Origin of the sequence: Ruegeria sp. ANG10 (assembly GCF_040705255.1) — a bacterium.
In the GTDB taxonomy this organism is placed as follows: Bacteria; Pseudomonadota; Alphaproteobacteria; order Rhodobacterales; family Rhodobacteraceae; genus Ruegeria.
In genome coordinates this window covers 1-55318 of record NZ_JBFCVU010000010.1, presented here as the reverse complement: position 1 = coordinate 55318, position 55318 = coordinate 1, and the positions used below count along the sequence as shown (strand labels likewise).

The window sequence follows — 55318 nt, the reverse complement described above, 5'->3', positions numbered from 1 at the left end:
ACCCAAACGCAAACCCCGAGCCCGAGATTTCGCCCACCTCATTGTCATCGCCAAGATCAGGCAGCTGTGAGTTGATGAAGATCAGCGCATACTCCGCGCCGACGAAACCCAGCCCAAAGGCCGACAGCATCAGCCACATGTTCGAGCCATCGGGCAGCGTGTACCAAAGCGCAGCGGACCCCACCGCATACATGATTGAAAAGGCAAAAATCCACGGGATGCGCCTTCCCGACACATCCGCCATCGCACCCAATAGCGGCGCGCCAAAGGCGATGATCAACCCGGTGATGGTCAGGCAATTGGCCCAAACCGTCTGTGCCCGCGCGGCCGCGGCCTCGGCGTCCAACCCGGTGCCTGAAAAATATCCCGCAGCAACCCCGGCGAAGTAAGGACCAAAGACAAAGGTGACCAAAAGGGTGTGATATGGCTGCGTCGCCCAGTCGAAAAACCACCAGCCCCAGATGCGCCTGCGCTTGGAAATCTCTGCCATAACTGCCCCTGTTTATTGTTGCTTTAATAAGACGGGGCTTTAACCCAATTCGCAAGCGTTGTGTTGGCGCGGGCTTGCTCTTTGTCGCGGGTGCGCTTACCTCTCATCTCACGTATTTACCGGAGGCCCCATGCTGTCGTTGATCCAAATTCTGCTGCTGATCCTGGACATTGTCTGGTTCATCATTCTGGCCCATGTGATCATGAGCTGGCTGATCAACTTTCAGGTCCTTAACTTGCACCAGCAACTGGTGGCGCAAATCTGGTACGGCCTGAACCGGATATTAGAGCCTATTTACGGCCCGATCCGTCGCGTTTTGCCCAATATGGGCGGGCTGGATCTGACACCTTTGGTGGTGCTGATCGGTGTTTACGCGCTGCGGATCATCCTGATCAACAATGTGGGCTATTTCGTCTGACCTCTTGTTCACCGAATCTTAGTATGTGATTGTCCTGTCTTAAGAGCAGATAAACCTTAAAACAGGGCAACCCCGCACATGTTCGACGCCGCGCCTTTGCTGCGAGATGTCTTTGGATTCGACGATTTCCGCCCCGGTCAGGAAGAGATCGTCGATGCCGTCACGCTGGGTGAAAACGTGCTGGCGATCATGCCTACTGGCGGCGGTAAATCGCTGTGTTTTCAGCTGCCTGCCTTGCTGCGCGACGGGGTGACGGTGGTTATCTCTCCTCTGATTGCCCTGATGCGCGATCAGGTGCGCGGGCTGCAAGAGGCCGGGGTCGAGGCCGGTGCGCTAACCTCGGGCAACACCCCCGAAGAAACCGACGCCGTGTGGGAAGCGTTGGAGGCCGGGCGCCTGAAACTGCTCTACATGGCCCCCGAGCGTCTGGCCGCCGGGTCAGCCTTGGGCATGTTGCGTCGGATCAATGTCAGCCTGATCGCAGTGGACGAGGCCCATTGCGTCAGCCAATGGGGCCATGATTTCCGCCCAGATTATCTGCGGATTGGAGAATTAAGACGCGCATTGGACGTGCCTTTGGCTGCTTTCACCGCCACAGCGGATGCCGAAACGCAAGATGAAATCGTCGAAAAACTGTTCGACGGCACCGCGCCGCGCAAATTCCTGCGCGGCTTTGATCGGCCCAATATCCATCTGGCCTTTGCTGCCAAGGACGGGCCGCGCAAACAGATCCTCGACTTCGCCGAAGCGCGCAAAGGTCAATCGGGTATCGTCTATTGCGGCACCCGCAACAAGACCGAAGTGCTGGCTCAGGCCCTGCGCGCCGAAGGTCACACCGCCTGTCATTATCACGGCGGAATGGAGGCTGAGGATCGCCGCATCGTCGAAACCCGCTTTGCCCGCGAGGATGGGCTGATCGTGGTTGCCACCGTGGCGTTCGGGATGGGCATCGACAAACCCGATATCCGCTGGGTCGCGCATGCGGACCTGCCCAAATCCATCGAAGCCTATTATCAAGAGATCGGCCGCGCCGGCCGTGACGGCGGACCTGCAGAGACACTGACTCTGTTCGGTCCGGACGACATTCGCCTGCGCCGGTCCCAGATCGACGAGGGGCTCGCACCACCGGAACGGCGCATGGCGGATCATGCACGGCTGAACGCTCTGCTCGGACTGGCCGAGGCGCTGGAATGTCGACGCAAGACCCTGCTGGGGTATTTCGGAGAACAGATCGAACCTTGCGGTAAATGCGATCTGTGCGACAGCCCTCCGGAAGTTTTCGATGGCACCACCCCCGTTCGCATGGCCTTGTCGGCGATCCTGCGCACCGAGGAATGGTTTGGCGCGGGCCATCTGATCGACATTCTGCTGGGTAATGAAACCGACAAGATTCGCGCCCGGCGGCACGACAACCTGTCCACATGGGGCATCGGCAAGGACTGGTCGCGCCCGCAATGGCAGGCGATCTTCCGACAGATGATGGGGCACGATCTTGTCCGCCCCGATCCCGAACGCCACGGCGCGTTGCGCATGACCGAAGCAGCCAAGCCGATCCTGAAAGGTGAGACACAGATCAACCTGCGCAAGGACACGATCCGCAAGGCCACCCGGAGGCCAGCCGTCAAGATGATGGTGTCCGAGGAAGACGCTCCGTTGCTGAGCGCGCTCAAGGCCAAACGTCGCGCGCTGGCGGAAAGCGCACGGGTTCCGGCCTATGTCATCTTTCCCGATCGCACCTTGATTGAAATGGCCGAAAAACGCCCCGCCACACTGGACGATATGGCCCGGATCAGCGGTGTTGGCGCGAAAAAACTGGAACGCTACGGCGACACTTTCCTTGAGGTGCTGATCGGCGCAGTTGAAGAGCTGCACCCCGCACGCCGCAAACTGGCGGGCCGCGAACAGGGGGATATCTATGACCGCCTGCTTGAGGTTCAGACGCAACTGTCGCGCGGTCCTGACGGGATTGACAAACCGCTGACCTGTTCGGCCTCACAACTGGCCAAGGTCGCACAACTGCGCCCCAATGACCCGCGCGGGATGGAGCAGGTGCTGGGCGACCGTCGTCACGAAAGGTTTGGTGCCGCGTTTCTGGACGTGCTGCGCCAGGCGGGCTGATACGCTTTGCGTTGGATTTGGGTCGAAAGACGCTGCCTCTTCCTACGGTCGAACGCGCCTGTCGACAAATATGCTTTTGACGACACGCAAAACGTCCTAGATACCCTGCATCAGGCAAGAAACGAGGGCGGATATGCTGATAGTGGTTTCCCCGGCCAAGCGGCTGGATTGGGCAGAGCGGGACGTTGAGGTCACGCAACCCGACTTTCAGGACGACGCGATCCGACTGTCGAAAACCGCCCGCAATCTGACGTTGGGCGATCTGAAAAAACTGATGGACCTCAGCGATGATCTGGCCCGCCTGAACCGTGACCGGTATCGCGCATTTTCGGACGCACCGGGCGCTGATCTGATCCGACCTGCCGCGCTGGCCTTTGCCGGGGACACCTATCAGGGACTAGAAGCGGCCTCGCTGGATTCGGAAGAAATGGCCTGGGCGCAGGATCACTTGCGTATCCTGTCCGGGCTTTACGGGGTGTTGCGCCCGCTGGACGCGATTCAACCCTACCGGCTTGAAATGGGCAGCAGGCTAAAAACCCGGCGCGGCAAGAACCTGTATGAATACTGGCGCGACCAACTGAGCAAGGCGCTGAACGCACAAGCCGAAGAGGTCGGATCAGACGTTCTGGTGAATTGTGCCAGTCAGGAATATTTCGGCGCGGTCGACCTGAAGGCGCTGAAACTGCGGGTGATCACACCGGTTTTTATGGAAGACAAGGCGGGCACCCCAAAGATCGTCAGCTTTTTCGCCAAGAAAGCGCGGGGTGCGATGGCCCGTTACATCGTTCAACACCGCCTGACCGCCCCCAAGGGGCTGCTGGATTTTGACACAGGTGGTTATGAATACCGCCCGGATCTGTCGGAAGAGGACAGACCCGTTTTTGTACGCCCCTATCAGGCCTGATCCAGCATTGATGGGTCGTAAGCAACCAGCTCAACCGTGTTGCCCTCGGGGTCCTCGGTAAAAATACCGCGCCATCCGATCCAGCCGAACTGTTCAACGCGGTAAGGCTGACCGATCTTGTCATACCAGCGCATCACCGCCTCTTGTTCGGCAAAGGGCAATGACAGCGCAATATGATGCAACGATGATCCGGCCCCGGTTGTGGGCTTGTTAGCGCCGCTCGGGTGCAAGCCGGGCCGCGGGGCTGCCGTGTGGTGGAACAAGGCCAAGACCTGCGTATGCCCACCGAACCCTACGGCGATGCGGAAAAAGGTAATGGCGCTGTTGTGATCACCGCTCAGGCGTTCCAGCCCGATTACATCTTCATAAAACGCCACCATCGCGCCCATATCGGCGCAACGAATGGCAATCTCACCCAAGGCACGAGGTTGAAATCCACGGTCTGTCATGGGCTTACCCTAGTCAGCCTGTGCATCTTCGGCAATGACAGGCAAAACATCCTCGGGCTGATGGTCCAATACCATCTGGTGGATTTTCCGCTTTTGCAGCGGTTTGGTCAAATAGTGATCCAGCCCGGCTGACAGAATGCCCTGATCGTCCCCTGCCATGGCATGCGCCGTCAAGGCGACGATCGGCACATGCCGATCCGTGTCAATCTCGCGACGCCGGATTTCCGCCGTGGCTTGCTTGCCATCCATCTTGGGCATCGAAATATCCATGAAAATCAGGTCCGGGTCGAATTTCTGATGCTGGTCCACGGCTTCCAGCCCATTCGCGGCGAATTGCAGGTCAATGTTCAGATCCTTGACCATCTTTTGCAGGATCAACTGATTGGTCCGATTATCCTCGGCTGCCAAAACACGCATCTGGCGTTCACCCTGCGGCTCTGACGGGGCCTCGGGGTCGCTTGAAGCAGTTTCAGGCGCGGCAGGCAGCCGCCCCAATGTCGTCAAACGCGAATACAATTCGGCGCGCGGAATAGGTTTTTGCAACACCCCGTCGATCAGGTGACGTGCCGGGTTGGCGTGGATGACACCGGGATTGGCCGACATCACCACCACCGGCAAATCCCCCCAGCCCCGGTCTTTCAGCGTGGTCGCCAGCTCCAACCCATCCATATCCGGCAGGTCATGATCACACAGCAACAGGTCCACGCTGTCATCGACAGCGGCCAGCGCCTCACCCCCCGAGGCGCAGACGGTAACCTTTGACCCCAGCCGCCCCAGCTGTTTCGACAGGATGGCACGGTTCACCGCCAGATCCTCAACCAACACCACGTGGCGCAACCGACCAGCCAGATCGGGCGGTGTGGGTTGCGGGCCTTCGACAGTTGGCAATGAAATGCGGAACCCAAAGCACGAGCCCTGCTCGGGCTCGCTTTCCACCCAGACCGACCCGTCCATCAGTGTTATCAGCCGTTTGGTGATGGCCAACCCCAGGCCCGTACCCTCGAACGCACGGTTTTTCTCATCCTCGACCTGATTGAATTCGCCAAAGATGTGCCCGATCTTGTCCTCTTCGATGCCGATGCCGGTATCTTCGATCGCGACATGAATATCGCAGGTATTCGGATCTGTATTCGGCACCCCGGTAACGCGGATCAGCACGTGGCCTTCGGTGGTGAACTTGACCGCATTGCCCACCAGATTGGTCAGCACCTGCCGCACACGGCCGGGATCGCCCACGAACAGCGTTGGCAGAAACAGGTCATAATCGACCAGCAAGGACAGCCCCTTGTCGCGCACGCTGGGTTGCAGCAGCATCGCAACCTCAAGAATGCAGCGTTCGAAATCGAACTGTTCGGGGTGCAGGATCAGCTTGTCCGCCTCGATCTTGGAATAGTCCAGAACGTCGTTGATGATCACCAACAACGCCTCGCCCGAGTTTCGGATGGTGTTGAGATAGAGACGCTGTTCCTCGTCCAGCGGGGTTTCCGACATCAGTTCGGTCATGCCGACAATGCCGTTCATCGGAGTCCTGATCTCATGGCTCATATTGGCCAGAAAGGCGGATTTGGCGCGGTTTGCGGCCTCGGCCCGCTCGCGAGCGGCCTGCAACTCAGTCTCATGCCGGACCGAGGCGGTGATGTTCAGGCCCAGGCTGACCACGTCACCGCCATTGCCGCGCTGGTCGATCATCTTGAAATATTCGCCGTTCCACAGCTTGATCACCACCGATTCCGGCTGCGGCTGCGCCCAGCGGGTCAGCATTCTGGCCTGCCAATCGGCCGGAGATTCGGCGCCAATGTCGATCAACCCTTCGTCGGTCAAAATCTCAAGAATCCGCGCATAGGAAATACCCGGCGACACCTCATCCAATCCATCAAATAGGCTGAGATAGGCGGCATTGGCGCCAATCATGCCGCTTTGATCATCGAAAAAGGCAAACCCGTCCTGAATAGTCTGCATCGAATGCCACAAGCGGCGCTCGGCCACTTCGATCTTGGCATTGGCTTCGGTCAGGTCGGATTTGACCTTTTCATTTTCATCCCGAACCGTTTCGACCTCAGCCTGAGTTTCACCGATACGTTTGGTCAGCGCCATCGCGTGCAAACCCAGCTTGCGATTGGCGGCAGACAATTCGGCCTGCTTCATCTCCAACAGCCGCTCGGCCGCCAGCCGCGCACGCCGTTCCTGTGCCAGTTTGGTTGCTAGACTCATCGTTGCTGATCCCGGGTAACTTGCGCCCAGCATCCGGACAGAGCGTGAAAAAGTGCTTAAGCCGTTGCCCGAACATGGACCCTCGTGTCAGAGTTTTCGAAAACCGGAGGCCTGCCCATGCCGCGTAAAACGTACTTGCCTATACTCTTTGCCATCACGCTGGGGTCTCATGCGATGGCGGATTGCGCCACGGATGCGCAGATCGACCAATTTGTGCAGGACTATCTGTCCAACACACCCACGGCAGCCTTGTCTGCGGATGGCAGCATGGAAGACGCGCTGTGTACACAAGCCAAGATAGCCAGTGCGTTAGAGCCACATTTGGGGCCGATCATCGGCTATAAGGCAGGCCTGACCAGCGCCCCCGCGCAAGAGCGGTTCGGCGCGGCTGAACCGGTTCAGGGCGTTCTGTACCGCGATATGATGCTGGACGACGGGGCCACGGTGCCCGCCACATGGGGTGCCCGTCCGGTTTTTGAGGCCGATCTGGTGCTGGTTGTCGGTGACGCTGGCATCAATCAGGCCACCACCCCGGCCGAGGTCCTTGCCCATATCTCAGCAATCCGCCCCTTTATCGAGCTGCCGGATCTAACTCTGGCCGAGGGGGAGCCGATCACGCCGGTTACCCTAACCGCCATCGGCGTTGCCCCGAAACTCGGCGTGTTAGGCTCTGAAATTTCCGTATCCGATCCTGCAGCGATGACGCAGGCGTTGCAGGATATGACGGTCACACTCCGCGCCGCGGACGGTGAGGTGCTGGCGCAGGCGCCCGGGGCTGCTGTCCTGGGGCACCCGGCGAATGCCGCCCTGTGGCTGATGTCGAAAGGTATCAAGTTTCAAGCCGGCGACATGATCTCGGTCGGGTCATTCGGCCCACTTGTGCCACCCGCAAAGGGCAAGGGCGGGGCATCCGTCACCTATGCGGGCCTGCCCGGCAATCCCACAGTCAGCGTTGTGTTTGAATAATCAGCGTCGCCCTTCGCGCAACCAGCCTGCCAGCAAGAAACCACCGGCCAACACCAGCACCAGCCAGGGTGGCAACAAACCGGCCTGCGTGACATCACGCGTCTCATAGGCATCACGCGGGGTCAGACCAATCCAACCGCGCCCGGCAGCCGGGCGCCCGGCGCGGACATTGCGGATAGACGGCAACCCATCTTCCAGGCGGATTGTACCCCCGCGCAGTTCGGCCAGTACGGGTTTCAGAACCTCATCAGTGGCAATGGTGCGCTCAAATTCTTTCGGCGCAGCGGGGCCCAGCCCGATCACCGCCATCTGGTCACCTTCCTGAAGACGGTAGAGGCCTATCTCGGGTCCAAAATAGTTTGCCTCGAACCGCCCCGGAGACACCTCATCAAGCGTTACTTCAAGTGTTTCGCCATCGGGGCGGGTGATGGTCACCGGTCCAACCTCATCCTCCAAAGTCTGGCGGATGATACGCATGACCTGCCCGTTGGCTTCGGCCCACAAGGCTTCTTCCTCAAGCTCGGGTTCTTTCATCATCCAATGGGCAAGACGGCGCAGCAGTTCCAATTGCGGCCCCCCGCCCTCAAAACCCCGGCTCCACAACCAGGCATGGTCTGACGCCAAAAGCGCCACGCGCCCCTCGCCCACGCGGTCCAGCACCAGCAGGGGTCGCTCATCCACGCCAGTCATCAACAGCTCACCCGTGCGGTGGTTGACGTCGATCTGGCGCAGCCACGCACCCCAATCCTCAGAATCCCCCAGATCTGTCGTCACCGGGTGGCGATGGCCCAGATCGGTCACCATGGGCACAAAACGTTCCTCAATCACTCGTGCAGTGGGCTGTGCAGGCAGAATCGGCGCCAGGGGGGAGCGGAAGATACTGTCAGCGCTGGCAAAATCCGGCCCCGCCGCAATCAGAACCGCGCCGCCTTCGTTGATATAGTTGGTGACATTGTCCAGATAGATCGCGGGCAGGATGCCGCGCCGCTTGTAGCGATCAAATATGATCAGGTCGAAATCGTTGATCTTTTCCAAAAACAGCTCACGCGTTGGGAACGCGATCAGCGACAACTCATCCACCGGCACGCCATCCTGTTTCTCGGGCGGGCGCAGGATGGTGAAATGCACCAAATCGACCGAGCTGTCGGATTTCAGCAGATTGCGCCAGGTTCGCCCACCCGGATGCGGCTCACCCGACACCAGCAGCACACGCAACCGGTCTCGCACCCCGTTCATCTGGATCAACGCGGTGTTGTTGCGGTCGGTCAATTCGCCCTCGGCCTGAGGCACAGTGAACTGGATGACATTGCGCCCACCATGCGGCAGAGCGATGGGCAATTCGACATCGACGCCGATGGGAATGGTGAATTGTTCCGGCTCAGCCCCATCTACTGATATCTCAAGCGGCGCAGTGGTCACCCCGGTAGGCGCAGCGCCGCTGTCTTCGACGCGCAAGGTCAGGGTCACAGGCTCGCCGATAATGGCAAAGGCGGGGGCATTGCGGACGATCAGGCGGCGATCCCAGTCGCTTGCACGCCCGGTTTGCAGCAAATGTATCGGCGCGGGCAGGTCGGGAGCCTGCTCGACATCATGCACCAGCCCGTCTGAAACCACGAGAATACCCGCAATCCGTGCGCGCGGCTCTTCGGCCAGTGCGGCGCTCAATGCGGTCATAACCTGCGTGCCTTCGTCCCCATCTCCGTCGGCGACCTTGATCCGGCGCAGCTCGGTATTGTCGCGGGATTCGATTTCAGCAGCCAGGCCTTCAGCCGCCTGCGCGGTTTGATCGGCGCGATCCGAAAGGGCCTGACTGGCGCTTTCATCTTCGATCATCAGCACGATATCGGTCAGCGGCGCACGGTCTTCGACCTGATAGACCGGACCCGCCAAGGCCGCGATCACCACCAGCGCCGCCAGCCCGCGCAAGGCCCAGCCAGACAAGCCGCGCCACAGGGCCAGCAGAACCCCTGTGACCGCAATCGCGGCGACAAAGGCCAGAACAGGCCACGGGATCAGCGGATCAAAGATGACGGTTCCGGTCATTGTCCCAACCTGTCCAAAAGCGCAGGCACGTGTACCTGATCCGATTTGTAATTCCCGGTCAGCACATGCATCACCAGATTGACCCCAAAGCGATTGGCCAGCTCGCGCTGGCGTTCCCCGGCATAACCACGCCCGACTGGCAACAGCGCCTGTCCGTTGCGGTCAATTGCCCAGGCCCCGGCCCAGTCATTGCCGCCAATCACTACAGGGGTGACGTTGTCGTTGAGATTGCGAAAGGGCATGCCCTCGATCTGTTCGGCATCCACTGGCGCGGCCTCAACCCAGATTTCAGTGCCTGCGTAGCGACCCGGAAAATCCTGCAGCAGGTAAAAGGCGCGGGTCAGGACATGGTCACCGGGGACAGGCTCTAACGCGGGAATATTAAGCGGGGCCGCCAGTTGTTGCAGCTTGCGCCCATTGGGGCTCGAAGCCCCAAAGCGCGCGATATCCGCATCACGGGTGTCGAACAGGATCATGCCACCCGACCGCAGATAAGCGTTCAGTTTGACATAGGCCTCAGCCGAAGGCTGCGGCTGATCCGGAGTGATCGGCCAATACAGCAGCGGGAAAAACGCCAGTTCATCGCGCTCAAGATCCACCCCAAAAGGCTCGGCAGGTTCGACCGATGTGCGATAGAACAGTGTTTGCGACAAGCCACGCAGGCCCGCACCTGCCACATCGTCAACCTGCGCATTTCCGGTCAACACATGGGCCAGCACCAGCTCATGCGTGGCATTCAGTGCGAATTCTGTATCCTCGGGCGTCTGCGCCTGCGCCTGCGGCACCAACAGCATGGCACCCAGCGCAACCGCCGTCGCTTTGGCCAGGCCAAGGCGGCCAGACAAGGCCAATGAGGCGATCACATCAATCGTCAGCAATAGCAGAGCAAGGCTGAGCAGGATGCCCCCGACAGGTGTCTCAGAGTTCACCTCCTGCCCTTTGATCGGTACATCCGAAGGCCAGATTGCCGGGCTAATCACAGCCTCTTCCGACAGAACATTCAAGGCCAGCTTCTGTTTGCCGCTTTCATATAGGCCGGGCTGCAAACCGGGGCCGATTGCGCCCGAGATCAGCTCGACCCCGTCCACGCCAGCCAGATTGCCCGCATCCGACAGGGCGCCAAAGCCGTCCATCACCTGCAACGGCTCCCACGTGGTGCCCTGCAGCTGCGAATCCTGCCGCGATTTCGCCGCTGAGGCCACGGCCAGACGGTCCAACATCTCAACAAACAGCCCCGAAAGCGGCAGGCTGGACCATTCTGCATCCGCCGTTACATGGAACAGCACCACCTGGCCTAAGCCCAGCGCCTTGCGTGTGACCAGGGGCGTGCCGTCGGACAGCGATGCAATCACCCGATCCGCCAAGTTAGGGTCTGGTTGCGCCATGACCTGCGTTGTGACTGTCACATCCCCCGGCACCTGCAAGCCGTAGAAAGGCGAGTTTTCCGGGAAGGGCGCCAGCCCCTTGGCCTCACCCCAGCTCATCGCGCCACCGACCGAGCGACCGCCGCTGCGCAGACGTACCGGCAGCAATACATCCTCGGATTCGCGGCCCAGGTCGCTGGCGGCCATGCGCGGGCCGGCAAAGCGCAGCAATAACCCGCCCTGTTCGACCCATTCCACCAATGCTGTCTGTTCCCCGGGCGACAGTTTGGCCACATCGGCCAGTACGATGGCATCAGGATTGGCAGGCAAAACTTCCAGCAATCCTCCATCCACAAAATCCGCGGTGGGGCTCAGGACCTGGGTCAGATAGTGCAGCGGCGAGAGCAACTCCAGCCCTTCACGGTTCAACGTTCCGGCGATCAGGGCGACCTCGCGTCGGCGAAGACTGTCATCCGTCAGCGTCACCGCACCGGCAGAACGCTGGCCCTGAATCTCGAACCTTGTGATCCGTCCCCGCAATTCGGATGGCAAGGCAAGCTCCACCTGCGTCGTTGTTTCATTTTCGTCGAAAATGGCATCAGCGCTGTGCAGAATGCGCATGACACCCGCCGGATCGCGGCCCTGAGCCAAAAGCGTGACAGCCGTCGCCGGCCCGGGTTCAGATCGTCTTGCGGTCAGTTGAATAACCCCATCCTGATACACTGCCGGAACCATCGCCAGCACCGGGGCGGCAGATTGATAAACCGTCACCTCACCACGAGATTGCAAGGTGTCCAGAATTCGGGCGCTGTTCAGGTAAGCCAGCTTGTCGCTGAACCAGAATGTGTCAAAGTCCTCTTCGATCTGATCCAGCACGTCGATCGCCTGCGTGATCTGGATTTCGCTTGGTTGCCACGGCACCGGAACCATCCCCGGCAATCGCCCGCGCCAGGCCTCTGCTGCCTGAAAAACAGGGGTTTCCGGCTCTGTGAGACGCAAAATGGATACCGGACGACCCGCGCGTCCGGCCTCAACCAACTGGGCGTCAATTTGCTCCAGCGTTGCTGGCCATCCCGTAGCCCCGGCCCAGCTTGCATCCAACACCAAAAGCAACGGGCCGGACCCGGCCTGAATACGTGACGGGTTCAATACCGGTCCGGCCAATCCGATGATGATCGCGGCAACTGCCAACATCCGCAGTAACAGCAGCCACCAAGGGGTGCGGTCCGAAACGCTTTCCTTGTCCTTTTGTCCCAAAAGCAACGTGACCGCGGGAAACAAGCGGCGGATCGGTGCGGGTGGGACCGCGCGCAGGATCAACCACAGGATCGGCAGGGCCAGCAGGCTCAGCAATACCCAAGGGGATGTGAAGCTGATCACTGACAGAAATGCCGTCATCGCAAGCTCCCGTCCAAAGCGCGGTACAGCCACAGCAGCGCTGCCTGTGCGCTGTCTTCCGTGTGATGCAGGCCATATTGCCAATTTGTCGCCCGGCACAATTGCTGTAGCGCTTCTTTGCGCTCCGCCAGCCGCTCAAGGTACCGGCCACGCAAAGCACCAGCTTTCAGGGTCTCGTGTTTCAGGGTTCGTCCGACACTCTCGAACACGGTGCGGCCGTGATAGGGAAAAGATTCCTCGCTCGGGTCCAGAACATGCATCAAAACGCCCCGCACGCCACGGTCGGCAGCCTTGGTCAGGGCCAGCTCCACCTCACTCATCGGAGCCAGAAAATCCGATATGAACACGGCACGCGCGCGCGGGATCATGGCGCGATGCTCGGGCGAGGCGTAATCGTCCTGCACATCGCCCGACCAAGCCTGCGCCAGTCGGATGATTTGCGCGTTTCCGCGCCGAGGCGGCAGCGTGGTTCCGGTCAGGCCCACGCGCTCTCCACCGCGTACCAGCAGGATCGAGATTGCCAAACCCAGCAAGCGGGCCCTGTCACCTTTCGTGGGAAGGTTCTTGTCGGACGCAAACCGCATCGACGCACCCTGATCCACCCACAGCATCACCGATTGCGCGATCTGCCATTCGCGTTCACGCACAAACTGCTGATCCCCGCGCGCCGAACGCCGGTGGTCGATCATCCGGCGGCTGTCCCCGATCTGCGCCGGGCGGTATTGCCAGAAATCATCGCCAAGGCCCGAGCGTCTGCGCCCGTGATCGCCCAGCAAAACGGTTCCGGCCAGATGCTCGGCGCGCGCCAACAGTGGCGGCAGCCGGGACGCCTCGGCTTCGGATCTTTCGCGAAGGGTCAGCGCGGCATTCACGCCGCGGCCTCGTTGCGGATCAAACCGGCAGCCGTGGAATCGATCAACGCAGCTAGGCTGTCGCCCCGGGCACGTGCCGCAAAGTTCAGCGCCATCCGGTGGCTGAGTACAGGGCGTGCCATGTCCAGGACATCTTCGGCATTTGGCGCCAACCGCCCCTGCAACATCGCGCGGGCGCGCACGGTCATCATAAGCGCCTGCGCCGCACGGGGGCCGGGGCCCCAGGCAACCGTTTCCGCGACGCGCTCGGACACACCGGGCTCTTCCGGGCGGAAGGCACGAACCAGATCAAGGATTAGCTCCACAACCGAATCCCCAACGGGCATCCGCCGCAGCAGAACCTGCGCGGCCAGTAATTCATCCTTGGTAAAAATCTCATGCGCGCTGGCTTCTTCGACCCCCGTGGTCGCCAGCAGGATGTCGCGCTCAGTCTCACGATCCGGGTATTCGACGTCGATCTGCACAAGGAAGCGATCCAACTGCGCCTCGGGCAGCGGATAGGTGCCTTCCTGTTCAATCGGGTTCTGCGTGGCCAGTACATGAAAAGGCTCGCCCAACGAGCGATCCTCGCCCGCAACAGTCACGGTGCGTTCCTGCATCGCCTGCAACAGCGCCGACTGGGTCCGCGGGCTGGCGCGGTTGATCTCATCTGCCATCAGCAACTGACAGAAGATCGGACCAGGGATGAACCGGAAGTGGCGGGTGCCGTCATCGGCGGTGTCCAGCACTTCGGATCCCAGAATATCGGCGGGCATCAGGTCGGGCGTGAACTGGATACGATTGCCATGCAGGCCCATCACCGTCGACAAGGTTTCAACCAATCGCGTCTTGCCCAGCCCCGGCAAGCCGATCAACAAAGCGTGACCGCCGCACAGCAGCGCAGTCAGGGTCAGGTCAACGACCCGTTCCTGTCCGATAAAGCGGCGGGTGATCGAGGCCTTGGCCTCTTGCAGCTTGTTTTCCAGCGCTTCGATCTCGGACACGAGGTCGGCAGGTTCGCTCATGACTTTCCCTTCCGTGGACTATTATGATTGAAGTGTATCGCGCTGAGAGGAAATGGCAAAAGCAATGAGCGGACAAAAACCTGTGACCCCTTCACCTGATGGTCTGGCAGCATCAGTCAAAGCAACCAAATCCAAGGGTTTGCCGCCTGTTCACCTGTGGAATCCTCCGTTTTCCGGCGATCTGGACATCAAGATCGCAAAAGATGGCACCTGGAGTTATTTAGGGTCGTCCATCAACCGGTTCGAGCTTGTGAAGCTTTTTTCCTCAATTCTTAAGAAAGAAGACGGGAAGTATTACCTAGTAACCCCGGTGGAAAAGGTTGGAATCACCGTCGAGGACGCGCCCTTTGTGGCCGTCGATTTCGATGTCGAGGGGGAAGGCGAAGGGCAAAGCGTGACTTTCAGCACGCATGTCGGTGACCGGGCTGTGGCGGGGCCGGATCACCCCATCCGCATTGTCATCGACAAGGAAACAGAAGAGCCGTCGCCCTATGTATTGGTGCGCACAAACCTTGAGGCGCGGATTGATCGCAAAAGCTTTTACCGCCTCGTGGACCTTGCCCAGCATCAGGATGGCTGGTTCGGCGTTCGGTCGGGCGGGCAGTTTTTTCCGCTGATCCCGTCAAAGGATCTGCCGGATTAAGCCCGTCGCGGGACCCGGCGATCCTGCGCCAGAACCACAGCAACAGCGACGATGCTCGCGCCCAGCGCGCGGGTCCAATTCCACTCTTCGCCCAATATCAGCATGATCAGCATCACATAGAAGGGCGCGATGTTGATATGAAACGAGGCCAACGCCACGCCCAGCTTGCCCACCGATGCAATGAACAGCACCTGGCTCAGCCCCAGCGAAACCAGCGCATAGATGACCAGCATCCCCATCTGCTGCACATCAATCGGTGCCGAGGGCAGGATATCCATGCCCGCCTGACCCGCCGCAAAGAACAGGAATGCAGCCACGATCAGCCCCCCAACCAAGGTAATCGTGCTGCGTCCGGTCTGGCTGAGGTCGGGGAAATCCCGCGCTGTCGCCATGCTGGCCCAACAAAACAGCCCGGTTGATAGGATGGCACAGCCCGCGCCCAACCCCAGCTGCGCCGGAGCCACCGCACTGGTGGCGATCAGCCCGCCGACGATAGACACGACCAGACCAAGCGCAAAATTCCACCGCAACCGCCGTGTACCGGTCGCCAGTTCCAACAGCGTCGCGAACAAAGGCGCGCAAGAGGCGATGATGGCCACCGTCACCGGGTCAGTCAGTTTTTGCGCCACAATGATCAGGAACATGCCAGCGCCCAGCGTCCCGCCAACAAACAACGCGTGACCCCAACGGGCGCGCAACACGCGTGACGGCCCGTCAATCAGCAACCAGATCGGAACCAGAAACGCCACCGCCAATACCAGTCGTGCGGCAAACAGGGCCACCGGAGGCCAGCTTTGCAACAGCACCTCGGCGGCCGGAAATCCCGCCGCCCAAGTCAGCATGGATGCAACCGCCAGACCATTGCCAGACACCGCGGATGTCCGTCCGCCAGACACAGTAAGGGCGTTCCCGCGCACGGGGTCAGGGCTCATTGCCATCGTGTTCAAACCTTCTGTTGGCACGGCGCGCAAAAATGATTCGCCGCGTTGCCCCAAAGGTCTCTGAATTGATCCGGGCGATCTGGCCGATTTTCGACAATCTGTCGTTTTTAGTCCCCTTCCCCAAAAATCGCCGTCCCGGTAAGGTCCGGCCAACAACTGCCCGAGATCGCCCATGCCCAAATTTGCCGCCAATATCTCACTGCTCTTTGCCGAGCTTCCGTATCTGGAGCGTTTCCAGGCGGCGGCCGACGCCGGATTCAAGGCGGTCGAAATTCTGTTTCCTTATGAACTGGCCGCAAAGGAAACGCGCCGCGCCCTGCTGGCGAACGGGTTGGATCTGATCCTGATCAACGCCCCTCCACCCAATTACACCGGGGGCGAGCCCGGCTATGCTGCGGTTCCGGGTGGCGAGGCGCGGTTTCAATCCGATATCCGCCGTGTCCTGCGCTATGCCGAGATCCTGCGACCAGGGCTAATCCACATCATGTCGGGTTATGCCAAAGGTCCGGACGCGCAGGACTGTTTCGTGCGCAACCTGCAATGGGCCGCCGATTTCGCCCCGCAACAGCAGTTCACGATCGAACCGCTGAACCCTGTTTCCCAGCCCGGGTACTTTCTGAACGATTACGATCTGGCAATGCAGGTGCTGGATCACGTGAACCGCCCGAATGTCGGCCTGCAATATGACAGCTTCCATGCTCATATGATCCATGACGACGCAATAACTGTCTGGGATCGCTTTCACCCGCGGATCGTTCACGCCCAGATCGGCGCTGCCCCCGACCGTCGCGAACCGGGGCGCGGACCAACAGATTTCCAACGTCTGTTCGCAGCGATAGACGCAAAGGGCTATTCTGGCTGGGTCAGCGCCGAATATACACCCTCGACACCGCGAACACCGGACAGCCTTGATTGGATGCGGGGCTAGCTCTGGCGTTTTGACGGAAAATACAGCACATCATGGGAAACAAGACCATCAGGATGCCCGCAATGATCCCCGCTCGCTATTCCCGCGCCTTGTTCAGCCTGATCATGTCGGGCCTCATGTCCTGCCTGGTTACCGGAATCGCGACGATAAAAGCCATCGGGTTTGGCCCCAACACCTTTAGCGATTGGATAGCGTCCTGGGCCTTTTGCTGGCCGATCGCCTTCATTGTCATCCTGCTGCTTGGCCCATCCGTGCAACGGTTGGTCAATCGCCTGGTCAGGCCGCAGGACTGACCCGCTGTGAAGAGGGCCCCCCGGGCCTGATGAACAGCGCCGCCCTTGTTTTAACAGCTAGTGCGCCTCAGCCCAATTGGCCCCTTGTCCCGCGTCCACGCTCAGCTTTACATCCAGCTTCACCGCCGGGTCCGATGCACCTTCCATCACATCGCGTGCCACGTCGATCACTTGATCCACCGCGTCCTCAGCCACTTCGAAAAGCAATTCGTCATGCACCTGCAACAGCATCTTGGCCGGCAACCCATTGATCGCACCCGGCATTCGCACCATTGCACGGCGGATCACATCTGCTGCTGTACCTTGGATCGGCGCATTGATTGCCGCCCGTCGCGAGAACCCAGCATGTGGGCCCTTGGCATTGATTTCGGGCGTATGGATTTTGCGCCCAAACAGTGTCTGTACGTAACCATGCTCTTTGGCAAACGCGACGGTTTCGTCCATGTAGCGGCGAATACCTGGGAAGCGCTCGAAATACCGGTCGATGAACCCCTGTGCCTCGGCCCGCGGGATGCGCAGATTGCGCGCCAGGCCAAAGCCCGAGATGCCATAGATCACACCAAAGTTGATCGCCTTGGCCTGACGGCGGATATCCGGTGTCATCTCGTCCAGCGGCACGTCGAACATCTCGGACGCGGTCATGGCGTGAATGTCCAACCCATCGGAAAACGCCTGTTTCAGAGCCGAAATATCGGCGATATGCGCCAGAATCCGCAACTCGATCTGGCTATAATCGAGACTGACCAAAACGTTACCGGGCTCGGCAATGAACGCCTCGCGAATGCGCCGACCTTCCTCGGTGCGCACTGGGATGTTTTGCAGGTTCGGATCGGTCGAGGCCAGACGGCCCGTGTTCGCCCCAGTGATCGAATAAGACGTATGCACCCTACCCGTATCGGGATTGATATGGGTCTGCAGCGCGTCCGTGTAGGTCGATTTCAGCTTGCTGAGCTGCCGCCAGTCCAACACACGACGTGGCAATTCATGCTCGGTTGCCAGATCTTCCAGGATATCAGCGCCGGTCGAATATTTCCCGGTCTTACCCTTTTTGCCGCCTTCCAGACCCATCTTGTCGAACAGGATCTCACCCAGCTGCGCAGGCGAGCCGACATTAAAGTTCTCACCCGCCAATTCGTGGATTTCAGCCTCTAACCCGGCCATTTTTTGCGCGAATGCGTTGGACATGCGACTCAACACATCGCGGTCGACCTTGATGCCATGCATCTCCATCTCGGCCAGAACCGGCACCAAGGGGCGTTCAAGTGTCTCGTACACTGTGGTCACCTGCACCTGATGCAGTTGCGGCTTGAACAGCTTCCACAGGCGCAGGGTGATGTCGGCATCTTCGGCGGCATAGGCGGTGGCCTCGTCAATTGGCACCTTGTCGAAAGTGATCGCCGACTTGCCCGAGCCCAGCAGCGGTTTGATCGGGATCGGCGTGTGGCTCAGATACCGCTCGGACAGAGTATCCATGCCATGCCCGTGCTCGCCCCCATGCATCGCATAGGACATCAGCATGGTGTCATCGATCGGGGCCACATCGACGCCGTACCGCTTAAATATCTTGGCATCGTATTTCATGTTCTGGCCGATTTTCAGGATCGATGGATCCTCAAGCATCGGTTTTAACAGTGTTAGAGCCTCGTCCAGCGGCATCTGTCCTTCGGCCAATGCATCCGACCCGAACAAATCATCTGTTGCGCTTTCGCGGTGAATCAGAGGGACATAGCAAGCCTCACCTGCCACAACGCACAATGAAATACCGACCAGTTCAGCGATCATTTCATTCAGCCCGGTGGTTTCGGTATCGACCGCGACCCAGCCACGCTCATACGCCTGATCAATCCACTTCTGCAGCGCCTTGGCATCGCGTACGCATTCGTATTTCGACGCATCAAAGGGGATAGCCTCAGCCTCGGCCTCTTCAACCACCGGCGCAGGCGCATCAGCGATCACCGGGGCCTCAGCCCCCAACTTGTCGGCGATGCGCTTGGTCAGGGTGCGGAACTCCATCTCGGCCAGAAAGCCCAGCAAAATGTCCGGCTCGGGGTCTTTCACTTCAAGATCGTCCAGAGTGAAATCCAGCGGCGTCTGTTCATCCAACTGCACCAGCTTTTTCGACAGCTCGATCTGATCACGCTTTTCAATTAGAGTCTGACGGCGCTTGGGCTGTTTGATCTCTTCGGCGCGATCCAGCAGGGTTTCCAGATCGCCATATTCATTGATCAATAGCGCCGCAGTCTTAATCCCGATCCCCGGCGCGCCCGGCACGTTATCGACGCTGTCGCCTGCCAGCGCCTGCACGTCGACCACCCGTTCCGGGCCAACACCGAACTTTTCGATCACGCCATCGCGGTCGATGCGCTTGTTCTTCATCGCGTCCAGCATTTCCACGCCGCCGCCGACCAACTGCATCAGGTCCTTGTCCGAGCTGACGATTGTCACCCGTCCGCCGGCATCGCGCGCCTGCACGGCGAGGGTCGCGATGATGTCGTCGGCCTCATAACCCTCCAACTCTTTGCAGGCGATGTTGAACGCCTGCGTCGCCTCGCGCGTTAGCGGCATCTGCGGGCGCAGGTCTTCGGGCATTGCCTCGCGGTTGGCCTTGTAGAGGTCATACATGTCATTGCGGAAGGTGTGCGAGCCCTTATCAAAGATTACCGCCACATGGGTCGGTGCGTCCGGCCCGGCGTTTCCTTCGACATATTTCTGCAACATGTTGCAGAAGCCGGACACGGCACCGATCGGCAAGCCGTCGGATTTCCGAGTCAGGGGGGGCAGCGCGTGATAGGCCCGAAAAATAAAGGCTGATCCGTCGATCAGATGCAGGTGACATCCTTTTCCGAAATTGCTCATGTACGCGCTCCGTTCTGGTTGGGAACGGTTCTGCCACAGGGCCGTGCAGGTGACCAGCGCAGAAGATAAACAAACTGCGTATCCGACCGCCTAGCCGAGGCTGAATACCCTGCGCGCCTTATCCCAAACCAGCCCGGTACGATCTGCGATTTGCTGCATCTGCTTGTTTAGGGACCGATCATTCAACCGACGGCTTAGTGACCGCAAAGGAACAAGATTACGCTCACCATACCCATCGATCAGAAGAAACATTCGGGTCTGACCGCGAAGCCCGTAGACGATGTTTTCCGCGTGGATGTCACGGCCTACAATCTGCAGTTCGAACAATTTTTCCACAAAACGGTTGAGGTCACCCAGCATCTGATCGCTCAGCCCCTGCTGTCGGCACACCGACAAAAGATGGTTCGCAAGCTGACCATCGCTGGATTGAATCCGTTCAACCACAACCCCCGGCCCGACATCTGTCTGCACAACACCAAACGATCGTGCCAATGGCAGTTGCGCGATTTCCTCACCGCTTTTCAGCGCGGCTTTCATCTCGCATTCGATCTCTTTCAAGGCGTTGCGAAAGGCGGTGTCCGGCAATATCCGCCGCACCAACCGCTTAGAGAACGAGCGGTTCCGGCGTGTACGGGGCCGTGTCACCTTGATCAAAAGCGCGGGCTGATCCGGGTACGCATACACATTTCTGTGGCCGCCTTTTGCCAGTGGCTCCTGATCCGATAGCTGCAAAAGCTGCACCGCATATGGCATTCGGCCTCCGTTTCGCGCGGCACCTGCCACCTTGTCAGCTTTGTGCTTGGCTGCCGGACAGCACATATTTGCAGTCGCAGTACGGACACTCAACCCAGCCGATTTCCTCGGGGATTTGCAGCCAGACGCGCGGATGGCCCAATGCGCCTTCGCCACCGTCACAGGCGACACGGGCGGTTTCGACGATCTTGGTTTCCGGCGCTTCGATTGTCACGGCTGGCGATCCTTCTTCGGTTGTCGGCCTCGCGGGCATGCATTAGGTGCGTTTATGAGCGATGAGCAAACCGGGGGCAAGGGTCACATGGCCGATGCGGCAATCAGGATCGAAGGGCTGCGCAAAACCTATCGGGGCAGCAAGGGTCAGCCCGAAAAAAGCGCGTTGAAAGGCATCGACCTGACCGTTCCGCGAGGCTCGGTCTTTGGCCTGCTGGGGCCGAACGGGGCGGGGAAATCGACCCTGATCAACATTTTGGCCGGGCTGGTGGTGAAAACCTCGGGCCATGTATCGATCTGGGGCTATGATCAGGACCAGAGCCCGCGCCAATCCCGTGCCGCCATCGGCGTGATGCCGCAGGAACTGAACCTCGACCCGTTCTTCACCCCGCGCGGTGCGCTTGAGGTGCAGGCCGGCCTGTACGGCGTGCCCAAAGCCCAGCGCCGCAGCGATGAGATTCTGGAACTGGTTGGCCTCAGCGATAAGGCCGAGGCCTATGCGCGAACCCTCTCGGGCGGGATGCGGCGGCGGCTGTTGCTGGCCAAGGCGCTGGTGCATCATCCCAAGATCCTTGTGCTGGACGAACCGACCGCGGGCGTGGATATCGAATTGCGTCAGATGCTGTGGGCCAATGTGCGCAAGCTGAACGAACAGGGCATGACCATCATCCTGACCACGCATTACCTGGAAGAAGCGCAGGAAATGTGTGACGAGATCGCGATCATCAATCATGGCGAAAAGATCGCGCAGGACAGCACCGCCAACCTGCTGGGCCGGGTAGACAGCCGCACCATGGTGATTGCGCCGGACAGCCCGATTGCGGATTTACCCGCAACCGAAGGCGTCGAAGCCGCTTTGCGCGACGATGGTACTTTGGTGCTGAGCTATCGCAGCGCCCAGACCAGCGCCGAACAGGTTCTGGAATCCGTGCGCTCTGCCGGCATCCGCATCCGCGATGTTCGTACCGAAGAAGCGGATCTCGAGGATGTCTTCCTCGCCCTCACCTCATCCCGCGCGAATGAGACGCCAGCAGACGATCAGGATCAGCCGCGCCGGGGCCTGCACCGGGTCAAGCTTTAGACCCGGTCGATTCGGGCCTGGTAGCAATTGTTTCGCGCGGATCGAACGTGGATATAGCTCACATCGGGGCGGGCAAAGATATCCCTGACCGCAGTGGCAATCTGGTCTGTGGGCGTGATCGCTCCGGTGCCATAGACGATCCGGTCATCGGTTCCGTAGCCCTTGATTAGATAGTCAGGTGACGTGGTCAGAATTTCAGGCAACCCTTTCCCCTCGTACCGCTCACACTTTGCAGCGCATAAGAATATTGGACCTGTCTCCGCATAAGGATGTGTCTCTTGAAAAGGCCGATGTGCCAATATCAGCATCTCTTCGCCCTCAGGAATGTTTTGCAGGCAATGGCGGCACGGATTGCCTGTGCCTGTGGATGTCGCGCGCTCTGGCGTGGCGCCATAAGCATCCGGCTGACCAGCCTGAAGGGCGCGCACTTCGTCGGTTAGCAATGCGGTGATCTTGAACATTTTGCGTCTCCTTTTGCCCAACCATGATCGTCCGGGACAATCCAAGCGACCCGGTTCCTGCGCAAAGGACTCGAAAAAGAACAAAACGTGAATATAATATGGAATCGCCATGTATGCCGAACTGTCGATCACATCCAACTTCACCTTTCTCACCGGGGCTTCACATCCCGAGGAATACATGGAGCGTGCCGTCACCCTCGGCCTGCCCGCCATCGCGATTGCCGATGACAATTCGGTGGCCGGGATCGTCCGTGCCCATACGCAGGCGCGCGAGATCGCCCGCAAGGTACGCGAACGGCTCGAATGGGAAGCGCAGAACACGTCCATCGGCCCACCTTGCCCCGATCACATCCCCAAACCGCCCTCTTACCCCATCCACGCGGTGCCGCGCCTGATTCCCGCGGCGCGGCTGATCTTTACCGACGCGCCCACCGTGACCGCCCTGCCCCTGAACCGGCAGGGCTGGTCCAACCTATGCCGTATCCTGTCCAAAGGCCGCCTGCGCGCAGAAAAGGGCGACTGCATTCTACAGCTGTCCGACCTGTTGGAATTCTCTGACAGTCTCCACCTGCTGCTCTGGCCACAGGCGACACCGTCTCCGGGCGGCGCGAGCATATGGCGGACACAGGCGCAACAGCTGACACGCCGCTTTGCCGATCGGATGCATCTATTGATGCACCCCCGTTATGATGGCGCAGATAGCACATATTTCTCCATATTAGAGACTGAATCAACGCAACTCGGCATTCCCACCCTCGCCAGTGGCACACCGCTGATGCACCACGGTACCCGCCGCAAGCTGGCCGATGTGGTGACCGCCATTCGCCTGCGCCGCAAAGTCGATGAGCTCGGTCGCGAGGCGTTGGCCAACGGGGAACAGCGCCTGCGGTCTGAGGCCGAGATGCTGCGCATCTTCAGGGGTCACGAAGGAGCGGTCACCCGCGCCCATCAACTCAGCGAACAGCTGACCTTTTCTCTGGACGAACTGCGCTATGAATACCCAAGCGAGGGCAGCGAACAGGAAACCCCGACCCAACGCCTGCACCGCCTGGCGCATGAGGGTTTAAAATGGCGCTATCCGGCGGGCGCGTCGGAAAAGGCGCAAAAGATGCTGGCGCATGAGCTCACCCTGATCGGCAAGCTGAAATACGAGCCCTACTTCCTCACCGTCCGCGACATCGTCCATTTCGCCCGCTCGCGCGGTATCCTCTGCCAGGGGCGGGGCTCGGCGGCCAATTCGGTGGTCTGCTTCTGCCTCGGCATCACCGAAGTCAGCCCCGAAATGGGCACGATGGTGTTCGAACGCTTCGTCTCCGAAGCCCGCGATGAACCGCCCGATATCGACGTCGATTTCGAACATGAACGGCGTGAAGAGGTGATCCAGCACATCTATGACCGCTATGGCCGCCACCGCGCGGGCCTCTGCGCCACCGTGATCCACTATCGCGGCAAGCGCGCCATCCGCGAGGTTGGCCGTGCCATGGGCTTGACCGAGGACACCATTTCAGCCTTGTCCTCACAACTCTGGGGCTTTTTCTCAGCCGCCGGGCTCGAGGCTGAACGCATGCGTGAAATCGGTCTGGACCCCGAAGATCGCCGCTTAAAACAGACTCTAATGCTGGTCTATGAGATCAACGGCTTCCCCCGTCACCTCTCGCAACATGTCGGCGGTTTCATCATCACCGAGGGGCGTTTGGATGAATTGGTCCCCATCGAAAACGCCACGATGGAGGACCGTACAGTCATCTGCTGGGACAAGGACGACATCGACTCGCTTGGTATCCTCAAGGTCGATGTCCTCAGTCTTGGCATGCTGACCTGTATCCGCAAGGCGTTCGACCTGATCGGTCAACATCACCAGACCAGCTATACGCTGGCCACCCTGCCGCCCGAGGACCCGGCGATTTATGATATGCTCTGCAAGGCAGACAGTATCGGCGTGTTTCAGGTGGAATCACGTGCGCAGATGAACTTTCTGCCCCGGATGCGCCCCCGCAACTTCTATGATCTGGTGATCGAGGTTGCCATCATCCGCCCCGGCCCCATCCAGGGCGACATGGTCCACCCCTATATCCGCCGCCGTAACGGAGAAGAGGAGGTCAGCTTCCCTTCGGACGCGTTGGGCGAGGTGCTGGGCAAAACGCTGGGCGTGCCGCTGTTTCAGGAACAGGCGATGCAGATCGCCATCGTTGGCGCGGGCTTTACCCCGGAACAGGCCGACCGCCTGCGCCGGTCTCTGGCCACGTTCAAGAAACATGGCAATGTCAGCGAATTCCGTGCGCTGTTCCTGCGCGGCATGAAGCGCAACGGCTATGACGACGAATTCGCCGAGCGCTGTTTTTCTCAGATCGAAGGATTCGGCTCTTACGGTTTCCCCGAAAGTCACGCGGCCAGCTTTGCGCTGCTAGTCTATGCCTCGGCCTGGATCAAGTGCCACCATCCCGGCATCTTCGCCTGCGCGCTGCTGAACTCGCAACCTATGGGGTTCTATGCGCCAGCCCAGATTGTACGCGATGCCCGCGAACACGGGGTTCAGGTGCGGCCGGTCTGCATCAATGCCAGTTTCTGGGACAATGTGATGGAACCCAACGGCCAGGGCGGGCTGGCCCTGCGGCTGGGCTTCCGCCAAATCAAGGGCCTCAGCGAGGAAGACGCCAGCTGGCTGACCGCCGCGCGCGGCAACGGCTACACCCAGGTCGATGATGTCTGGCGCCGTGCCGGTCTGGGGCCGTCGGTGATCGAACGACTGGCCGAGGCCGACGCCTTTGCCGCCTGCGACCTAACCCGGCGCGAGGCGCTGTGGCAGGCCAAGGCGATTGCGACGGCCAAACCGCTGCCGCTGTTTTCGCAGGATCTGGAGGGCGAGGCGCTGGACGAGCCCGAGGCCTATCTGCCTCAGATGACATTGGGCGAACAGGTGGTCGAGGATTATGTCGCCACCCGTCTCAGCCTCAAGGCGCATCCGGTGGCCCTGCTGCGGCATATTCTGACACCGGACCAGCGCGACAAAACCACCCCTGTAGCGTAACCCCTGAACCGGCTATTGACCGCGAACAGAATCGAAACCCCGAGATCACCCATGTCCAGACCACCCCTGCCTCCGCGATTTCCCGCGACGCCCGAGCAAATCAACGCGCAAGTCAGCGCCTTCTATGCACGTGTCCGGGAAGACAATGTGCTGGGGCCGATCTTCAACCGACATGTCGATGACTGGCCCGCGCATGAGAAAAAAATTGCCGCCTTCTGGCGCAACGCCATCCTGTTTGAACGCAGCTATGACGGCAATCCACAGCGGGTCCATATCGAACGGCCCGACGTAAAGCCCGAATTCTTCGCCCATTGGCTGGATCTGTTCGAAGAGGTCGCCACCCGGACGCTGCCCTCAGAAACCGCCACCCCGTGGGTCGCCTTGGCGCGTCGTATCGGTGTGGGGATGAAAGCGGGTGTTCAATCTGCCCGTCAGCCTAAGGACGCGCCGCCGATCCTGCGATGATCGGATGTCATACCGGCTTTGACATGTTAGCGGTAAAATAGGGGCTATCAGACTCTGCAAAATGGGTTTATGCAGCGCGAATAGACAGCCCGAGATCACTCCGTGCCGTCCTAAATACCGCATATCACCCGAGGCCAGACCCATGAGCACTCAAAATACCACCCTCCGGGGTCTTGGCTATGCGTTTGCGGGCTTTGCCGTCTTTGCCAGCCATGATGCGCTGATCAAAGTGCTGGGCGGGACCTATTCGGTGATGCAGATCATCTTTTTCGCCACGCTGTTTTCCTTTGTGCCGATGGCGGTGACGATCCTGACCGACCGTACAACCGGAAACTTCCTGCCGCACCACCCGTGGCTAGTGCTGCTGCGCTCGGCCCTGATGGTTTCCTCCATGGTTTGCGCGTTTTATTCGTTTTCGGTGCTGCCACTGGCCGAGGTCTATTCGCTACTGTTTTCCTTCCCCTTGATCGTCACCGTCCTGTCGATCCCGATATTGGGAGAGGTCGTGCGCGCCCAACGCTGGGCCGCCGTTGGTGTCGGTCTGATCGGTGTCCTGATCGTCTTGCGCCCCGGCGCCACGGATATCACTCTGGGCCATCTTGCAGCCCTGACGGCCGCGTTCTGCAGCGCCTTTGCGTCCGTTCTGGTGCGCAAGATCGGGAATGAGGAACGCTCGGCCGTTTTGATCCTATACCCGATGCTGCTGGCCATTGTGGCGATGAGCCTTGCCCAACCTGCCGTGTATCTGCCGCCCTCGCTGCTGCACCTGGCGATGATGGCGCTGGTCGGCGTGTTCTCGGTGATCGCGCAACACCTGATTATCCTGGCCTATCGCGCCGCGCCTGCCGGTGTTATCGCCCCCAGCCAATATAGCCAGATCATCTGGGCCACGCTGTTTGGCATGGTTTTCTTTGGTGAGCGTCCGGACATCTGGGTAGCGGTTGGCGCAAGCGTCATCATCGCGTCCGGTGTCTATGTGGTCTGGCGCGAGAGCAGGACCAACACCACCTCGGCCAACACCCCTGTTCTGCGGGTACGGTCACCGCGGTCAGATACCGGAGCGTCACGGCCGGGGAAGTAAACTGGCCTTCAGGACTCACGGCATCTGATCTTAAGATCGCCGTTTGTGCCACTCTTTTCAAAACGATCAATATCGCGCACCACTTCGCTCAGCCTTTTGTAGCCATATGTTCTGGTATCAAAGTCCGGATATATCTTTCTTAGCTGACTTCCGACAAATGCCATGTTGGCCCAACCATCGGCTTCATTCGTGTTCTGCACAACGTTGCGTATAAGCTGAAAAGCATGGTTTAAATCCTGTTTCGCTGTTGTGCTTCCGGAGTTCTTGGTTTGTGAAGTGCCAGCGTCAGGCTTTTTAATATTCTCAATATAAATAAATCGGTTACACGCTCGTACGAACGCCTCAGGGGCCTTGCGTTCTCCGATGCCAAAAACATCCAGCCCCTCTTCGCGAACACGGCTGGCAAGACGTGTAAAATCGCTGTCGGAAGATACCAGAACAAAACCGCCAAACTGCCCCCTATGCAGGATATCCATCGCATCGATAACCAGGGCAATATCGCTTGAGTTCTTTCCGGTTGTATTTGCAAATTGCTGATGGGGAACGATGGCGTATTCGGCCATAGATTTGGCGTCCCACCCCTGCGGCGACCCAGTGGAAAAATCCCCGTAGATCCGTCTTAACCCCGCCTCTCCTAGTGTTGCGATTTCTTCGAAAATGTCGGCTGCATGTTTTGCAGATACATTGTCTGCATCAATCAGAACCGCCAAGCGGTCTGTTTTTCCTGTTGTCACTTAAATCCCTCAACTCAAAATTTTATTCGTAAAGAGAAATGTAATAACAAAAAGGGCGAGCAAAAGCCCGCCCTCTGAATTTATTTTAAGTTTATCAGTAAACTACGACCGACCGGATGCTCTCACCCTTATGCATCAGGTCAAAGCCGTGGTTGATGTCATCCAGACCCATGGTGTGAGTGATCATCGGGTCGATCTCGATCTTCCCGTCCATGTACCAATCAACGATCTTGGGCACATCAGTCCGGCCTCGGGCCCCGCCAAAGGCTGTACCGCGCCATGACCGGCCGGTGACCAGCTGGAACGGACGGGTCGAGATCTCGGCCCCGGCAGGTGCCACGCCGATGATGATCGATTCTCCCCAGCCCTTATGCGCCGATTCCAGCGCCGCGCGCATGACGCCGACATTGCCGGTGGCGTCAAAGGTGTAATCCGCCCCGCCCTTGGTCAGGTTGACCAGATAAGGAACCAGATCGCCCTCAACCTCGGACGGGTTGACGAAATCGGTCATGCCGAATTTTGTGGCCATTTCCACTTTGGAGGGGTTCAGGTCAACACCGACGATCTGATCGGCCCCTGCCAGACGCAGGCCCTGGATCACATTCAGGCCGATACCGCCCAGTCCGAACACGATGGCGCGGCTGCCAATTTCGACCTTGGCTGTATTGATCACCGCACCGATGCCGGTGGTCACGCCACAGCCGATATAGCAGATCTTGTCGAACGGCGCGTCCTCACGCACTTTGGCCAGCGCAATCTCGGGCAGGACCGTGTGGTTCGCGAAGGTCGAGCAGCCCATGTAGTGCAGGATCGGATCGCCATCCAGCGTCGAAAAGCGCGAGGTGCCATCGGGCATGAGGCCCTTTCCTTGGGTCTCGCGGATCGCCTGACACAGGTTGGTCTTGGGGTGCAGACAGTATTCACACTCGCGACATTCGGGGGTGTAGAGCGGGATCACGTGGTCGCCCGGCTTCAGGCTGGTTACGCCCGGGCCGACCTCGACCACCACGCCCGCGCCTTCGTGGCCCAGAATGGCGGGGAACAGCCCCTCGGGGTCAGCACCCGACAGAGTGAATTCATCTGTGTGGCAGATGCCGGTGGCCTTGATTTCCACCAGAACCTCGCCCGCTTTGGGGCCTTCGAGGTTAACATCCATCACTTCCAAGGGTTTGCCGGCCTGAACGGCAACGGCGGCACGGGTACGCATATCGTTGTCTCCCTGTCTTCTTTGACCCGACCCTGCGTCAATCGCGGGGCGTTTTCAACTGCGCTTTAGTGACAGATTGGCTAATGTTTTGATATTGCAGAAACGACATTGCCGCAAAGAGGAACGCCAATGCGCCGTTTTATCCCGATCCTGATCCTGCTGAGCGCCTGCGCCGAGACATCTCCCGCGCCGGAAGACGCCCGCCTTGCGCCTGAGAACGCACCGGTCGATCTGGCCTTTTGTGAGGGGGAACCCTTTGCCGATTCCATTGGTCAGCCGGTCTCAACCATTCAAGCTGCGCTGCCCGAACGTTCGCGCGTGCTGGGGCCGGATGATTTGGCCACACAAGATTACCGGATCGACCGTTTAAACGTGTTCGTCAACGGAACCGGGATCATTCAGCGTCTGAGCTGCGGGTAAGCGTGGACTCAGGGCATGATTCTACGATAAGAACAAAATGGGAACATTTTTGATGTCTGCCGATGCCCAAACGCCGAATACTCTCACTCTGGTTTCCCCGCCTGGGGGCTGAACGGCTGGTCCGCGCTGCGCGGGGCCTGCAGGATGGGCCTTTGGCCGTGGTGGCCGAGCAAGCGAACATGCAGGTTGTCACCTCGCTGAACGCCGAGGCGCAAGCCGCCGGGCTGCGCGTGGGCCAGCCGGTACGCGATGCCCATGCCATGTGCGCGAACCTTGTGACGCGCCCCCGCAATGTCCCTGCCGAAGCGGCTTTTCTGACCGCTTTGCGCCGTTGGGCGGGCAAGTTCAGCCCTTGGGTGGCTGAGGAAACGCCGGACGGGCTGATTGTCGACCTATCGGGTTGCGCCCATTTGTTCGGTGGCGAAGAAGCACTGCTGAGCGTCCTTGAGATCGACTGTGCGGATATGGGTCTGAGCGTGCAGATGGGCATCGCCGACACGCTGGGCGCGGCCTGGGCTTTGGCGCGATACGCCGGGCAAGAGGCCACGTCCGACCGCAACGGCGACGCCATCAGCCAAGAGGCTCGCGCCACCCGTGCCCGCGCCACCAAGCGGCGGCACTGGACCAAAGGTGGCGCCGCGCCGCAGGTGATGGCCTTGGGCGGCGGCGCACGGATTGCAGCGCCGGGGCAGTCTTATGGCGCACTCAGCCCCCTGCCCATCGCAGCGCTGCGGCTGGAGGATCAGACCGTGGCGCAGTTGAACCGTCTGGGCCTGCGCCGGATCGGCGATCTGTTGGGCCAGCCGCGCGCCAGTTTGGCGCGGCGGTTCGGGCGGGGTCTGGTGCTGCGGCTGGATCAGGCCATGGGCAGCGCACCCGAGCCGGTCTCGCCCGCACGCCCGCCACATCGTTTTGCGGTGCGCATGACCCTGCCCAACCCAATCGGTCTGATCGAAGACGTCATGGCCGCGATCGACCGGGTGCTGCCTACGCTCTGCGCCAAGCTTGAGGAGAAAGGGCGCGGCGTTCGCACTCTGCGGCTTGAGGCACATCGCGCCGATCAGGCGGCTGAGATTATCGAGGTTGGTCTCGCCCGTCCGACCTTTGACAAATATCGTATTCGTCCCTTGTTAGAGATGAAAATCGACAAGATTGATGCGGGTTATGGCATCGACATGCTGCGGCTTGTGGCGGTCCAGACCGAGCCTATCCACGCTCGCACCATGGCGGGTCATGTCGAGGCCCGTCGCGCCGTACGGGATCGGCTGGAAGGCAACACGGGCGTCGATGATCTGATCGGCAAGCTGGGCGCACGCGTGGGGTTGGACGCGATCACACGGCGGCACCCGGCGGCCTCACATATCCCCGAGAAGACGGCCCAGACGCTGGCCGCGGCCTGGTCGGAACCGGCGCATGACTGGCCTGCCCCTCCGCGTCCCCGCCCCTTGCAGATGTGGCAGCCCGAACCGGTGATGGCGCCGGAAACTCCAGATGTTCCAACCGCCTTTCGTTGGCGCGGGCGCGACTGGCAACTGGCGCAGGCCACGGGCCCAGAACGCATTGCGCCGGAATGGTGGCTGGACGACCCCAACTGGCGCAGCGGCGTGCGCGATTACTGGGTGGTGGTGACCGAACAGGGCGAGCGGCTGTGGCTGTTTTACGGCCATGGCGGTACCATGTCGGCAGGCTGGTTTTGCCAAGGACAATTTTGTTAGAGTCTATTTTCCACGATAAACCAACCAATCTGGCAAATAGTCGATCAGACGGATCAGCCAGGAAAGTGGAACCGGAAAATCCGTACGGAAGCGACGGCGGGACATCGCCTTGACCACACGATCTGCCGCCTCCTCGGGCGTCATAAGCATCGGCATCTTGAAAGTGTTCTTCTCGGTCAGGCGGGTCTTAATAAAGCCCGGATTGACGATGCGCACCGTCACCCCTGTGCCCGCCAGGTCGAACCGCATGGTCTCGGCCAACGAAACAAGTGCTGCCTTGCTGGCCGCGTACCCCACCGCCGCGGGTAAACCCCGATACCCAGACAAAGACCCGATCAGCGTGATATCCCCCCGACCCCTGCGTACGAACTTGCGTACAACCTCACCCAGAACCCGCAGGGCACCTGTGTAATTCACATCTGTCATCGCCAACACGGCATCGGAATTCCAATCGGCAGAGCGCATCGGCTCATAAGCCCCGGCGTTATAGACCAAACCGTCCACATCTCCGGCCTCGACCGCGGCACGACGTACGGCGTCCAGATCGGTCACATCACAGGGCACGGCCTGTGCATTTGGCAGGGCAGAACAAATCTCGGCCAGGCGGTCAGCATTGCGCGCAGACAGGATCAGATGCGCGCCCTTACGGCTCAGCGCCTCGGCCAAAGCCCGACCCAGCCCTTCGCTGGCGCCAACGATCCAATAGGTTTTTCCTTCAAAGCTGCTCATGCCCAGGCCAATACAGTTGTTTCTAAGATTTTACGGCCAGAGCGACGCACTGGATCAAAACTCCAGACGTCACAACATAGTGCTTTTGCGAAAAACTTCTAATCCGATTGATCCACCCCGGCATATCCTGCGTATCCTATTGTAAAATGTCGCACAAAGAGGATGGCATGTTCGACGAAACCCGAGGCGTACGCAAGAAAATCGCAGTAGTAGGCGCAGGTATCTCAGGCCTGTCGGCCGCTTACTATTTGTCGAAAAACAACGATGTGACCGTGTTCGAAGCCGAACCTCGGCTGGGCGGCCATGCCCGAACCGTCATGGCAGGCAAAAACGGCGACCAACCTGTCGATACCGGTTTCATTGTCTTCAATTATGCCACCTATCCCTATCTGACTCGCCTGTTCGATGAACTGAACGTGCCTGTCATCAAATCCGAAATGAGCTTTGGTGCCACTATCGACAATGGCCGTATTGAATACGGTCTGAACAACCTGCGCACCCTGACGGCGCAAAAGCGCAACCTCGCACGGCCTGCCTATTATAAGATGATCGTGGACATCCTGCGCTTTGGCAAAGAAGCCCCCGAAGCCGCACGTGACGATGACACCACGATCGGAGAGCTGGTCGATCAGCTGCGCCTGGGCCATTGGTTCCGCCACAATTACCTGATGCCGATGTGCGGCGCGATCTGGTCCACTCCGGTGGAGTTTGTGGATCAGTTCCCGGCCCGCTCTTTGGTACAGTTCTTTCGCAATCATGCCCTGTTGGCCAGTGGTCGCGCCAACCAGCATCAATGGTACACAGTTAAGGGCGGCAGTATCGAATATGTCCGCCGCATCGATGCTGCGCTGCGTGAGCGTGGGTGTGAAATCCGTCTGGCCTGCCCTGTTGAGCATATTCAACGCGGCGAAGCCGGTGTGACAATCCACAGCCAAGGGCAGGTTGATCTGTTCGACGAAATCATATTGGCCACCCATTCCGATCAGTCCCTGGCCATTCTGGGCGAGACCGCAACAGATGCGGAAACAGCCGCGTTAGGCTCTATTCGATATCAACCTAACAAGGCTATCCTGCATTGTGACCCAAGCCAGATGCCGCGCCGTCGCGCGTGCTGGTCCAGCTGGACCTACCGTTCGCAAGCGGGGAATGTTGGCGTGACTTACTGGATGAACCGACTGCAGAATATCCCGGACAGTGACCCGTTGTTTGTAACGCTGAACGCGTCGTCGGAAATTCCCGCGGATAAAATCTATGACAAGGTCGAGTTTGCCCATCCAGTGTTCGACAAAGCGGCCCTGAAAGCCCAGGGACAAATCCGCGAGATGCAGGGACAGAACCGAACCTGGTTTGCCGGGGCTTACAACCGGCATGGCTTTCACGAAGACGGGATCGCCAGCGCGATGCATGTTGTTGAGCGCCTTAACGGTACCCCGCACACACTCGGAGCTGAAAATGGCATTCCTGCACAAGACCCGGCCATCCCTGCCTCGGCTGATCTCTGACACCTGCCGCGCTGCGCTGGTTTCTGTGTGCGTGCTGACCCCGAGCGGGTTGGCCGCGTCACCGATCACACAGACGCTGGCTGATGCGCAACTCAGAGGCAGCGCAACTTTCCGGTTTTTGGGCATGCCGATCTACGATGCCCAGCTCTATACGCTGCAAGGCAGTGCACTCAACTGGACGCAGGACTTTGCATTACAGCTGACATACCGCAAATCCCTGAAACAAAAAGCACTGGTTGAGTCGACGCTGGACGAGATGGCCCGACAAGGAAACCCTGCCCCGACGCAGGCCCAGTTGCAGAAGTGTTTTCAGGCGGTTAGCAAGGGCGACAGCTATATTGCAATCTCGGAAGGCCCAAACAAAGTTGGCTTTTGGCGAAACGGCCAAAAGACCTGTACCTTGTCCTATCCCGGCGCCAAAAGCGCCTTTATGTCCATTTTTCTGGGCGACAATACCAGATCGGGTAGTTTCACCCGCCAATTGAAGGGCGGATGATGCTGTACCCGCGTGTCAGTCTGTATGCGCTGATGCTCGCTGCGGCGGGGATACCGCTATATATCCATCTACCGCGATTTGCTGCCGTCAATCTTGGCATTGGGTTGGGTGTGATCGGTACCGTTCTGCTGGTGATCCGGTTAATCGACCTGGTGCAGGATCCGCTGATCGGTTGGGCCATAGATCGCTGGCCAAACGCGCAACTGATGTTTGCAGCGACAGCTGCGATTGGTTTGGCAATTGGGTTTCCCATGCTGTTTGGGCTACCACCGGGAACAAATATTGCCTTATTAGTCTCTGTTTTGATCCTGCTATTCTCAGCCTACAGCTTGGGCACCATCCTGCTTTACGGTCGCAGCGCGACGCTTGCCATACAGCCAGAACCACAAGAGTTGATAAGATTGGCCGCATGGCGCGAAGGCGGGCAATTGACAGGCGTCATCCTTGCAGCCAGCGCTCCAGCTTTGTTCGTAGCATTCGGAGCCACCGCGCAGGGCTATCCCGCTTTTGGCCTGTTTCTGGGCCTGATCGCGATCTTCACCCTGATTCTGACGATCCCAATCTGGCGCCGACCCCCGATTACTGGCGATGGCCTGTCGTTCAATGGACTCGCGCAAGCTGGTGCGTTGCGCCTGCTGCTGCTGGCGCTGGTCAACAGCCTGCCAGTGGCTATCACTTCGACCCTGTTTTTGTTCTTTGTCGAAGATCGCCTGCAATTGCCCGGAAAAGCCGGACCACTGCTGATCCTGTTCTTCCTCAGCGCCGGAGCGAGCGTTCCGCTTTGGGCAAAGCTGGCTAATCGGATTGGCCCGAAACGGACACTGATCATCGCCATGCCTTTGTCGATCGCGGGATTTGTGGGCGCCGCCCTGTTGTCCACCGGAAACCTGACCGGGTTCGCCGTAATCTGTTTGGCTTCGGGCGCGGCACTGGGGGCGGATATGGTGGTGCTGCCCGCGATGTTTTCGGTCGCGCTGACGCGGGCGGGGCTGAACGCATCCGCAGCGTTTGGCATCTGGTCTTTCGCTGGCAAGCTGGGCCTCGCGCTCGCTGCCTTTTTCACTCTGCCGCTGCTGGAACGCAGCGGGTTCACCCCAGGACAGGCAAACTCGGCCGAGGCGTTGCGGACGCTCACCCTCGCCTATGCCGTGCTGCCCTGCATCCTGAAACTTGGCGCGTTCGGGCTGGTCCTGACGTTGCCTTCTGAGGTCTCAGCCAAATGACTATCGTAGCTATCCTTCTACTTGCCATTCTTGTCCTGGTCGCAGCTCAGCGCCGGTTCTTAAGCTTTCGCTCGCAATCCCCTGCCGATTACAGCGGCACCGGGCCTGCCTTTAAGATGAAAGAAGTCCTAAACGGCGAAATCCTATCCGAAGGACTGATCTATGGCCCCAATGGGAAGATGTCGAACAGCTTTGTCGCCCGTATGGTGGGCAAGTGGGATGGCAACACCGGCACGCTGGCCGAGTATTTCACCTATTCCAATGGCAAGAAGATGAGCCGCAAATGGTATCTGACGCTGGGCACGGGCAACACGTTTACCGCGACGGCAGATGATATCGTCGGCGAGGGTCAGGGCATAATTTCGGGCTCAACCGTCAAGCTAACTTATCGGATCGTCCTGCCCCAAGACGCGGGCGGGCACACACTGGACGTCACTGACTGGATGTACCTGACCGAAAACGGTGTGATCATGAACCGGTCCGAGATGCGAAAATTCGGCATCAAGGTCGCCGAACTGGTCGCCACCATGCGCCCCGCGCTCGAAGCTAAAGCTGCGCATGTCAGCGGCTCAAATGGCTATGACACCGCGGCAGAAACGAGGACCTTGCAATGACGCCCCGCCGCATCCTGATCGCGGCCCTTGCCATCGCGGGGATTGCCGCGCTGACCGCTTGTTCGGCGAAGCCGCGCGTACCTAAAAGCTTTCTGTCCGACCAGCAGTTGAACCTTGAGGAATTCTTTGAAGGCAAAACCGTCGCCTATGGTCAGTTTCAGGATGTTCTGGGCAATGTCCCCCGCCGATTTACGGTGGATATCGAAGGCACCTGGGATGGCGAGACCCTGACCCTGGTCGAGGATTTCGTTTATGACGACAACGCCACCGAACAACGCGTCTGGACCCTGACCAAAACCGGTGAGGACACCTGGACCGGAACTGCGCCTGGCGTTTTGGGTACTGCCAGCGGGGTCGAGCGCGGTGATACATTCAACTGGACATACAAGATCGATCTGCCGGTCAAGGACGGCACCATGCGGGTCAACTTTGACGACTGGATGTGGCTGCTAAGCGATGATCGTCTGCTGAACCGCGCCTATGTTTCGCGGTATGGCGTGCGGCTGGGCGAGGTTATCCTGTTCTTTGAAAAACAGTAGAGCGCAAAAAAAGGGCGAACCCGAAGGCCCGCCCTTGAACCTAGGTCGATCAGGTCACTTTAGAAGTTGAACCAGACACCAAAGTCAGCCTGAATCCGGCCGTCTTCGTCACCGTCTTTAACTTCGCCAACGGCACCACGCAGCGTAGCGCCCGCGCCCAGGTCATAGATGGCGCCGACACCGATGTTGCGCGTGTCGTCATCGGCCGAGCCGTCACCATAGACCAGCTGCAACGTGGTCGCTGCACCCAGGTTATAGGCAACTGAGAAACCATAGGCGGTGCCGTTTTCATCATCGTCGGCCACATCATCGTCCGCCAGGAACAGCGTGCCGTAGAAGTCATTGAATTCGGCACCCAAGGTGAAGACGGTCAGGCTTTCCTTTTCGACACCATCACCTTCTTCGGTTTCACCATAAACCAGCGAGGCAGTGATGTTGTTGAAAGTATAAGCCACGCTTACGTCCCAGCGGTCGCGGTCCGTGGTTGCGCCAGTGCCATTGTTTGCAAAGATGGTGTTCTGGTCGTAGGACGCCGAAACAGCAAAATCACCAACGGTGTATTGAAAGAACACGGCATTGTCGCCCGAACCGGTCGATTCATACTCGAGGAACGAGTAGTTCACGCCCGAATACTGACCCAGAAACTCTTCTAGGCCGGGCTCGGTGCCGAAATAGTCGTCCAGGTTGTCGAATGAACCGGCCACGTTGCCAGCATCAACACGCAAGCCACCATAGATAACAGAGAACCGTGCGCCGTTCAGACCGGCGTTGTTGGCTTCGCCAGTGTCGGAGTCTTCGTCAGCCTGCAGACGAACACGACCCTCAAAACGTACGCCACCGTCGGTTTCGGTGAAACCGTCAATATTCAGACGGAAACGCGAGATCAGAATGGCCTCGTCAGAATCTGCCGTGGATTGGTTTACCGCACCATTAGCTGTGGTGGTGGTCTGTGTCGTGTTCTGACGGTCCTCAAGGTAACCAATACCAAAACGGCCATAGCCGCTGAGGTTGATGCCGGACTCGGCCGCAGCGATGCCTGCGGTTGCAATTGTTGCGGTCGACGCAAAAAGAAGTTGTTTCATGATAAGCCCATGAGTGTGTGAGGAGTTTGGCTACAAAATGTGGCTGAGCGCCTAGTCGAATAAATCGCGAGCATGCTCAACAGCGCCCGCGGACAATCGACCTTCATGCCCACGCCTTGCGTTGCACCTTTGCACAGATGATTTCAGAGGATATACTTTTTATTGTTTAAATTTAAATAGTTAGCATAAACTCTAAATGCCATTACAAAAAGTTGATCACAGAAAAAGGCCACGACCTCTTTAATTTAAAGAGACTGAACCAGTAGCCGTAAATGGCTTTTCGATACTGATGCCGACGCTTTAAGGCAACGCTGATCGGCGAAATCCAATGCTTTTGAAAATACCTGCTCAGCCTGCCGAGCCCTTCGGCAGATCAGTTGCCGTAATAGACAAAAGACAACGACCGGCTAACCCCGCCTGGTGGTTTCGGAAAAGGTGAGGCCGCTTCGACCTGTGCCTTGGCTGCCCGTTCAAGATCTGGTGTGCCGTTGGTATCCACGACTTCTACATAGTCCAAGGTTCCGTCCGGCTTGATCACGAAAAACACCCTCGCAAAGCCCCGCGCGGCTGTATAGACGATCGGCGCGCGGTTCAGATGAACCAGAACCTCCCCTGCATAGTTGGTCCGGTCCGAATTTCCGGGCCCCCGCCCGCCCGAGCGCCTGCCGCTATTGCCCGAAGTGAACCTGTCGACACCCTGACGCGCGTATGTGGTCAGGGGGGATTCAATTTCGCGCGAAGGATACCGAAGGTTGCTGAAATCCCGCACGCTGCGCAACACGTCCCTCGGTTCTGCCTGTGGGCGACGGTCCGGCAGTTGTGGGCGGATCGAAGAGGTCACGGCCAGTTCTGATCCTTCGCTGCTTTCCTCTGCCTGCGGTGCGGATTCGGCCGGGGCGGCGGGAATATCGGGTTCGACCGCCTCGCTTTCGGTGGGGATATCCGGCGCGACTGATGGCAACACGTCTTCGGGCGGGTCCGGCAGCGCGGCAAGCTGCTCGGCCTGAACCGGTTCAGGTGCGGGGACTTCAGTAATCGGTTCGATCACCTCGGGGTTGCTTTCTGGGATTTCGACAACCTCGGCAGTTTCTACGTCCGGAGTTTCTTCCACCTCGTCGCTGGCGCTCTGGTCGCCATCCGTGGTCTCCTGCTCCTGGGGCTCGGGGGCTTCTGACTCGACCGGTTCGGGGGAGATGGGCTGCAACACTTCTGAGGTGCCCGTATCGGGCGCAAAGGTTTGTTGGGGGTCGTCCGAGGCCACATGCACTTCGCTGGTTGGAATCTCGGCAGGTTCGGGCGGGTCTTCGACCGGAGGTTCAGGCGTTTCCTCCGGTTCTGGCTCAACAGGTTCAGCGACAGCTTCAACCAGATCTTCAAAACTGTTGCCCAGTTCAACCCTGTCGGGTGCATCGGTTTCACCTGACTGTCCGGTCAGTCTAGGTGTGGTCAGGCCCAGCCCCGTCAGATGCAGCAGCAGCGACAGCAGCGCGGCCAGAACCGCAATGACGACCGACCCCCGGATCATTCCAGCGCCTTTTCGGTCACAACAAACACGGATACGGCACCCAGTCGGCGCAGCTCAGCCGTCACCTCCATCAGCCGCGCGCCCGACGCCTCGCGATCCGGGACGATGCGCACCGGTCCTGGGTCACGCCCCGTCATATAGGTTTCGGGGTCCATCGGCGCGCCGCGAAAGTTGAGCGTTCCGTCCCGGTGCAACACCAATGCATCGGGCGGTTCGCGACCTTCCAACTCGGACGTGTCGACCAGATTCAAATCAGGGTCCAGCGGCGTGGCCACCGTGCCCGCGATCAGAAAGAAGATCAGCATCAGGAACACGACATTGATCAGCGCAATGGTCGAGTCGCGTTTGCGGCGGGGGCGGCCAGGTCGGATCATTCCAGCACCAGCACCCTGAGGCCTTCGCGCCCGCGCAGCAAAACCAGCAGGTCCACCAGCCGCTGCGCCGTCGTGTCAGGGTCCAGACTGACCAGCACCTGCCCGGTCGTCACCTGTGTGGTCAGGTCCGCAAGCGTGACCGGGGTACCGTTCAGAACCAGCCTTTCTTCCCCCAGCTGGACAAAGGCGCGGTCTTGGGGTGCCTCCGCAGTTGCGCTACCCGCTGTGGCGGCGCTCAGCTCGATCTCGCCATATTTGGAGAAGGTTGAGGTCAGCATGAAAAACAGCAACAGCAGAAAGATCACGTCGATGAGCGGTGTCATCGCCAGTGGTCGCCTGACAAAGGGTGCGAGGTTACGCATGTCCGGGCGTGGCCGCCATGGTCTGTGCGTCCTCGGCCAACGGGATGGCCTGACCCGGCACCAATACCGTGCGCAGCGCCTTGTCAGCGAACACCCGTTCCCGCGCGGTGCGGCTTTCGAACCACGACAGCACCATCGAGGTCGGCATCGCCACCGCCAGACCCACCGCGGTGGTCACCAGCGCCACCCAAATACCACCCGCCAGCAGCGACGGATCAACCGAGGATCCGGCGGATTGCAGGCTGCGGAACGCTTCGATCATGCCCAGAACCGTACCAAACAGACCCAGCAGCGGCGCCAGCTGCGCCACCGTGTCCAGCAGGCGGAAACCACGTTCAAGCCCGGCCAGCGCCAGCCCCGCCTCGGCATCCAACCGTTGATCTAGACCGGGTGCGTCCGGCGCGTCCATCGCCACGCCGACCAGCGGCGCAAGATAGCTGTTGCTTTTGGCCAGTCGCGCGCGTGCTGCCTGCTTGTCACCGGCATCCCAAGCATCCAGCGCCTGCGACAGCACCCGGTGTCGCCCGACGCCAGAGGCGGCGAATTGCCAAAGCTTGTACAACGTCACCGCCAGCGTCACCACGGACATGGCGATCAGGATGGCCACAACCGGCCCGCCCAGGGCCAGAATTTCACGCAGGGCGTCAAGAATACTCATCCCAAAAGCTCCACTTCAGTACGGCTGCGCAAGGTTGGTGTCTTGTCGCAGATTTCGCTGTCAGCACCGTCGACGGTACAGCCGCTTAGCCCATTGATCAGAACCCGCCCAAGATTTTCACAGGCGATGTCGCGCACGTCAAACTGACGGACGCGGGGACGTTCCGCTGGCAGGTCCCGAAATCCAAAAAGGGTAAAGCGTTCGAACACACCAGCGGCATCGAATATCACCACCTGATAATTGGCAGTGTCGATCGCCGTTGCGGTTTCGTTTTCGACCAGAAAGGTCAAACGGCAGGCGCCTTCGACATCTTCAGTCGCGTTCAGTTCGACCACCAACCCCGGCGCATCCTTCGCCGATTGGGCCTGAGCCGCAAAGGGCAGCGTGCTAACGATGGCAACAAGGGCCATAGGGCGAAACTTCATGAATACGATCCCAATTGTTTCACGCAGGCAGAGGCTCTGACAGCGCTGTATCCGTCTTATCCAAGACCGCTGGGTCGCGAAAGGGTTGCCGACATCTTTGTGATAAAGTGCGATTTTCGGCGCGTTCAACCCTGCTGGCGGGTCTGTTGCAGCGGATCACGACGCAAACTGCTGCAATAGCGGCCGTTCCGAGGTTTCATGGCTGACCATCGCACAGGTCAGCGATCATTCCGGCGCGTTGGCAGTGACCCGATGTCGGGCCAGTTTCGAGTGCATTCAGAGCCCTGCGATTGCCACAATCCTCGGTGCCAGAGTGCAGTTCATTCAAGTGCTGACGGGGCTCCAATCCCACACTCAAACGCGGATGTATATGAGAGGGTTTTCAGCTTAAAGCTTCGACTTCCCTCGCCAAATCTTCGGCTGCTTCTTCAAGCTCCTCAGGCGTGATGCCACGATAGGCTTCAATTCTGATTGCATTCAGGTTCGATTGGTATCGTCGCGCCAGCCGGTTTGGGTTGAAGGCGGGGCTGAGCTCCTTGCAAGCGATCGCGCGCTGGAACACTTCGGCGATATCTGCTTCCAGCAAATTCAGATACGTGTTGGCCTGTTCCGCATGTTCCTTGTCATCTTCAGTGGTATTCAACAACGCCTTGACCAGCATGCATGCCCCGGCATTTGGGATCATCGCCGGGGGACCGGCCTATGGCCCGCAGATAATCAGCCAGTGCGCGAAGAGGCGAGGAGGCATTTTGTGTCGCCGCAAGAAATACTCAGCCCGTTCTTTTTGCAACGATGTCAGGTCGGGAATCTCTGTCTGAGAATTTTTGCGGAACCTGCAAATAGGGCTCTAATGTCCTGTTGGGACACCAGCCATTTTCAAACCTAGAAACTTGTGCCTGATTAGGCGCGTTTTTCGCCAATTGTCGTGACGCCCAGAACCGACAGAACCTTGGCCTCGATCTGTTCGGCGTTCATGCCCGCAACGGCATACATGTCCGTTGGACTGGCCTGATCGATGAAGATATCCGGCAGCACCATCGAGCGGTATTTCAACCCGTGATCGAACACGCCCTCATCCGCCAAAAGCTGCGCTACGTGGCTGCCAAAGCCGCCAACGGCGCCTTCTTCGATGGTGATCAGAGCCTCGTGGTTAGCGGCCAGATCAAGGATCAAATCGCGGTCTAGCGGTTTGGCGAAACGGGCGTCGGCGATGGTGGGTGTGATCCCGCGGGCTGAAAGGGCCTCGGCGGCCTTCTGCACCTCGGCCAAGCGGGTGCCAAAGGACAAAAGCGCCACGCGCGCACCTTTTTGGATCATGCGCCCTTTGCCGATCTCAAGCACCTCACCTCGTTCAGGCAGGTCTACACCCACACCCTCGCCGCGCGGATAACGGAAGGCAATGGGTCCGTCGTCATGGGAGGCTGCAGTGGCCACCATGTGCATCAGTTCGGCCTCATCCGCGGCGGCCATGACGGTCATGCCGGGCAAGTTGGCCAGATAGGCAATATCGAAGGATCCCGCATGGGTTGCGCCATCAGCACCCACCAGCCCTGCACGGTCGATGGCAAAACGCACCGGTAGGCGCTGAATGGCCACGTCATGCACCACCTGATCGTAACCACGCTGCAAAAAGGTCGAATACATCGCGCAGAACGGTTTCATACCGCCAGCCGCCAGCGCAGCCGCGAATGTCACGCCATGCTGTTCCGCAATTGCGACGTCGAAACAGCGCGAAGGGTAGCGTTCCGCAAACAGGTTCAACCCGGTGCCATCCGGCATTGCGGCCGTGACCGCAACGATCTTGTCATCGCGCCCCGCCTCATCAACCAGCGCTTTGCCAAAGACCGACGTATAGGACGGCGCGTTGGACGGGGCCTTTTTCTGCTCACCCGTGACCACGTCAAATTTCGCGGTGGCGTGGCCTTTGTCGCGGGCCTGCTCGGCAGGGGCGTAGCCCTTGCCCTTTTTGGTCAACACATGGATCAGAATCGGACCGGTCGCCCGGGCTTTGACGGTGCGCAGAACCGGCAGCAACTGATCCATGTCATGACCGTCGAGCGGGCCGATATAGGAAAAGCCCAATTCTTCGAACAGTGTACCGCCCACCGCCATGCCTTTCAGCATTTCCTTGGCCCGTTTTGCCCCTTCGCGGAACGGTTCGGGTAGCAGCGAGACCGCACCTTTGGCGGCAGCTTTCAGCTCGTGGAACGGGGCCTCGGTGTAAATCCGCGACAAATAGCTGGACAGCGCACCGACGGGCGGGGCGATGCTCATCTCATTGTCGTTGAGGATGACGATCAGGCGTTTGCGCAGGTGACCGGCGTTGTTCATCGCCTCAAAGGCCATGCCAGCCGACATCGACCCATCGCCGATCACGGCAATTGCGTCACCCAGCCCTTCGGGCGTGACACCGCCCAGATCGCGGGCCACGGAAAACCCAAGCGCGGCACTGATCGAGGTTGAGCTATGCGCCGCCCCAAACGGATCATAAGGGCTTTCGCTGCGCTTGGTGAAGCCGCTCAGCCCGTCCTTCATGCGCAGGGTGCGGATACGTTCGCGCCGTTCGGTCAGGATTTTATGCGGATAACATTGATGCCCCACATCCCAGATGATCTTGTCACGCGGTGTGTCGAACACCGCATGTAACGCGGTGGTCAGCTCGACCACACCCAGCCCCGCGCCCAGATGGCCACCGGTGACGGACACGGCCGAGATCGTCTCGGTTCGCAATTCCTGGGCCACCTGATGCAGCTGCGCGTCCGAGAACTGCTTGAGATCCGCAGGGCGGTTCACAAGGTCCAGCAAGGGCGTTTTCGGGCGGTCAGACATATGGCGTTCCTGGCTTAGCTGTCCCGGGCAATAACGAAGCGGGCGGCGTCCTTCAAGGTTTCTGCCGATGCGCCATAGCCGTCCAGCGCGGCGCAGGCTTGATCCACCAGCTCTGCCGCTCGGGCTTTGGCCGCATCCAGACCCAACAAAGAAACAAATGTGGCCTTACCGGCCTCGGCATCTTTTTGCAGGCGTTTTCCAGCCTTTTTGGCATCACCCTCGACATCCAGAATGTCGTCCGCGATCTGAAAAGCAAGCCCCAGTGCCCGGGCATATTGGCGCAATGGCTCGGGGTCGGCCTGCGCCAATCGCGCACCGGCACAGGCGGACCATTCGATCAGGGCACCGGTCTTACCTGCCTGAAGGCGTGTGATTTCGTCCAACGTCAATGGGGCAGCAGCCGTTTCCGCCGCGATATCCAGCGCCTGACCCAGCACCATGCCTTGCGCGCCGCTGGCCTTGGCAAGGGTCAGAGCCAATTCTGCCCGAACCTCGGCCGTGCCGACCTCGGGACGGGTGCAGAGTTCGAAGGCCAGCGTCTGCAATGCGTCCCCGGCCAGAACGGCAGTGCCTTCGTCCCATTTCACATGCACTGTTGGCCGCCCGCGGCGCAGATCGTCGTCGTCCATACAGGGCAGATCGTCATGGACTAGTGAGTACGCGTGCAGCGCTTCGATCCCGGTGGCGGGCCAAACGGCACGACTTGCATCCACACCGTGCAGGCGCGCGCTTTCCAGCACCAGAAACCCACGCAACCGTTTGCCACCTTTGGTGGCATAGGCCATCGCACCGGTCACATTCAGATCGTCCAGCGCGCCCAAAACCAGATCGAACTGATCCTGAATCCGCGCCGCATCCTGCGCTAGTATTTCACGAAACATTTACTGACCTTCGACAGGCGTCGTCCCGGTCGGCTGACCGTTGGCGTCCAGCGTAATGGCAGCCACTTTTTCTTCGGCCCGCTTCAACTCCTCCTCGCAGCGCTTTTTCAACGCCGCGCCGCGCTCATACAACGCGATGGACTGGTCCAGCGCCACATCGCCGCGCTCGAGCTGGCCAACAACAGCCTCAAGCTCTTTCATCGCCTGTTCGAATGTCATCTGGTCTACTGGGGTATCGGTCATCGGGCTGCCTTCATCAATTCTTCCACATGGGCGCGTGTGGCCTGGGCCAGTGCGTTCAGATCATACCCGCCTTCCAGAGTCGAGACGATACGGCCCCCGCAAAGGTCCTGGGCAATCTTGCAAAGCTCGGCGGTGACCCAGGCGAAATCGCCGGTGGACCAGTTCAGATTGGCCAATGGATCGTCCTGATGCGCGTCAAATCCAGCCGAGATGACGATCAGGTCCGGCTTGAACGCACGCAGGCGCGGGAAAGCCTGTGTTTGATAGGCCGCGCGCATCTCGGCCCCGCCGGAACCGGGGGACAGGGGGATGTTGAGAATGGTCTCAAACGCGCCGGTTTCATCAGGACGCCCCGATCCGGGCCATAACGGCATCTGCTGACTGGTGATCACAAGTGCGCGTTTCTCATCCCACAGCAAATCCTGCGTGCCATTGCCGTGATGCACGTCAAAATCAACCACTGCGACGCGGTTCAGTCCGTGGTGATCCAGCGCATGTTTCGCCGCCAGCGCGGCATTGCCGAACAGGCAAAACCCCATCGCGGTATCGGTTTCGGCGTGATGCCCCGGAGGCCGGATCGCACAAAACGCATTTTGTGCCTCACCGCCCAACACCATATCCACCGCCCGCACCACAGCCCCCGCCGCGCGATAGGCCGCATCGACCGAGCCCGGAGACATGAACGTGTCCCCGTCGATCTGGGCAAAGCCGTCCGCGGGGCGCATTTTGCGCACATCCCGGATGTAGCTTTCCGGATGTATACGCAGCAGATCGTCATCCGCCGCCAGCGACGCTGTCACCCGGTTCAGGTCTAATGACTCCAATGCATGCAGGATATGCTCCAGCCGAGCCACCCGCTCAGGGTGCCCATCCGGGGTGACATGCCCCAGACAATCCGCGTGAGTCAAAAGGGCGGTTTTCATATCGATCCCCTGTTCATCTGGCTAAAAATACCTTCGCCGAAGGCCAATAATCGCCGCGCAGCGGCCTGATCAATCCGGCGCCAGCATATACCCGGCGCCTCGGACCGTTTGCAGATAACGCGGCTGCTTTGGGTCTTGTTCGATCTTGCGCCGCAGCCGGGTGATTTGCACATCCACCGCGCGTTCCTGCGCCTGACCCTTGTCGCGGCCCAAATCCTCGACCAGCTTGGCGCGGCTGATCGGCTCACCGGGTTGGGTCGAGAAGATCTTCATCAACTGGCTTTCCGTCGCGGTCAGGCGTACCGGTTCTTCGCCCTGCCACATCTCACCACGTTCCACGTCATAGCGGATCGGGCCGAGGGTCAGAATCTTGGTCGCCGTATCCAGTGCCGGTGTTTCCGGCATCCGCCGCAAGATCGCGTTGATGCGCAGCAACAGCTCTTTCGGCTCGAACGGTTTGGCCAGGTAATCGTCCGCACCGGCCTCAAGTCCCGCAATCCGGTGTTCGGTCTCACCACGTGCGGTCAACAGCAGGATCGGGGTTGAATGGGTTTCGCGCAGTGTTCTGGTCAGGCTCACGCCATCTTCGCCGGGCATCATTACGTCCAGAACGATCATATCGAAGTCCAGCCCCGACAACACCCGCCGCGCATGGGCTGCGTCGCGGGCGGCGGTCACCAGAAACCCGCTGCGCATCAGGAACTTCTTGAGCAGATCACGAATACGCTCATCGTCGTCGACGATCAGCAGATGGGCATCCAAATCGCTCATGAGGTCGTATCCCGCAGTTTCGTGTAAGCATGACGCATATCAGCATCCATCATCGCTTCAAGTACTTTACGAAATCCTGATACCGCCTCGGGGCCCGCATCCTTGTAGGCGGCGCGCATCCGAACCCGCTGCGCCTCAGAGAGTTTGGCCTCAAGCGCCTTGCCTTTTTCGGTCAGAAACAGATGGCGTTCGCGCTTATCCACCGTGCCCACGCGGCTTTCGACCAGCCCGTCATCGATCAAGGTCCGCAGAACCCTGTTCAGAGACTGTTTTGTCACGCCCAGGATTGCCAGCAGGTTGTTCACGGTCGTCCCAGGTGCGCGGTTGATGAAATGAACGGCGCGGTGATGGGCACGGCCATAGGCCAGTTGCGCCAGAATGCGATCAGGATCGGCGGTAAAGCCCCGGTAAGCGAAAAACATCGCTTCGATCCCTTGTCGCAACTGTTCGTCGGTCAAAAACAAAAGGCTTTCACCGCCAAACACTTGGGCGGGGCGCGTATCCGACATCGTTTGCCTCATTCGTTACTCAGGACCGACTTTATGTCAGCGTTATTGACATTCCAAGAGTGGACAGGTATCGAACCGCAGTTTCTGCGCAACTTAATGTCCGCATCGGACTTAAATGGCGCAACAAGCGAAAAATTCAACCCAGTTCAGGAGGTTTCGCATGGCGGGGTATGATGATCGTGACGGCGTGATCTGGATAGACGGTGAATTGGTGCCTTGGCGTGATGCCAATGTACACATCCTGTCTCATGCAATGCACTATGCGTCCTCGGTGTTCGAGGGTGAGCGCGCTTATAACGGCAAGATCTTCAAAAGCCGCGAGCATTCCGAGCGTCTGATCGCATCTGCCGACGCGCTGGACATGCCGATGCCTTATACGATCGATCAGATCGAAGCCGCCAAAGAAGCAACCCTGAAAGCCAGCGGTCTGCAGGACGCTTACGTGCGTGTGCTTGTCTGGCGCGGTTCGGGTGAAGATATGGGCGTGGCCTCGGCCAGAAACCCGGTGCGTATGGCCGTCGCGGTTTGGCCTTGGGGCGCCTATTACGGCGACGCCAAGATGCAAGGTGCCAAGCTGGACATCGCCGAATGGAAACGCCCCAGCCCGGAAACCATCCCCGTTCATGCCAAGGCGGCGGGTCTCTACATGATCTGCACCATCTCCAAGCACAAGGCCGAGGCCAAGGGCTGCTCGGACGCGCTGTTTATGGATTACAATGGCTATGTGGCCGAGGCGACCGGCGCCAACGTGTTCTTCGTCAAGGATGGCGAGGTTCACACCCCGTTGGCCGATTGCTTTCTGAACGGCATCACCCGCCAAACCGTGATCCAGATGCTGAAAGACAAGGGCGTCAACGTGATCGAACGCCGTATCAAGCCCGAAGAAATGGCCGATTTCGAGCAGTGCTGGCTGACTGGCACAGCGGCCGAGGTCACCCCGGTGGGCCAAATCGGCGACTACACTTTCGAAGTCGGAGATCTGACCCGCGAGATCGCCGCGGATTACGAGGCGCTGGTTCGCGCCTGATCTGACCAGAGACGAGTATTCAGAAACCCCCGCATTTCGTGGGGGTTTTTCTTTGCCTGCCGTTCAAGTTCTTGTGCAGATCGTTCAACGGGCTAGACGACGGCGCAGGCAGCGATAGGTTACGCCCATGTTGGACCTGCTCAGCGATATCCTCACCCGCCTGTCCCTGCGGGGGACATTCTATTTCCGCACGTCATTCACGCCGCCTTTCGGTATCCAGGTCCCGGCCTATCAAAATGTCGCCCGGTTCCACTTTGTTCAGCGCGGTGAATTGAAGGTATACGTCTCTAATACAGGGGAAACGCTGCGGCTCAAGCAAGGCGATTTGATCCTGATCCCGCACGGGGCCGCGCACGCGCTGCTGTGCAATGAGATCAAACCGCTGGACGCATTGCCATTAGAGCAGGTTCTGGAGAAGGCCGGGTATCAAGGCGATGGCGTCCTGATTTACGGGGGCGAGGATAAAAGCCGCGATACTCAGCTGGTCTGCGGTCATTTCTCATTCACCGGCCCGCCGGGTCGAAGGGGCGCAGGTCATATGCTGATCGACCGCCTGCCGTCGTACATTCTGATCGAAAATTACGGCGAAGAAGCCGGTGCCTGGATCGAAGCGACCCTGCGCATGATCGGGTCCGAGATCAACGGTGCCCGGATTGGGGGCGACCTGATCGCCCTGAAACTGTCTGAGGTGCTGTTTGCGCAGGCCATACGCGCCCATCTGGAATACCAAAGTCCCAGCGATACCGCCTTGGCCGGGTTCGCTGATCCGCGCATCTCGCGCTCGCTGACAGCCTTTCATCAGGCCCCTGCACAGGAATGGAGTGTCGAGTCGCTGGCGCGTGAGGCCGGGATGTCACGTACCGCCTTTGCGCAGTTGTTTGCCGAGAAGATGAATACGACCCCCATGCAATATCTGACGGATTGGCGCATGCAGATCGCCTGTCACGGCCTAACTGAGAATCGCTGGAACGTGGCGGATGCGGCGGCCGAGGTTGGCTATGCGTCAGAAGCGGCCTTTTCCCGCGTTTTCAAGAAACAGATTGGCCTGTCTCCGGCGGCTTACCGGTCCATGCACTGACCCGCTGAAACTTCGAACGATCTGCAGTGTTTCACGAACGATCCGGAATTAAACGTTCGACTAACCCATCCTAACTTGGTGCCATGCCAATTTAGGAAAGGAAAAAACAATGTCTGTCCGTTTCGTTACCCGCACTGTGCATGCTTATCTTGATTACCCAGTCGCTTTGGCGCTAATGGTGTTGCCTTTTGTTTTGGGGCTGGGGCAATCCAACCCAATGGCGTTGTGGCTATCTGTGGTCACCGGCGTTGCGGCGCTTGTTCTGACCGTGCTGACCGACCACCATCTCGGCGTCTGGCGCGTTCTGCCCTATAAATTCCACCTGGCGGTTGATTTGCTGGTCGGCGTCACATTTCTGGCCGCACCCAGCTTGTTCGGCTTCTCGGGGCTGGATGCGATCTACTACTGGCTGAACGGCGCGGCGGTGGTCGCAGTCATCTCGCTTAGCGCGTCGGAACAGGGCGCAACCGCCCGAGTGTGAAATACGCCCGCTTTTATGTCTGTGAGTCGCTTGTTTCAAGAACAGGCGGCTCATAGTCGCTTATCAAACGCACCGTACCTGATCACGCGGCGCTTTTTCCCTTGCAATTCCCGACTAAAATAATCAGATAAAAGATGACGCTGGGTATGGTACTATCCGGCACCGAATTTCGAGGCGGTTTGCGGGCTTAGCGCGTGACTTGGTGAGAGCCCGCCGCCGCCTCGGAAACGAAACTGGTTCGGAAAGAGTTTGGTATGGGCGATCCGCTGGACGAAATCATGGCACGGTATGAGGCCGCAACCGCGTGCGGCTGCTGTTGTGACGACGATTTTTGCGCCTATGTCGACAAGAAAAAACCTGCCACAGATGCCAGTTCATCCGACCGTTTGCCTGACAGCGCCGCCAGCCAACGCGGGTCAGTCCGGTTTCTTAATGAAAACCGGGCGGTGTAACAGCCCCGGTTTGGGGCTGTTTAGACTCTGTTTTCAGAAATCCACGCCACGCTGGGCTTTGATACCGGCTTGGAACGGGTGCTTTTCTTCGGTCATTTCGGTAACCAGATCGGCATAGTCGCGCAGCGCTTGCGGGGCGTCACGCCCTGTCAGGAACACGCTAGTCTTTTCCGATCGTTCGTTCAGACCGTTAATCACCTGATCAACCGACAGGTATTCATAGCGCAGGGCGATGTTGATCTCATCCAGTACCACCAGATCATACTCTCCGCTGGCCATCAGCGCGCGGGCCTTGTCAAAGGCGGCGTTGGCGGCGGCGATGTCACGCTCGCGGTCTTGGGTGTCCCAGGTAAAGCCCTCGCCCATCGTATGCCAGGTGACCAGATCGCGTTCTTCGAAGAAACGCCGCTCGCCAGTTTTCCACTTGCCCTTGATGAACTGCACCACGGCGACCTTCTGCCCCCAGCCCAGGGCGCGGATCACCACGCCAAAAGCAGCCGAGGATTTGCCCTTGCCCTTGCCGGTGTTGATCAGCACCAGCCCACGGTCGGGATCGACCGCCTCTGAGACTTTCTTGCGGTGCTGAGCCTGCACCTTCTGCATCTTTTCCTTGTGATCCTGCGCGTCGCTCATGGGGAACCCTCATTTTGTGTCGCGCCACACCCTAGGGGAAGTTTGGCAAAGGTAAAGGTCAGGCTTTGGGATCTGTGACGGCGCGGGCACGTCCTCGTTCCAGACCCAGTTGATGTTCTCGCCAGATCACCACGATATTGCCGGCGATCACCAGCGCCGCACCGATCAACATCACCAGTGTCGGCAGTTCGCTGAACCAGACATAGCCGATGACAATGGCAAACAGCATCGAGGAATAGTCGTAGGGCGCCAGCATCGACGCCTGACCAAAGCGATAGGACGAGGTCACTAAAATCTGTGCCACACCGCCGATCAACCCAGCCAGAATCAAAACAGCGGCTTGCTCCCACGTGGGCAGGACCCAGCCCCAGAACACGGTCAGACCGGAAAGCAAGGTCGCGGTCATCGAGAAATAGAACACAATGGCCGCCGGGTGATCGACCTGCACCAACTGCCGGATGTGAATCTGCACAAAGGCGCGCGCGATGGTCGCCCCCAGAATGCACAGCGCGCCAAGGGTGGCTGCGGCCTCCATATTGTTGCCGCCCAGTCGGGGCCAGATCATGATTAGAACACCCAAAAGGCCAATGGCCACGGCGGCGATCCGAATTTTGCGGATGCGCTCGCCCAGCATGATCGCCGCCAGAATCAGAGTGAAAATCGGGGTCGCGTAACCAATTGCCGTGGCCTCGGGCAGGGGGATCAGACCAAGGCCAGTAAAGGTCAGCCCCATCGCTGTGGTCCCCAGTACGCCGCGCCAGAAGTGACCCATGGGTTTGCGAACAACAAAGCCTTGCGCCAATTCTCCGCGTGAGATCAGCCAGATGACGATCACGGGAATGGCGAACAGCGACCGGAAAAACACCATCTCGCCGGGTGGAAAGTGATCAGACTGGGATTTGATCAATCCAGCCATCACTGTGAACAGAAACACCGCGCTCGTTTTCAGAGCGACGGCCAGCAGCGGTCGATGCGATGTTAACGGTTTTGCCATCGGCGCGAACCTGCGCCTTTGTTCGGCAAAGATCAACGCGTGGAATCAGGAATTCGTCCAGCCCGCAGGCAGAGACTGGCCGATCTCTTCCGCGAAGTCCTCTAGAAACCGGATCATCAACTCGATGCGTTGCTGCGCAAGGGTTTTTCCGCCCTCGGTCAGCATGTCACCGGGCAGGCCCAGCAACTTTACCTTCCAGTGGTCCAGCGAATAGGTCAAATCGTCCAAGGACCGGTTTGCGGCAAACGGATCTGCCGGATCGTACAGAGCCCGTCCCAAAGCGCCGGAAACCGAAAAGTTCCGCGCAATGCCAATCGCGCCCAGCGCGTCCAGCCGGTCCGCATCACGCAGGATGCAGGCCTCGGGCGAAACCGGCGTGATATTGGCCGAAAAGCTGTGCGCCTCAATCGCGTGCTGAATGGCGCGGATTTGATCTGGGCTATAGCCAAGTTTACCCAGTATAGGCTCTGATTTCTGCGCGGACTGGCGGGATGCCAGATGGCGATCCGGGTCGTCCTTGGACAGGTTCACCAGATCATGCAGATAGCTTGCGGCCAGCAACACGGGCATGTCGGTCTGATCGTCCGCAATGGCCTGAGCGTTCACCCAAACCCGGTCCAGATGGGCCAGATCATGCGCCGGATCTGTCTCCATCCGCTGCGCGACGACGGCGCGCAGGCGCGCGCGCAGATCAGCCGATCCGTCCACGGTTCTCTCCGATCTGGCCACGGTGCAGCAGCAAGTGGTCGAGGACTACGCAGGCCATCATCGCCTCGCCCACCGGTACAGCGCGGATGCCGACACAAGGGTCGTGGCGGCCCTTGGTGATGATCTCGGTTTCCTCACCGGATTTAGTGATGGTTTTGCGGGTGGTCAGAATCGACGAGGTCGGCTTTACCGCAAATCGCACCACAAGATCCTGCCCAGTCGAGATACCGCCCAGAATACCGCCCGCATGGTTGGAGCTGTATTGCGGGCCGTCCTGACCCATGAAGATCTCGTCTGCATTGGCCTCGCCGGTCAGTTCAGCGGCGGCCATGCCTTCGCCGATCTCAACACCTTTGACGGCGTTGATCGACATCATCGCAGCGGCCAAATCAGTGTCTAACTTGGCATAAACGGGCGCTCCGATTCCCGGAGGAACGCCTCGCGCTACCACTTCGACCACTGCGCCGACCGAGTTGCCGGATTTGCGCAAGTCATCCAGATAACTCGCCCAGTCTTCGGCGGCTGCTGCGTCGGGCGTCCAGAACGGGTTCTGTTCGATCTGCGACCAGTCAAAATTGGCGCGGTCAATCTTGCGCGGTCCCATTTGCACCATGTAGCCGGTGATCTGCACATTGGGCGCGATCTGTTTGATCGCCTCGCGCGCCAAGCCACCTGCGGCCACACGAGATGCGGTTTCTCGGGCCGAGCTGCGCCCGCCACCGCGATAATCCCGAATGCCGTATTTCTGCCAATAGGTGATGTCGGCATGGCCCGGACGGAACTTGTCCATGATGTCGCCGTAGTCTTTCGAGCGCTGGTCGGTGTTTTCGATCATCAGCTGCACGGGTGTGCCAGTGGTCTGGCCTTCGAACACGCCGGAAAGGATTTTCACCTGATCGGGTTCACGACGCTGGGTTGTGAACTTGTTCTGCCCCGGTTTGCGCTTGTCCAGCCAGTGCTGGATCATCGCCTCGTCAATCGCAACGCCCGGCGGGCAACCATCGACGGTAGCACCCAAAGCGGGCCCGTGGCTTTCGCCCCAGGTTGTGACGCGGAAGAGGTGTCCAAAGCTGTTCATCGACATGGGGCGTGCTCCTTTGAACGATGTGATTAGCGGGCAAGTCCCGCGGCCTCAAGCGGATTTGCGGTTGGGGCCATTTGACCCCAACCTTGTTCTTATCACGCAGCCGAAGCCAATCCGGCGCGGGTTTCAGTGATTTTCAGCGCTGCCTGCGCGGCTTCGCGGCCCTTTTGCACGAAGTGGTCACGGTAGATGGCGTTGTGGTGGTCGGTCTCTTGATACTGGTGTGGGGTCAACGACACCGAAAGGACCGGAACACCGGTATCCATACCCGCGCGCATCAGCCCGTCAACAACGGCCTGAGCCACAAAATCGTGCCGGTAGATGCCGCCATCCACGACGAATGCGGCACAGGCGACCGCGGCATAGCGCCCGGTTTGGGCTAGGTCGCGGGCCAACAGGGGCAACTCGAACGCGCCGGGGACGTCATAAACGTCGACCTGCTCGGCGGGGATGAGGTCCAGAAACCCATCCAGCGCGCGGTCAACGATATCAGAATGCCAGTTGGCTTTGATAAAAGCATAGCGGGTGTGTGTCATCATGATCTCCTTTCGTAACAGACACGTCACCCAAGGCGATCACGAGCAAATACGCCGCTGAGCGGCGCATTAGCACGTTCTCTTTCATCCGGACTTTCACCGTCGGCTCTGGCCTCTCACCAGATCTGCTGACACCCTTTAGTAGTTCCACAATTAGTGCGAAAACCGGTACCCACTTTTCGGATCGTGGACACTGCGGGGCCGCTCGCGGGCTTACGGGTCTTGGCCCGCATACCGCCGGTGGGGAATTTCACCCCGCCCTGAGAACGGGATCGACATTGCCAAGGCCAGCGCCGTTCCGCAAGGGTGAAGGTGCTGGCAATTGACGGGTTTTGTTTCAAACCAGCTGCTGTAAGGTTTCTGAAGTCAAGGAGAATGTGAATGAGACTCTATCACAGTCCACTGTCCCCCTATGTGCGTAAGGTTATGGTTTTGCTGCATGAAACCAGCCAAATTGACGATGTCGAAGTGATGACCGTTGCCAATACGCCGTTGGATCCCTCCGATTTCCTGCTGGGAAAGGTGCCGTTGACCAGAATCCCTGCGTTGGAGCGGCCCGATGGCCCGACATTGTTCGACAGCCGGGTGATCTGCGCCTTTCTGGATGCACGCGCTGAGGCCGGGATGTACCCCGAGGGTCCCGGGCGCTGGGACGTGCTGACACTGGAAGCGCTGGCAGACGGTATCATGGATTCAGCTTTGGCGATCGCCTATGAAGAGCGCTTCCGTCCCGAGGATAAGCAATGGGACCTTTGGAAGGATGCGCAATGGGGCAAGATCGAACGCGCCTGTGCTGCGCTGAACCAACGGTGGATGGCCCATCTGACGGGTCCGCTGGATATGGGCCAGATCGCCGTGGCCTGTGCGCTGGGGTATCTGGACCTGCGGCACGATGCGCGTGGTTGGCGTAAGGGCAATGACGCGCTGGCCGCGTGGCATGCGGATTTCAGCGAGCGGCCAAGCATGGTTGCCACCCACCCGCCAGCCTAGGAAACAGGCCCCGCGCCGAGGATGGGGCGGAGCCTTTTGCGTTACTGGCTGCTGAAGGTGGCCAGATAGGCGGCAATGTCTTCGGCCCCTTTCTTCAGCTTCACGCTCATGTTCGGGCGGGCGGTTTCGTCATTCAGGTAATCCTGAATGAAACCAATCGGGTCCTGCGAGTAAGCGATGATATTTTCCTCGGTCCACACAAGTCCTTCGTTGCCCGCACGGATCATGTCATCAGTGAACATTCCGATGGGCAGGCGTTCGCTTCCGTAAAGATAATCAGTCTCGGATCCAGCAACACGACCCACCACGCCATACAGATTCGGCCCGGTGATGCCGCCTTTGACCAAAATTTCTCCATCTTTGATGATCGCGTGGCAAGAAGAGCAGCGGTTATAAAGTTTTTCGCCCTTGGCCGGATCACCAGCGGCCACGGCCTGAGACGCGATGGCCAGAAAAAGGGTCAGCGTTGGTGCAAAGAATTGTGACACGGGGTTTGACATTGAAAACGTCCTGTAGAGGTTGGAATTTTCCCGCCTTTCGTGGATTCCCGTTAAAAGTGCAATCGAATTCAGTTATTTATAACCTGTTATAAAA

General features: G+C 59.3%; 57 protein-coding genes and 1 riboswitch (1 of these 58 cut by a window edge). Of the genes, 23 read left to right on the top strand and 34 right to left on the bottom strand.

What is annotated here, in order from left to right; translation table 11 throughout:
• Positions 1–490: the start of an MFS transporter gene (locus AB1A64_RS18145; RefSeq protein ID WP_366552897.1), read on the bottom strand. The gene continues 878 nt to the left of window position 1, outside the view; only the first 490 of its 1368 coding nucleotides appear in the window; its start codon is at positions 488–490; the stop codon falls past the left edge of the window.
• A gap of 130 nt (positions 491–620) precedes the next feature.
• Between AB1A64_RS18145 and AB1A64_RS18140 the strand changes: the two genes are divergently transcribed.
• From AB1A64_RS18140 to yaaA, 3 genes are all read left to right on the top strand, one after another.
• Entirely contained in the window at positions 621–908 is a 288-nt protein-coding gene (locus AB1A64_RS18140) for a YggT family protein (protein ID WP_085822628.1), read from the top strand.
• A gap of 78 nt (positions 909–986) precedes the next feature.
• Positions 987–3026 carry a DNA helicase RecQ gene (gene recQ, locus AB1A64_RS18135; RefSeq protein ID WP_366552895.1) on the top strand — a complete coding sequence of 680 codons (2040 nt, stop codon included), beginning with the start codon at positions 987–989 and terminating at the stop codon, positions 3024–3026.
• Between the two features lie 133 nt (positions 3027–3159).
• A complete protein-coding gene (gene yaaA, locus AB1A64_RS18130; protein ID WP_366552893.1) occupies positions 3160–3930 on the top strand; it encodes a peroxide stress protein YaaA in 771 nt (256 codons plus the stop codon).
• On the opposite strand, the gene AB1A64_RS18125 is transcribed toward yaaA, so the two are convergent.
• Positions 3921–4379, bottom strand: coding sequence for a VOC family protein (locus tag AB1A64_RS18125; protein WP_366552891.1), 459 nt, complete (start codon positions 4377–4379; stop codon positions 3921–3923). The two genes, yaaA and AB1A64_RS18125, sit on opposite strands and share 10 nt — an antisense overlap.
• Positions 4380–4388: 9 nt before the next feature.
• A complete protein-coding gene (locus AB1A64_RS18120; RefSeq protein WP_366552889.1) occupies positions 4389–6590 on the bottom strand; it encodes a response regulator in 2202 nt (733 codons plus the stop codon).
• A gap of 117 nt (positions 6591–6707) precedes the next feature.
• Here AB1A64_RS18120 and AB1A64_RS18115 point away from each other — a divergent pair, with 117 nt between their 5' ends.
• Positions 6708–7556, top strand: a complete 849-nt coding sequence (locus AB1A64_RS18115) for a fumarylacetoacetate hydrolase family protein (RefSeq protein WP_366552887.1) — start codon at positions 6708–6710, stop codon at positions 7554–7556.
• Here AB1A64_RS18115 and AB1A64_RS18110 read toward each other — a convergent pair whose 3' ends face one another.
• Genes AB1A64_RS18110 through AB1A64_RS18095 form a run of 4 tightly spaced genes read right to left on the bottom strand, consistent with a single transcriptional unit; the run spans position 7557 to position 14237 of the window.
• Positions 7557–9599, bottom strand: a complete 2043-nt coding sequence (locus AB1A64_RS18110) for a hypothetical protein (RefSeq protein ID WP_366552885.1) — start codon at positions 9597–9599, stop codon at positions 7557–7559. It abuts the gene before it with no gap.
• On the bottom strand, positions 9596–12361 hold the full coding sequence (locus AB1A64_RS18105) for a DUF4159 domain-containing protein (protein ID WP_366552883.1): 2766 nt from the start codon (positions 12359–12361) through the stop codon (positions 9596–9598). Before AB1A64_RS18105 ends, AB1A64_RS18110 begins: the two co-directional genes overlap by 4 nt.
• Complete coding sequence (locus AB1A64_RS18100; RefSeq protein WP_366552881.1) at positions 12358–13233, bottom strand: DUF58 domain-containing protein; 876 nt, start codon at positions 13231–13233, stop codon at positions 12358–12360. Before AB1A64_RS18100 ends, AB1A64_RS18105 begins: the two co-directional genes overlap by 4 nt.
• Entirely contained in the window at positions 13230–14237 is a 1008-nt protein-coding gene (locus AB1A64_RS18095; RefSeq protein ID WP_366552879.1) for a MoxR family ATPase, read from the bottom strand. The genes AB1A64_RS18100 and AB1A64_RS18095 overlap by 4 nt, the downstream gene beginning before the upstream one ends.
• A gap of 64 nt (positions 14238–14301) precedes the next feature.
• On the opposite strand from AB1A64_RS18095, the gene AB1A64_RS18090 reads away from it, so the two are divergent.
• Entirely contained in the window at positions 14302–14880 is a 579-nt protein-coding gene (locus AB1A64_RS18090) for a DUF1285 domain-containing protein (RefSeq protein ID WP_366552877.1), read from the top strand.
• Here AB1A64_RS18090 and AB1A64_RS18085 read toward each other — a convergent pair.
• A complete protein-coding gene (locus AB1A64_RS18085) occupies positions 14877–15812 on the bottom strand; it encodes a DMT family transporter (RefSeq protein ID WP_366552875.1) in 936 nt (311 codons plus the stop codon). The genes AB1A64_RS18090 and AB1A64_RS18085 overlap by 4 nt on opposite strands.
• A gap of 181 nt (positions 15813–15993) precedes the next feature.
• Here AB1A64_RS18085 and AB1A64_RS18080 point away from each other — a divergent pair, with 181 nt between their 5' ends.
• Positions 15994–16749, top strand: a complete 756-nt coding sequence (locus AB1A64_RS18080) for a TIM barrel protein (protein WP_366552873.1) — start codon at positions 15994–15996, stop codon at positions 16747–16749.
• A gap of 62 nt (positions 16750–16811) precedes the next feature.
• Entirely contained in the window at positions 16812–17042 is a 231-nt protein-coding gene (locus AB1A64_RS18075; RefSeq protein ID WP_366552871.1) for a DUF2798 domain-containing protein, read from the top strand.
• Positions 17043–17099: 57 nt separating this feature from the next.
• On the opposite strand, the gene polA is transcribed toward AB1A64_RS18075, so the two are convergent.
• The 3 genes from polA to AB1A64_RS18060 all read right to left on the bottom strand — a co-directional run bounded on the left by polA (position 17100) and on the right by AB1A64_RS18060 (position 20865).
• Positions 17100–19898, bottom strand: a complete 2799-nt coding sequence (gene polA / locus AB1A64_RS18070; RefSeq protein WP_366552869.1) for a DNA polymerase I — start codon at positions 19896–19898, stop codon at positions 17100–17102.
• Positions 19899–19988: 90 nt separating this feature from the next.
• On the bottom strand, positions 19989–20651 hold the full coding sequence (locus AB1A64_RS18065) for a YrbL family protein (protein ID WP_366552868.1): 663 nt from the start codon (positions 20649–20651) through the stop codon (positions 19989–19991).
• Positions 20652–20685: 34 nt separating this feature from the next.
• On the bottom strand, positions 20686–20865 hold the full coding sequence (locus AB1A64_RS18060) for a zinc-finger domain-containing protein (RefSeq protein WP_366552866.1): 180 nt from the start codon (positions 20863–20865) through the stop codon (positions 20686–20688).
• A gap of 87 nt (positions 20866–20952) precedes the next feature.
• On the opposite strand from AB1A64_RS18060, the gene AB1A64_RS18055 reads away from it, so the two are divergent.
• Entirely contained in the window at positions 20953–21945 is a 993-nt protein-coding gene (locus AB1A64_RS18055; protein WP_366553144.1) for an ABC transporter ATP-binding protein, read from the top strand.
• Here AB1A64_RS18055 and AB1A64_RS18050 read toward each other — a convergent pair.
• Positions 21942–22406 carry a DUF1203 domain-containing protein gene (locus AB1A64_RS18050; protein WP_366552864.1) on the bottom strand — a complete coding sequence of 155 codons (465 nt, stop codon included), beginning with the start codon at positions 22404–22406 and terminating at the stop codon, positions 21942–21944. The genes AB1A64_RS18055 and AB1A64_RS18050 overlap by 4 nt on opposite strands.
• 109 nt (positions 22407–22515) lie before the next feature.
• Here AB1A64_RS18050 and AB1A64_RS18045 point away from each other — a divergent pair, with 109 nt between their 5' ends.
• From AB1A64_RS18045 to AB1A64_RS18035, 3 genes are all read left to right on the top strand, one after another.
• Positions 22516–25434: an error-prone DNA polymerase gene (locus tag AB1A64_RS18045; protein ID WP_366552862.1), complete on the top strand. Its 2919-nt coding sequence runs from the start codon at positions 22516–22518 to the stop codon at positions 25432–25434.
• Between the two features lie 51 nt (positions 25435–25485).
• Positions 25486–25899, top strand: coding sequence for a group III truncated hemoglobin (locus tag AB1A64_RS18040; RefSeq protein ID WP_366552860.1), 414 nt, complete (start codon positions 25486–25488; stop codon positions 25897–25899).
• 142 nt (positions 25900–26041) lie between these two features.
• Positions 26042–26980 (top strand): DMT family transporter, encoded by a 939-nt coding sequence (locus AB1A64_RS18035; protein WP_366552858.1) that lies wholly within the window; start codon positions 26042–26044, stop codon positions 26978–26980.
• Between the two features lie 8 nt (positions 26981–26988).
• Here the strand turns inward: AB1A64_RS18035 and AB1A64_RS18030 are convergent, their stop codons facing one another.
• Complete coding sequence (locus tag AB1A64_RS18030) at positions 26989–27714, bottom strand: NYN domain-containing protein (protein ID WP_366552856.1); 726 nt, start codon at positions 27712–27714, stop codon at positions 26989–26991.
• 94 nt (positions 27715–27808) lie between these two features.
• Positions 27809–28921, bottom strand: a complete 1113-nt coding sequence (locus AB1A64_RS18025) for an S-(hydroxymethyl)glutathione dehydrogenase/class III alcohol dehydrogenase (RefSeq protein WP_366552854.1) — start codon at positions 28919–28921, stop codon at positions 27809–27811.
• Between the two features lie 129 nt (positions 28922–29050).
• Here AB1A64_RS18025 and AB1A64_RS18020 point away from each other — a divergent pair, with 129 nt between their 5' ends.
• Positions 29051–29341 (top strand): I78 family peptidase inhibitor, encoded by a 291-nt coding sequence (locus AB1A64_RS18020; RefSeq protein WP_366552853.1) that lies wholly within the window; start codon positions 29051–29053, stop codon positions 29339–29341.
• Positions 29342–29403: 62 nt separating this feature from the next.
• Complete coding sequence (locus AB1A64_RS18015) at positions 29404–31056, top strand: DUF6504 family protein (RefSeq protein WP_366552851.1); 1653 nt, start codon at positions 29404–29406, stop codon at positions 31054–31056.
• Between the two features lie 3 nt (positions 31057–31059).
• On the opposite strand, the gene AB1A64_RS18010 is transcribed toward AB1A64_RS18015, so the two are convergent.
• Entirely contained in the window at positions 31060–31785 is a 726-nt protein-coding gene (locus AB1A64_RS18010; RefSeq protein ID WP_366552849.1) for an SDR family NAD(P)-dependent oxidoreductase, read from the bottom strand.
• Positions 31786–31952: 167 nt separating this feature from the next.
• On the opposite strand from AB1A64_RS18010, the gene AB1A64_RS18005 reads away from it, so the two are divergent.
• Genes AB1A64_RS18005 through AB1A64_RS17985 form a run of 5 tightly spaced genes read left to right on the top strand, consistent with a single transcriptional unit; the run spans position 31953 to position 36159 of the window.
• Positions 31953–33287, top strand: coding sequence for an FAD-dependent oxidoreductase (locus AB1A64_RS18005; protein WP_366552847.1), 1335 nt, complete (start codon positions 31953–31955; stop codon positions 33285–33287).
• Positions 33238–33783 carry a hypothetical protein gene (locus tag AB1A64_RS18000; protein ID WP_366552845.1) on the top strand — a complete coding sequence of 182 codons (546 nt, stop codon included), beginning with the start codon at positions 33238–33240 and terminating at the stop codon, positions 33781–33783. Before AB1A64_RS18005 ends, AB1A64_RS18000 begins: the two co-directional genes overlap by 50 nt.
• Positions 33783–35006, top strand: coding sequence for an MFS transporter (locus AB1A64_RS17995; protein WP_366553142.1), 1224 nt, complete (start codon positions 33783–33785; stop codon positions 35004–35006). Before AB1A64_RS18000 ends, AB1A64_RS17995 begins: the two co-directional genes overlap by 1 nt.
• The gene (locus tag AB1A64_RS17990) at positions 35003–35620 is read left to right on the top strand and encodes a DUF3833 domain-containing protein (protein ID WP_366552843.1); all 618 of its coding nucleotides are present in this window, start codon (positions 35003–35005) and stop codon (positions 35618–35620) included. Before AB1A64_RS17995 ends, AB1A64_RS17990 begins: the two co-directional genes overlap by 4 nt.
• Entirely contained in the window at positions 35617–36159 is a 543-nt protein-coding gene (locus AB1A64_RS17985; protein WP_366552841.1) for a DUF3833 domain-containing protein, read from the top strand. Before AB1A64_RS17990 ends, AB1A64_RS17985 begins: the two co-directional genes overlap by 4 nt.
• A 59-nt stretch (positions 36160–36218) precedes the next feature.
• On the opposite strand, the gene AB1A64_RS17980 is transcribed toward AB1A64_RS17985, so the two are convergent.
• From AB1A64_RS17980 to AB1A64_RS17920, 13 genes are all read right to left on the bottom strand, one after another.
• Positions 36219–37241 carry a porin gene (locus tag AB1A64_RS17980; RefSeq protein WP_366552839.1) on the bottom strand — a complete coding sequence of 341 codons (1023 nt, stop codon included), beginning with the start codon at positions 37239–37241 and terminating at the stop codon, positions 36219–36221.
• A 373-nt stretch (positions 37242–37614) separates the two neighbouring features.
• Positions 37615–38766 carry a TonB family protein gene (locus tag AB1A64_RS17975; protein ID WP_366552837.1) on the bottom strand — a complete coding sequence of 384 codons (1152 nt, stop codon included), beginning with the start codon at positions 38764–38766 and terminating at the stop codon, positions 37615–37617.
• On the bottom strand, positions 38763–39140 hold the full coding sequence (locus AB1A64_RS17970) for a biopolymer transporter ExbD (protein ID WP_366552835.1): 378 nt from the start codon (positions 39138–39140) through the stop codon (positions 38763–38765). Before AB1A64_RS17970 ends, AB1A64_RS17975 begins: the two co-directional genes overlap by 4 nt.
• Positions 39137–39463, bottom strand: a complete 327-nt coding sequence (locus AB1A64_RS17965; RefSeq protein WP_366552833.1) for a biopolymer transporter ExbD — start codon at positions 39461–39463, stop codon at positions 39137–39139. The genes AB1A64_RS17970 and AB1A64_RS17965 overlap by 4 nt, the downstream gene beginning before the upstream one ends.
• Before the next feature lie 31 nt (positions 39464–39494).
• Positions 39495–40160, bottom strand: a complete 666-nt coding sequence (locus AB1A64_RS17960; RefSeq protein WP_366552831.1) for a MotA/TolQ/ExbB proton channel family protein — start codon at positions 40158–40160, stop codon at positions 39495–39497.
• Positions 40157–40585: a hypothetical protein gene (locus tag AB1A64_RS17955; RefSeq protein WP_366552829.1), complete on the bottom strand. Its 429-nt coding sequence runs from the start codon at positions 40583–40585 to the stop codon at positions 40157–40159. The genes AB1A64_RS17960 and AB1A64_RS17955 overlap by 4 nt, the downstream gene beginning before the upstream one ends.
• A 382-nt stretch (positions 40586–40967) precedes the next feature.
• A complete protein-coding gene (locus AB1A64_RS17950; RefSeq protein WP_366552827.1) occupies positions 40968–41246 on the bottom strand; it encodes a hypothetical protein in 279 nt (92 codons plus the stop codon).
• A gap of 239 nt (positions 41247–41485) precedes the next feature.
• Complete coding sequence (gene dxs, locus AB1A64_RS17945; protein ID WP_366552825.1) at positions 41486–43414, bottom strand: 1-deoxy-D-xylulose-5-phosphate synthase; 1929 nt, start codon at positions 43412–43414, stop codon at positions 41486–41488.
• A gap of 14 nt (positions 43415–43428) precedes the next feature.
• Positions 43429–44295 carry a polyprenyl synthetase family protein gene (locus AB1A64_RS17940; protein ID WP_366552823.1) on the bottom strand — a complete coding sequence of 289 codons (867 nt, stop codon included), beginning with the start codon at positions 44293–44295 and terminating at the stop codon, positions 43429–43431.
• The gene (locus AB1A64_RS17935) at positions 44296–44538 is read right to left on the bottom strand and encodes an exodeoxyribonuclease VII small subunit (protein WP_058282745.1); all 243 of its coding nucleotides are present in this window, start codon (positions 44536–44538) and stop codon (positions 44296–44298) included.
• On the bottom strand, positions 44535–45461 hold the full coding sequence (locus AB1A64_RS17930) for a histone deacetylase family protein (protein ID WP_366552821.1): 927 nt from the start codon (positions 45459–45461) through the stop codon (positions 44535–44537). Before AB1A64_RS17930 ends, AB1A64_RS17935 begins: the two co-directional genes overlap by 4 nt.
• A gap of 69 nt (positions 45462–45530) precedes the next feature.
• The gene (locus AB1A64_RS17925; RefSeq protein WP_366552819.1) at positions 45531–46232 is read right to left on the bottom strand and encodes a response regulator; all 702 of its coding nucleotides are present in this window, start codon (positions 46230–46232) and stop codon (positions 45531–45533) included.
• Positions 46229–46741: a MarR family transcriptional regulator gene (locus AB1A64_RS17920; RefSeq protein ID WP_170349648.1), complete on the bottom strand. Its 513-nt coding sequence runs from the start codon at positions 46739–46741 to the stop codon at positions 46229–46231. The genes AB1A64_RS17925 and AB1A64_RS17920 overlap by 4 nt, the downstream gene beginning before the upstream one ends.
• A 160-nt stretch (positions 46742–46901) precedes the next feature.
• Between AB1A64_RS17920 and AB1A64_RS17915 the strand changes: the two genes are divergently transcribed.
• The 4 genes from AB1A64_RS17915 to AB1A64_RS17900 all read left to right on the top strand — a co-directional run bounded on the left by AB1A64_RS17915 (position 46902) and on the right by AB1A64_RS17900 (position 49779).
• Positions 46902–47768, top strand: a complete 867-nt coding sequence (locus tag AB1A64_RS17915) for a branched-chain amino acid aminotransferase (protein ID WP_366552817.1) — start codon at positions 46902–46904, stop codon at positions 47766–47768.
• A gap of 127 nt (positions 47769–47895) precedes the next feature.
• Complete coding sequence (locus tag AB1A64_RS17910) at positions 47896–48846, top strand: AraC family transcriptional regulator (protein WP_366552815.1); 951 nt, start codon at positions 47896–47898, stop codon at positions 48844–48846.
• A gap of 109 nt (positions 48847–48955) precedes the next feature.
• Complete coding sequence (locus AB1A64_RS17905; protein ID WP_366552813.1) at positions 48956–49327, top strand: hypothetical protein; 372 nt, start codon at positions 48956–48958, stop codon at positions 49325–49327.
• Positions 49328–49581: 254 nt separating this feature from the next.
• Positions 49582–49779, top strand: a complete 198-nt coding sequence (locus AB1A64_RS17900; protein ID WP_366552811.1) for a hypothetical protein — start codon at positions 49582–49584, stop codon at positions 49777–49779.
• Positions 49780–49812: 33 nt separating this feature from the next.
• On the opposite strand, the gene cobO is transcribed toward AB1A64_RS17900, so the two are convergent.
• The 5 genes from cobO to AB1A64_RS17875 form a co-directional block, all read right to left on the bottom strand.
• Entirely contained in the window at positions 49813–50412 is a 600-nt protein-coding gene (cobO, locus tag AB1A64_RS17895) for a cob(I)yrinic acid a,c-diamide adenosyltransferase (RefSeq protein ID WP_366552809.1), read from the bottom strand.
• A 58-nt stretch (positions 50413–50470) separates the two neighbouring features.
• Positions 50471–51406 (bottom strand): DMT family transporter, encoded by a 936-nt coding sequence (locus AB1A64_RS17890; protein WP_366552807.1) that lies wholly within the window; start codon positions 51404–51406, stop codon positions 50471–50473.
• A gap of 45 nt (positions 51407–51451) precedes the next feature.
• On the bottom strand, positions 51452–52114 hold the full coding sequence (locus tag AB1A64_RS17885; RefSeq protein ID WP_366552805.1) for an HD domain-containing protein: 663 nt from the start codon (positions 52112–52114) through the stop codon (positions 51452–51454).
• Positions 52098–53198, bottom strand: coding sequence for a chorismate synthase (aroC, locus tag AB1A64_RS17880; protein ID WP_366552803.1), 1101 nt, complete (start codon positions 53196–53198; stop codon positions 52098–52100). The genes AB1A64_RS17885 and aroC overlap by 17 nt, the downstream gene beginning before the upstream one ends.
• Positions 53199–53293: 95 nt before the next feature.
• Positions 53294–53734 carry a 6,7-dimethyl-8-ribityllumazine synthase gene (locus tag AB1A64_RS17875; protein WP_366552801.1) on the bottom strand — a complete coding sequence of 147 codons (441 nt, stop codon included), beginning with the start codon at positions 53732–53734 and terminating at the stop codon, positions 53294–53296.
• A 72-nt stretch (positions 53735–53806) separates the two neighbouring features.
• A riboswitch (FMN riboswitch) is annotated at positions 53807–54006 on the bottom strand.
• Positions 54007–54115: 109 nt separating this feature from the next.
• Between AB1A64_RS17875 and AB1A64_RS17870 the strand changes: the two genes are divergently transcribed.
• Positions 54116–54724, top strand: a complete 609-nt coding sequence (locus AB1A64_RS17870; RefSeq protein ID WP_366552799.1) for a glutathione S-transferase — start codon at positions 54116–54118, stop codon at positions 54722–54724.
• Positions 54725–54765: 41 nt separating this feature from the next.
• Here AB1A64_RS17870 and AB1A64_RS17865 read toward each other — a convergent pair whose 3' ends face one another.
• Entirely contained in the window at positions 54766–55224 is a 459-nt protein-coding gene (locus AB1A64_RS17865; protein WP_366552797.1) for a cytochrome C, read from the bottom strand.
• Positions 55225–55318 lie beyond the last annotated feature (94 nt).

What these genes read in the sequence shown, in the direction of transcription:
- AB1A64_RS18140 (WP_085822628.1), top strand. Translation starts at nt 621, where the DNA reads ATGCTGTCGTTGATCCAAATTCTGCTGCTGATCCTGGACATTGTCTGG.
- recQ (WP_366552895.1), top strand. Translation starts at nt 987, where the DNA reads ATGTTCGACGCCGCGCCTTTGCTGCGAGATGTCTTTGGATTCGACGAT.
- yaaA (WP_366552893.1), top strand. Translation starts at nt 3,160, where the DNA reads ATGCTGATAGTGGTTTCCCCGGCCAAGCGGCTGGATTGGGCAGAGCGG.
- AB1A64_RS18125 (WP_366552891.1), bottom strand. Translation starts at nt 4,379, where the DNA reads ATGACAGACCGTGGATTTCAACCTCGTGCCTTGGGTGAGATTGCCATT.
- AB1A64_RS18120 (WP_366552889.1), bottom strand. Translation starts at nt 6,590, where the DNA reads ATGAGTCTAGCAACCAAACTGGCACAGGAACGGCGTGCGCGGCTGGCG.
- AB1A64_RS18115 (WP_366552887.1), top strand. Translation starts at nt 6,708, where the DNA reads ATGCCGCGTAAAACGTACTTGCCTATACTCTTTGCCATCACGCTGGGG.
- AB1A64_RS18110 (WP_366552885.1), bottom strand. Translation starts at nt 9,599, where the DNA reads ATGACCGGAACCGTCATCTTTGATCCGCTGATCCCGTGGCCTGTTCTG.
- AB1A64_RS18105 (WP_366552883.1), bottom strand. Translation starts at nt 12,361, where the DNA reads ATGACGGCATTTCTGTCAGTGATCAGCTTCACATCCCCTTGGGTATTG.
- AB1A64_RS18095 (WP_366552879.1), bottom strand. Translation starts at nt 14,237, where the DNA reads ATGAGCGAACCTGCCGACCTCGTGTCCGAGATCGAAGCGCTGGAAAAC.
- AB1A64_RS18090 (WP_366552877.1), top strand. Translation starts at nt 14,302, where the DNA reads ATGAGCGGACAAAAACCTGTGACCCCTTCACCTGATGGTCTGGCAGCA.
- AB1A64_RS18085 (WP_366552875.1), bottom strand. Translation starts at nt 15,812, where the DNA reads ATGAGCCCTGACCCCGTGCGCGGGAACGCCCTTACTGTGTCTGGCGGA.
- AB1A64_RS18080 (WP_366552873.1), top strand. Translation starts at nt 15,994, where the DNA reads ATGCCCAAATTTGCCGCCAATATCTCACTGCTCTTTGCCGAGCTTCCG.
- AB1A64_RS18075 (WP_366552871.1), top strand. Translation starts at nt 16,812, where the DNA reads ATGATCCCCGCTCGCTATTCCCGCGCCTTGTTCAGCCTGATCATGTCG.
- polA (WP_366552869.1), bottom strand. Translation starts at nt 19,898, where the DNA reads ATGAGCAATTTCGGAAAAGGATGTCACCTGCATCTGATCGACGGATCA.
- AB1A64_RS18065 (WP_366552868.1), bottom strand. Translation starts at nt 20,651, where the DNA reads ATGCCATATGCGGTGCAGCTTTTGCAGCTATCGGATCAGGAGCCACTG.
- AB1A64_RS18055 (WP_366553144.1), top strand. Translation starts at nt 20,953, where the DNA reads ATGGCCGATGCGGCAATCAGGATCGAAGGGCTGCGCAAAACCTATCGG.
- AB1A64_RS18050 (WP_366552864.1), bottom strand. Translation starts at nt 22,406, where the DNA reads ATGTTCAAGATCACCGCATTGCTAACCGACGAAGTGCGCGCCCTTCAG.
- AB1A64_RS18045 (WP_366552862.1), top strand. Translation starts at nt 22,516, where the DNA reads ATGTATGCCGAACTGTCGATCACATCCAACTTCACCTTTCTCACCGGG.
- AB1A64_RS18040 (WP_366552860.1), top strand. Translation starts at nt 25,486, where the DNA reads ATGTCCAGACCACCCCTGCCTCCGCGATTTCCCGCGACGCCCGAGCAA.
- AB1A64_RS18035 (WP_366552858.1), top strand. Translation starts at nt 26,042, where the DNA reads ATGAGCACTCAAAATACCACCCTCCGGGGTCTTGGCTATGCGTTTGCG.
- AB1A64_RS18025 (WP_366552854.1), bottom strand. Translation starts at nt 28,921, where the DNA reads ATGCGTACCCGTGCCGCCGTTGCCGTTCAGGCCGGCAAACCCTTGGAA.
- AB1A64_RS18020 (WP_366552853.1), top strand. Translation starts at nt 29,051, where the DNA reads ATGCGCCGTTTTATCCCGATCCTGATCCTGCTGAGCGCCTGCGCCGAG.
- AB1A64_RS18015 (WP_366552851.1), top strand. Translation starts at nt 29,404, where the DNA reads ATGCCCAAACGCCGAATACTCTCACTCTGGTTTCCCCGCCTGGGGGCT.
- AB1A64_RS18010 (WP_366552849.1), bottom strand. Translation starts at nt 31,785, where the DNA reads ATGAGCAGCTTTGAAGGAAAAACCTATTGGATCGTTGGCGCCAGCGAA.
- AB1A64_RS18005 (WP_366552847.1), top strand. Translation starts at nt 31,953, where the DNA reads ATGTTCGACGAAACCCGAGGCGTACGCAAGAAAATCGCAGTAGTAGGC.
- AB1A64_RS18000 (WP_366552845.1), top strand. Translation starts at nt 33,238, where the DNA reads ATGGCATTCCTGCACAAGACCCGGCCATCCCTGCCTCGGCTGATCTCT.
- AB1A64_RS17995 (WP_366553142.1), top strand. Translation starts at nt 33,783, where the DNA reads ATGCTGTACCCGCGTGTCAGTCTGTATGCGCTGATGCTCGCTGCGGCG.
- AB1A64_RS17990 (WP_366552843.1), top strand. Translation starts at nt 35,003, where the DNA reads ATGACTATCGTAGCTATCCTTCTACTTGCCATTCTTGTCCTGGTCGCA.
- AB1A64_RS17985 (WP_366552841.1), top strand. Translation starts at nt 35,617, where the DNA reads ATGACGCCCCGCCGCATCCTGATCGCGGCCCTTGCCATCGCGGGGATT.
- AB1A64_RS17980 (WP_366552839.1), bottom strand. Translation starts at nt 37,241, where the DNA reads ATGAAACAACTTCTTTTTGCGTCGACCGCAACAATTGCAACCGCAGGC.
- AB1A64_RS17975 (WP_366552837.1), bottom strand. Translation starts at nt 38,766, where the DNA reads ATGATCCGGGGGTCGGTCGTCATTGCGGTTCTGGCCGCGCTGCTGTCG.
- AB1A64_RS17970 (WP_366552835.1), bottom strand. Translation starts at nt 39,140, where the DNA reads ATGATCCGACCTGGCCGCCCCCGCCGCAAACGCGACTCGACCATTGCG.
- AB1A64_RS17965 (WP_366552833.1), bottom strand. Translation starts at nt 39,463, where the DNA reads ATGACACCGCTCATCGACGTGATCTTTCTGCTGTTGCTGTTTTTCATG.
- AB1A64_RS17960 (WP_366552831.1), bottom strand. Translation starts at nt 40,160, where the DNA reads ATGAGTATTCTTGACGCCCTGCGTGAAATTCTGGCCCTGGGCGGGCCG.
- AB1A64_RS17955 (WP_366552829.1), bottom strand. Translation starts at nt 40,585, where the DNA reads ATGAAGTTTCGCCCTATGGCCCTTGTTGCCATCGTTAGCACGCTGCCC.
- AB1A64_RS17950 (WP_366552827.1), bottom strand. Translation starts at nt 41,246, where the DNA reads ATGCTGGTCAAGGCGTTGTTGAATACCACTGAAGATGACAAGGAACAT.
- dxs (WP_366552825.1), bottom strand. Translation starts at nt 43,414, where the DNA reads ATGTCTGACCGCCCGAAAACGCCCTTGCTGGACCTTGTGAACCGCCCT.
- AB1A64_RS17940 (WP_366552823.1), bottom strand. Translation starts at nt 44,295, where the DNA reads ATGTTTCGTGAAATACTAGCGCAGGATGCGGCGCGGATTCAGGATCAG.
- AB1A64_RS17935 (WP_058282745.1), bottom strand. Translation starts at nt 44,538, where the DNA reads ATGACCGATACCCCAGTAGACCAGATGACATTCGAACAGGCGATGAAA.
- AB1A64_RS17930 (WP_366552821.1), bottom strand. Translation starts at nt 45,461, where the DNA reads ATGAAAACCGCCCTTTTGACTCACGCGGATTGTCTGGGGCATGTCACC.
- AB1A64_RS17925 (WP_366552819.1), bottom strand. Translation starts at nt 46,232, where the DNA reads ATGAGCGATTTGGATGCCCATCTGCTGATCGTCGACGACGATGAGCGT.
- AB1A64_RS17920 (WP_170349648.1), bottom strand. Translation starts at nt 46,741, where the DNA reads ATGTCGGATACGCGCCCCGCCCAAGTGTTTGGCGGTGAAAGCCTTTTG.
- AB1A64_RS17915 (WP_366552817.1), top strand. Translation starts at nt 46,902, where the DNA reads ATGGCGGGGTATGATGATCGTGACGGCGTGATCTGGATAGACGGTGAA.
- AB1A64_RS17910 (WP_366552815.1), top strand. Translation starts at nt 47,896, where the DNA reads ATGTTGGACCTGCTCAGCGATATCCTCACCCGCCTGTCCCTGCGGGGG.
- AB1A64_RS17905 (WP_366552813.1), top strand. Translation starts at nt 48,956, where the DNA reads ATGTCTGTCCGTTTCGTTACCCGCACTGTGCATGCTTATCTTGATTAC.
- AB1A64_RS17900 (WP_366552811.1), top strand. Translation starts at nt 49,582, where the DNA reads ATGGGCGATCCGCTGGACGAAATCATGGCACGGTATGAGGCCGCAACC.
- cobO (WP_366552809.1), bottom strand. Translation starts at nt 50,412, where the DNA reads ATGAGCGACGCGCAGGATCACAAGGAAAAGATGCAGAAGGTGCAGGCT.
- AB1A64_RS17890 (WP_366552807.1), bottom strand. Translation starts at nt 51,406, where the DNA reads ATGGCAAAACCGTTAACATCGCATCGACCGCTGCTGGCCGTCGCTCTG.
- aroC (WP_366552803.1), bottom strand. Translation starts at nt 53,198, where the DNA reads ATGTCGATGAACAGCTTTGGACACCTCTTCCGCGTCACAACCTGGGGC.
- AB1A64_RS17875 (WP_366552801.1), bottom strand. Translation starts at nt 53,734, where the DNA reads ATGACACACACCCGCTATGCTTTTATCAAAGCCAACTGGCATTCTGAT.
- AB1A64_RS17870 (WP_366552799.1), top strand. Translation starts at nt 54,116, where the DNA reads ATGAGACTCTATCACAGTCCACTGTCCCCCTATGTGCGTAAGGTTATG.
- AB1A64_RS17865 (WP_366552797.1), bottom strand. Translation starts at nt 55,224, where the DNA reads ATGTCAAACCCCGTGTCACAATTCTTTGCACCAACGCTGACCCTTTTT.